The following is a 43,461-nucleotide window of genomic DNA, read 5'->3' as shown; positions in this document are numbered from 1 at the left end:
GCTAAGGCTACCAAGGAGTACTGTAATTCGTTTCATAAGCACTCCTTTATGCACCTCTGCCTCTAGATACAACACGCTTACGATAGATTGCAGAAACACTCTCAGCATCTCCCACCAATAAAGCATTCGTGGAACATACTGCCGCACACATAGGTACTTTACCTTCAGCGATACGATTTTGCCCATACAATTCTCTCTCTTCATGAGAGTTGGTCTCTAATGGTCCACCTGCACACATCGTACATTTATCCATAACACCTTTAATACCAAAAGCACCATCGCGTGGAAACTGTGGAGCACCAAATGGACATGCGTATAAGCAGTAGCCACATCCGATACATTTGTTTTTATCATGAAGCACGATGCCGTCTTCTCTGATATAAAAACAATCCACAGGGCAGACTTGCTCGCAAGGAGCATCGGTACAATGCATACATGCAATTGAGGTTGAGATCTCTTTACCTTCAACACCATCATGCAAAGTAATGACTTTTCTTCGGCTAATCCCTACGGGTAGTTCATGCGCTTCTGAACACGCAACCGAACAGGCAAAGCACTCAATACAACGGTGATCATCACAGTAAAATTTCATTCGTGACATTTCGTTATTCATTCCACACCCCCTATGCTTTCTCGACGCGGCATAGACCTGCGTTGAACTCTGAAATTTGTGTAATTACATCGAACCCATAGTTTGTTACGGTATTAAAACTCTCACCGATAACGTAAGGCTTTGTACCCTCTGGGTAACGATCGCTCAAATCCATACCTTGGAAAATACCCGCAAAGTTATACGGCATACAGATACGATCGGGTGTAACACTATGATTGTGATACGCTTTAACTTTGATCTTGGTTCCTTGCGGTGAGTGAATCCACATCATATCACGGTCTTTGATACCATGACTGAGTGCAAGATCTGGGTGAATATTGGCAAACATCTCTGGCGTAATATGGGAGAGATACTTACTGGTTCGCTCAAGCATTCCAGCACCACTGAGGTTTACCACACGCATACTCACAAGCATGGTTGGGAACTCTTTTGACCAATCTTCTTTTTGTTGTTCAGACTTGAATTTGACTTCAACCCTAAAGTTGTTTTTTTGATCTTCATAGGTTGGATACTTTTGAACTAAATCCCAGCGCGGTGAGTGAATAGGTTCACGGTGTTTAGGTGTTGGATCAGGAAACTCCCACACAAGTGCACGCGCTTTCGCGTTACCATAGGCACAAACACCTTTTTCACGACATTTTTCTTGAATAATGCCACTGTGATCGACTTTCCAGTTCGCACCCATAACCGCTTTTTCTTCTTCAGTAAGCGTAATACCAAGTACTTTTTCGATATTGTCTTTGGTGATTTCTGGGTATCCACCCTCTACGTGTGAGCCTTTTACCGTCACAGATTTTTCAGCCAACTGGCTGACACCATTGTGCTCTAGTCCAAAACGATTTCTAAAGCCCATACCGCCTTCATTGACAGGAACGTCTGGATTGTACAAGATAGGTGAACCTGGATGTTTTTCATCCCAACTTGGCCACGGAAGTCCGTAATACTGGCCTTTCATCTCGCCTTTACCCTCTAAGGTGATTGGGTCAAACATATGCCAATTTTCTTGGTGTTTGCGAAGTCTCGCAGAAGTCCAACCTCCAAGACCAATCGTTTTAATCGTACGCGCAATTTCATCACCCGCATCATCTGGCCAAACAAAATCTTTTTTCAATTCAACCAGTTGTCGGTCTTTAATGCCCATTTTCATACCTTGGACAAACTGGTCGTAGAAACCAAATTTCTTAGCAAACGCAAACATGACCTCTTGGTCTTCTTTACTTTCATACAATGGTTCAACCACTTTTGTACGCCATTGACCGCTTCGATTACTTGCCGTAACCGTACCTGAAGATTCAAATTGTGTTGCGACAGGAAGAATATAGATGCCATCTTTACGGTCTGTTAAAATAGCCACTTCATTCACAAACGGTTCAGCAATGACAAGAAGGTCAAGTTTATTCAGTGCCTCTTTGATTTTGGCTTGTTGTGACATAGAGGTAATACCTGTTCCTTGAACCCATAAAACACGAATGGGCGCTGAAGAGTAGGTTTTTTCCTCTTGAAGAACACCTTGCCACCATTTAGCGAGTGAAAAACCTTTTTCATTCATCCACTCTTTGGCAAAAAAGCGACCTTTCAGCCATTCATAATCCACACCCCATGATTTTGCGAAGTATTTCCATGAACCATCGGCAAGTCCGTAGTAGCCTGAAAGGGTGTCAGCAAGATTTCCCATATCGGTTGCACCTTGGACGTTATCGTGGCCACGAATGATGTTACATCCGCCACCTTTTTTACCAGCATTTCCAAGGGCAAGTTGCAATACAGGGATAATACGCGTATTGGAAGTTCCTGTACTGTGTTGGGTAATACCCAATGCCCATACAGCAGTTGCTGGCTTACTTGTTGCAAAAAGTGTTGTCGCCTGAATCAATAAATCAACAGGAATACCTGTGACATTAGAAGTAACTTCAGGTGTCCATTTTTCTGCTTCTTGACGAATTTCATCCATGCCATACGCACGGTTTTTCATAAACTCTTTGTCTTCCCAACCATTTTTAAAAATGAGATGAAGCATACCATAGATAAATGCAACGTCTGTGCCTGAGCGAATTCTAAGGTATAAATCTGCTTTTGCAGCACTTCTGGTATAGACAGGATCAACAACGATCAGCTTTGCACCTTTGTCTTTTGCTTTTAAAAAGTGCTTAAAACCAATAGGACAGGCAACGGCTGAATTTGCGCCGATCATCATAATGACTTTAGAGTTTTCAACAACATCACCAAAGTGATTGGTCATTGCACCATAGCCCCATGTATTCGCCGCTCCAGCAACGGAGGCACTGTGACAGATACGTGCGACGTGATCGATATTATTCGTTCCCCACATAGTAGCGAACTTTCTAAAATAGAAAGATTGTTGGAGACTAAACTTCGCAGAACCTAAGAACATAACCGTATCGGGGCCATTCTCAGCTCTGATTTTAAGCATCTTTTCTGAAATCTCAGTAACAGCTTGATCCCAACTGATTCGTTGCCATTTTCCATCGACTTTTTTGAGAGGATACTTAATACGTTGTGTACTTTTAACCAAATCAATCTGGTCAATGCCTTTACAACAATGACTTCCTTGGCTAATCGGGTGGTCTTGTGCCACTTCTTGGCGAACCCACACACCGTTTTGAACTTCGGCGATAATACCGCAACCCGCAGAACAGATACTACAAATTGTTTTAACGCTTTTACTACCAGGGAAAGGATTTTTGACTTCCTCTTCGGTTGCTGGGCGTAATGAATCACTGCTTGCAAAAGCTCCCGTTGCTCCAAAACTTGCACCAATCGCTGCCATTTTTAAAAAGGCGCGTCTGCCTATTTTTAAAGAATCTTCATGAAGTGCTTTACTCATGTTCCCTCCTTAAACTGCGGCGCGATAAAACGCGTCCCAATGAGCTGTTTTTGTGTAGAGAATCTCTTTTTTCTTAGAGTGCCCCTTCACAACGCCGTTACTTCCTGCTATTTTTGCACCGCTTTCGTTAGCCATTGCACTCACGCCAACAGAAGCGACCACAGCACTTGCGCCTAGAGTTTTTTTAAGAAAACTCCTTCTTTGATCTTGCACGATTTCCTCCTGCATCTTTTACATGTAAAGAAATTTACATGTAATGTATTTTGTAAAAAAGGTAATGTATCATTGACCGCCAATGAACTTTTTTACATACGATAAGAGGTTGTTGATGGAGTATAAAAGACATAGAGGTATGGTGGTTATAAGTCTATATAGAAAGAGCATATATCCTCCACGATACGTATGTAGGCTTACTACGTAAGCATAATATCATGAACAACAAGTGTATTGTAGTCCTATGCAACTTTAGCATATCTTAAAATCGATAAAAATATTTTGACTAATTTATACTATTTTGCTTGGATTTATTGGTAATAATACATTTACCAATAATGAAGATGGAGAAAAACTAAGAAAGCGAATTGGCTATACAAATCGTATCACGACCACTGTTTTTTGCTTGATACAAAGCATCATCAGCATGCGAGATAAGAGTATAGGGTGTATCGTGCTCGCTCAAAGTAGCGACACCGATACTGATGGTATGCACTTTACATGTAAAAAAGATTGCTTGTTTGATGGCATCTTGAATTCTTTTTGCAACGTGATACGCTTCGTCTTGTGTGCTGTGTGTACAGAGAATCAAAAATTCTTCACCACCCCAACGTCCAACAATATCATATTGGCGAAGGTTTTCTTGAATAATCTGTGCCATTTGTACAAGTACTTTATCGCCAATGGGATGACCAAACGTATCGTTTATTTTTTTAAAATGGTCAATATCTAAAAGCAGAATTGAAAAATCATGGGATAAGCGTTGCGCCTTTGAAACCTGTGCAATGAGTTCCTTTTCTATTTTCATACGATTGTAAAGCTTGGTGAGTAAGTCTGTTTCAGAGAGGTACAATAGCTCTTTATTGTAGCGTTTCAGTTCAAGATAGCGCCACAAAAAAATAACGCCAAAAGCAACAAATACTAAAATTATTTTTACAATCAACCCATAATCTCTAACCGTTTCAGCCTTAATGGAAATGTAACGATTAACAATTAAAGCGCGGTCTTGCGCACTTAGGGTGTCAATGCCTTTATTGAGGATATCACGCAACATGGGCTCACTTTTAATCACTCCCATACGAAGATGATTGGTATAAGTTGTGAGCTGTCCTGCAATTTTTAAATTAAACCAGCCCTCTTCTTTAATGGTATAAGCCGCAACAATTAAAGAGCGCATCGCCATATCGGCTTTATGGGATGAGACAAGTGAAAAAGCTTCTTCTTCTGATTCTGTTGTAATCACTTTTAAATTAGGATAGTCTTTACGAATCAGCTCTTCCATCGCTGTTCCTTTAGGAAAAACGATGGTTTCATTGATTAAGTCGGCAGGATTAGAGATAAAAGCGTGCTCTTCACGGGTAATAAAAACATTGGGGTCTTCAAAGTGAGATTTGGTAAAAAGCAACCATTCATCACGCTTTGGTGTTTGGTTGAGAAAACTGAGTACCTGGCATCGACCTTTTTTAGCGAAATCAACACTTTTATCCCAATCTTTTGTTCTTACTATTTCTACGCTTAATCCCAAGCGTCTTATGACCAGATACAATAAATCAGCACCAATGCCAACATAATGTCCTTGCTCATCCAACGATTCAAAAGGTTTCCAGTCAGGATCAACACACACTTTAATGGAACCTAATTGTCGTATATAGGTAAGTTCATTAGGTGTCAGTTCTACACTTAAAAGTGCCATAGGAAATAGCGCAAAATAGACCAAAGACATTTTAAGCCAAGAATGCATATGCCACCTTAAGTGTGAAAATTCAGCTATTATAACCTAACTTAATACTCTTTGGGACTTAAAAGCTTTTTGTAATACGTATGTGTTAAATGAAGTGCGGCAATCGGGTTGTGCCCTAATACGCGGTCTTTAACAACAAGATAGGTGGTTGTGGCTTTGGCATACTTTATAAACAGAGAATCATGCCCTACGCAAAGTCCCATAATGACATTTAAATCTGTTTTTTCTTTGTTAAGGTATTTCGCTTGCAAGATAGGATTGCACATTGGTTCAAACGTATTGGGACGGATTTTTTGCTCTTCTTTCAGACCTATTTCGGTTTTATCACGTGAGCCCACTTTACAAATCGCCATAAAAGGCTCAAAACCGTGTACTTTTAAAATCTCTGCAAAGATTTTAGACTCACTTGCAAGCCCCACACAAGAAGCAATACCAATTTTCTTGGCTCCAATACGCCTTGCAAACGCTAAAATCTCTTCAACACGTGTGAGTTCGCCATAGTACTTACCTTCAATATCTGCCGCGGCAAGTGCAATCGTTCTATCCAATCCCTCTTCTTGGTAACTGGTTAATGAATCATCCAATAGTGCTTCATCCACATTGGTTGTTAAACAAAATTTTGGATAACGGCTATCGTGTTTATGGCAATTTAATGTTCCGCATTCCGCGCAACTGAGTGTCTCTTGCATCTTAAATCCTTGAGAAAATAAATTATGATAATTATAACCTAATCAAAAGACAAAAAATGACCGAATCTTTTTACATGTAAAGATATTTTCCGTACAAACTCAAATAAACACTTAACAATTCTTTGAGTCCATTATTTAAATGACCACGCTCTTCTTCGTTGAGTAATAACTCAATTAAAGTTACATGTACTGTTTCGCCAAAATGAACGAGCGCTTCTGGCGTAAACTTTGTCGGTTCTTCCAAAGAGAGCGCGAAAAAGAGTGATAATGCACGATTCAGTCCTGAAACATAGGCCAATAAATTTTCATAAATACTCTTTTCAACCGGCTCAAGCTGTGAGATAAACAGCTCTAAAGAGACCGTTAGAAAACCTTTTTTCTTTGGAAAATTACTTTGCAACAGTGTCATAAAAAGCGTTTTTTTTGCTTCTTGTAACGGTAGAGGCAAAGCCGTTTCTAAAAGCGAATCAAGCATTTTGACCGCTTCTTGCGCATCTTTGGGAGCAGTTTGATTTTGATGATGCATCAAGGAGAGAATTTGCGGAAGTGTGTATCGACTCGGATGATACAACTCTAATGACTTCAGCGTTTGGGCGATGCATTCATAAAATGCATGCTCTGGTGTATGGGTACTTTTACGTAAGTATTCGATAAGATAAATGGTCTCTTTTTTCATGGCATCATTCTGCCAAAGAGAGGCTGAAAAAGTGCTATAATGCCATCTTTTTTTTAAGGAGTGTTCATGCATCATCTTACTTTTTTCTTTTCGATTTATGTGAAATTCTTTTTTATTATGACACCGTTTTTTGTCACAACTATTTTTCTCTCCATGACAAAAGGTATAGACGATAACAGTAAAAAACGCCTTGCCATCAAAGTAACCTTTGCCATTGCTATTACATGTTTGATTATTCTTTTTTTTGGAAAATATATTTTTGAGCTTTTTGGCATTACGTTAGATGCTTTTCGTATTGGTGCGGGAGCGCTTTTATTTTTAACAGCGGTTGATTTGGTGCAAAAAGATGTTAATGCAGAACCCACCTGCAAAGCGGATATTTTAAAACACGCGGTTGTGCCCTTAGCAATTCCCGTGACCGTAGGACCGGGTACGGTAGGTGCGTTGATGGTTATGGGTGCGGATATGCAAGGACTTGATGATTTGATGGTAGGTTCAACAGCCCTTTTAATTGCTATTGCGAGTATTGGGTTATTGCTTTATCTTTCAGGGCACATTGAAAAACTCATCGGGCGAACAGGATTGATTGTTTTGAGTAAAATAACAGGGCTGGTTCTCTCAGCTCTTGCTGCTCAGCTTATTTTTACAGGTATCAAAAGCTTTTTAGTAGCATAAAATTTTACATGTAAAATTAGAACAACCGTCCAATTTTACGAAATCCGATACTATATACAACCCCACCAATCAGGGCGACGCCTAAAAAGTAAACATACAATTCGCTCCAAGGGGTTCCTCGAAAGAAGATGCTTTCACTGCCTTCGATAAAATAGCGAAGGGGTGAAATCAACGAAAACGTTTGAAGTGCTGGGTGCATCGCATAAATGGGTGTCCACGCACCGCTTAAAAAAATGAGTGGCATCATAATCACAATGGAAAGTTGCGCCACTTGCATGACGTCTTTGGCAAGCGCTGCGATAAAAAGTCCAATGCCAGCTCCCGTAAAAGCGTAGAGAAAGCTTAAAAGAATAAACGCTAAAAAAGAACCATTCATCGGCGTATGAAACACTCCAAAAAGAACAAACCCAACAGAAATCACAATACCAATCATGACAATAATTACTTGCGAAAATGACTTTGCAAGGATGATAAGCCTAGGATTGACTGGCATTAAAAGCATAATGTCCCACGTACCCTCTTCTTTCTCTTTAACAAAGACCATTGCCGTTAAAATAACAGACAGTAAGGTTGTAATAGATAACAGTTCTGTTAGTGCCATAAAGGTGTGGTTGTCTGCATTTTCATTAAACAGTTTGTGGGTAACCAACTCAACGGGAAATGATTGTTTGGTAAAGTTAAGAGCTATATTTTGTAAATAACTCAGTGCTGTAAAGGCTTGTGAGGCTGCGGTTGCATCAAGAAGTACATTAATGGTCGTATGATGATTTTTTCGGTAATTTTTTTCAAAGTCTTCGTCAAAAACAAGCCCTAACATCACTTCTTTATCAAAAATGGCTTGCGATAAATCTTTATGCGACGTAAACACCATCGGTTCTAAAAACTCTGGCGCATGAAAATAGCTTAATAGTTTTTGGCTTAGCCCTCCTCCGCTGTTATCTACATATCCAATGGCGATATTTTGCGGTTTAAGCTCAATGCCACTGCCGGCGATATAGACTTCAAAACTAAAGGCATATAACACCACAAAAACCAATTGCCATGAGCGTATAAAACTAATGAGTTCCTTGCCAACAACGGCCCAAAAGACTCTCATCTAAGCTCCTTTTTCAAAAAGAGTGTGCCAAGCCCTAACAGTCCAAAAGCATAACATGCCAAAACAAAAAGATAAAAAAGTGTTTTAGAAGATGCCAACCCCTCACCCACTAAAAATACGTCGTATAAAATATGGTTGTAATACATGACAGGAAAGACATGCGCTTCGTAACTAGAAACACCTGTCATAGACGATATAGGCATCAAAATGCCCGAATACATAAACCCAGGAATCAAAGTAACAATCAGTGTTAAGACAACCGCTACAATTTGTGTACGTGTGATAATAGAGATAAGCATGCCAATCGAGAGACTTATGATTAAATAGAGTTCTGATGTAAAGACATAGAGTAAAAAACTGCCACGAAACGGCACATTAAACAGATAGGTAGCCCATAAAAAGAGAATGAAAATATTAAGTGAATGCAACATAAAAACAGGTATGAGTTTAGCGGCGATAAATTCTGATTTGAGCAAAGGTGAAGCATAAAAGTTAAAAATAGTACCTTTTTCTTTTTCTTTGACAATCAGTAATGCCGATAAAATAGCAGGAGCGATGAGTAAAACAAGACCGATTAAACCGGGAACAATAGCGTCTTCATCGCGCATTGCTTGGTTAAAAAGCGCTCTTTGATTGATGCTAATAGAAGCGGTTGTATTTAAACGCTGCATGATTTCGCTTGCGGCATCAAGGACAACGCCTTTAACATAACTCTCCATCGTTGTGCCACGAATAGGAAAAGCCGCATCCACAAAAACGCCTATTTGTGTGGCTTGTTGGTGGAGCAATCTTTTTTCAAAAGCATTTGGAATAATAATAAGAATATCGCTTTTGGCTTGCTTGATTTCATCAAGTGCCTCATCTTCACTTCCATAAAATTGTTGCATCGTAAAATACTTTGAATGCTCAAATTTACTTCTCAAAAACTGCGAATAGTGACTTTGGTCGTTATCAATAATCAGCGTTCGAGCATGCGTTACTTCCATGCGGATGCCATAACCAAAAAGAACTAAAATCATATTGGGCATCAAATAAACCATAATAATCAAACGTGAGCGAATAATCTCCGTGAGCTCTTTGAGTACGTAGGCTTTAACCACACCTAATTTCATCGGTAGTACTCCAAAAAAATCTCTTCAAAGGTATGTGCATTGGGGTGTTTCGCATAAAATTCAGCAATGCTATGATCGGCAACCTTTGCACCTTGTTTCATCAACACAACACGATCACAAAACTCTGCTTCGCTCATGTAGTGAGTTGTAATGAGAATGGAAATTTCCCACTTCTCTTTTAAAGTCTTTAACAGCTCCCAAAATTGCGCTCTAGCAATTGCATCAACGCCCGATGTGGGTTCATCCAAAAAGAGAATAACCGGCTCATGCAACAAAGCAGAAGCCAATGAAAAGCGTTGGTTAATCCCTAAAGGAAGTTCCGTTGGCATGGCGTGAAGGAATTCGTCAAACCCAAGTTCTAAAGCATAACGCATAATACGACTTTTAGCAACATCAAGAGGAATATGCCTCATTGAAGCGAAATAGAGAAGATTTTCTTCGACACTCATATCATTGTAGAGCGCAAAATGCTGACTGACATAGCCAATAGAAGCCTTTAACGCTTGTCTGTCTTCTTGCGTATGAATCAAAGAACCTAAGAGCTCTAAAGTGCCACCATCAATGGGATAAAGTCCTAAAAGCATCTTAATAAACGTTGTCTTTCCAGCGCCATTGGCTCCTAACAAGCCCAAAATCTCACCTTTTTTAAGCGTAATATCGACATTATCATTGGCAATAAATGCGCCAAACCGTTTGGTGAGTCCTTTTGCTTGCATAACAATGTCGGGCAAGGTAATTGATGTCTCTTTATTTGTAATTTCAATCGAAGGCATTTTTTTATCTTTTTGCAGAGCATTCACAAAGAAGAGCGCTTCAAGGCTGGGTTTTACATGTAACGCATCCAGCTTGCTTAAACAGTAGGTTGTATGAAGCGTTTTAATACACGGTTCATTGGTCTTCACATTTGCTTCATACGTCATCGCTTTGACGGATTCTAGCAACTCTTCTGCCCTACCTTGTGCGATGATTTCTTGCTCGTCAAACAGTAATATCCGATCCATCTTTGCCGCTTCTTGCATATAAGCCGTACTGATAATCGCGATAGTACCTTCACTTTTGCGTATCTCATCTAAAATTTCCCACAACTCAATACGACTCAAAGGATCAACGCCCGTTGTCGGCTCATCCAGTAAAAGCAGTTTGGGTCGATGCAATAAAGAGCAAATCAGCGAAAGCTTTTGCATCATACCTCCGCTTAACTTGCCCGCTTGTCTGTCCTGAAACGCATCTAAGCCTGCCATTTTTAAAAGACGCAATTTATAGGCTTGGAACGATGCATCTTGTTTGATATTGTGGATATTGGCAAAAAAGCGTAAATGCTCATCAACGCTCAATAAATCATAAAGTACCAGTCCAATGCCCTGAGGCATAAGTCCAATATGCTCTTTTAAAATTTCGGCTTCTTTGGGAGAATGATAAGTGTGCTCAAAAAACGTTACACTGCCCTCAAAAGGAATAATGCCAGCAATTGCGTGAATCAAAGAGCTTTTACCCGCGCCGTCAGCTCCAATGAAACCTATGATTTCACCTTCATTAGCATGTAAAGAGGCATCGTGAATGCCTAATGTCTTTTTATGATAAACATTCACTTTCTCAACATGAAGTTGCATTATCTTCTCATTCAGGAACGTTTTTAAGACTAACCGGTAAGCCTTTACCATCCATAGAGACGACACCCACAGCAGGAATGCCTAGTTTCAGGAGAGGGTTGTACTCCAACGGTTTTACATGTAAAGCAAAAACCCTCTGGATTCTATCACTTGGGACACTCACTTCTTTGGGCGTAAACTCTGCTTTTTGCTCAATGCGAACCACTTTTGCAGGAATGGGTTTATTGGGATAGGCATCTAAAAAAATGACCGCATCATTTCCCACATGAAGCTTTCCATTTTCTTTCGTATCGACGAAAATTTTAAGATACAGTGACTTTGGATCAAGTAAGGTTGCTACAACGCTTCCTCCGCCAATTACTTCACCTTGGTTGGCTATTTTTTCTATAACGACACCGTTAATCGGTGAATAAAGCGTCATTTCAGATAAAACCGCTTCAATTTGTGTTTTGGACGCTTCAAGCGCTTGCAAAGCTGAAGCGAGTGCTTCAATGCCTTTTTTCATCACTAAAAGCGTGTCTTGAGTGGAGGTAGCATCTTTGACATTACTGCGTGCAATGGTATTGGCTTGGGCTAATTGCTCCTTTTTATGTAACAATGCTGCCAATGCATCTTGACTGGTTTGTGATTTAAGTGCCGCCATTTCAACTTGGCGCTTTTCAATGAGATGTTGATTATAAAGATTTTGCATACGCGCATAGTCATGTTGGTCTTGTTTGGCGACACTTTGCTGTGAAGCGATGCTACGGGAGAGCTCTTCTTGTTGTTGCTCCGTAATGCTAAGATTGGCTTTGGCTTTAATCAAAGATTGAGGAACAGTTTTTTGTGCTATTTCATACTCAAATGTTTTAGCGCTCAATTCTTGTTTCTTTGCATCAATTTGTGCCTCTATTTGCGCCTTTTGTGCCTGATATTCGGCACTGGCAAGCGTTGCGATTTTATCACCTAAGGCTATACTTTGACCTTCTTCGATATTTAAGCTTTCAATGCGTCCTGCATATTTTGCATTAAGATTAATCAAATCACCATCCATACGGCCTGAACCCTGCACTAAATTAGAGGCAAGTGTCGGTGTTGAAAGCTTATTGACGATGAATGCGGTTGCGATTAGGATAAGAATTAAAATCATTAATCCTAAACGATACTGTTTGATTTTTTCTAACATAGTCGCTCCTTGGATGAAGACAAAACTATTATATAACGAATTTGGTATATTTTCACCTAATTAAGAGCAGATTAATAGGAGTAAGAATACTATTAGTATCCTATCATGACGTTTCACAAGGATGCCTAATGCGACGTTTCGTGCTACTTCTTTTGCCATTATGGTTAAACGCTCAAACCTATACTGAGCTTTTAAATCTATTAGAACACAGTTACAATTACCAAAGTGCTAAAGCACTCGAAAACGCTTCAGAAGCGCTCTATCAAGCCTCATTGGGTAAAAATTTACCTGCATTAGACGCAACACTCAGTGCCATTGAGTTTAATGAAATTCCCAATATGACCTTGCATCTTCCCTCCTTTCCTGTGACAACCGCAGAAGTGGGGACACGCAGGCATTTAGAAGGGGCTTTAGTTTTGAGTTATCCACTTTTTACGGGTTTTGCTATCTCCTCTTCCATTGATAAAGCCAAACTCGAATACGAACAAGCCACGCTTAAAGTCACCAACCTCAAACGCAATCTTGCGATGCATGTTACACAACTTTACAGTGCCATTATCAGCGAAGACAAAGTCATTGAGGCGTTACAAAGCTCCTATGATGCGCTTCAGTTATCGTATCAAAAAGCTAAAGGTTTTTACGATAATGGACTCCTTGCCCAAAGTGAACTCTATGCCATAGAAGCTAAGACATACGATATGCAAGCGCAAATGACAAAACATCGCAATCAAAAAAAACAAATGCTCAATCAACTCTCAATGCTACTAAGCACTAAAATATCAACCCTCTCGCCTCAAACTATTCTTTATGACATACCAGAATTTGACGAAGCAAAAGCTGTTGCACTCAGTGAGCGAGAAGATGTGTTGGCAATGCATAAAGCGCTCGATATTGCACAGAGTAATGTGGCGTTGGCACAAAGTAAACTGTATCCTAATGTAGCCCTTGTCGGCGTTTTAAAACGTCAAGGTGATTCATTAGAGCTTAATGGCGATGGATACACCAATGCCGATAAAAGTTATGCCGGCATCAGCGTTTCATGGAATCTTTTTAATGGTTACACCGATATGCACACTATTGATGCGGCGCGCGCTTCAAAACTCTCTGCCTTTTCTGATTTGGAAGCCTATAAAGAACAAGTATTGACTGAAATCGACAATACGCTTCTTGAGATTGAAACACTCAAAGCCAACCTCAAAAGTGCAGAACAAGAAGAGAACGCAACGTATGAATATACCAAATTGACCCAAGGACGTTTTGATAACCAACTTACGAGTGCGGATGAGCTCAGTCGTGCCATTGCCAATTTAGCAACCATTAAAGCTAAAGTTGCTTCTTTGCAAAGTGAGATTTTCTACCAAAATGCGCTTGTGTGGTTAGAATGCGGTTGGCATATTTTTGAGAAAAAGACACTGAGCGCTCACTAAGTTTTTTTACATGTAAAACGCTACAACATAACAGCTTTGAGCATTTTATAGATACGAGGCGTACTCGCAAGGTCGATGGCTTTAAATCCGTCGAGGTTAATACTATTGGCGTTTGCATGAAAGCTTAACAAAAGGCGCACCATCTCCTCTTTTCCAGAACTAGCACAATACATTAACGCTGTCACGCCATTATCGTTTTGGCTATCAAGATGAATTCCTGCTTTGACCAATAGCTCAACACAGCGATAATCGCCACCAAAACAGGCGTTCCATATTGCCGTATTGCCATCAATATTTTTGATTTCTAAATCAACGTGTGCATCGAGGAGTTCTTGTGTTACATCGACATTTGCTTCACGCACCGCTTTCATCAAAGCAGAATTGCCATATTTTCCTACATGGTTGAGCAAATTAGCATCATAATCATTTTCTACCAACCAGCGGTTTGTTGCGTCACTTAGCATTAAGCACCCATCCAATTCTCATGCACGTGCCCTTTTTTCTTAAAATGAATCGCTTCGTCCAATTTTGTTTCAAACGTTTCTAAATCAAAGGCATCTTCAACATCATTGGTGATTTGTTTGTAAACAACTTGCCCATCTTTATTAATAATAAAAAGAGACTTTGCGCATAAACGCTCATCAATCAAAACACCAAACTTTTTTGAAAACTCTATAAAATCAACGGAAGTACACGTAGGATTGAGATTTGGTTTTGGCGCTGCACTACTGATAATATAGATAAATGCTTGGTCCTGATACGTCGTTATAAGTTCTTGCAAATTTGAGCTTAGTGAGTGCTCATAAGGCAACGTGATCATCACTTGCACTTTAGTTGCCATCATGCCGATGATTTTCATATCACCATTGAGCATATATAAACCTACAGCAGGAGCTTCTGAGCCAATTTTTCTCTCTTTCGTGTATAAGGGTTTTTGAACACCATGAACGATTGTTTCCACCATAGCTCCTTTATTTTTTACTCCTATTTATGCAAGAGCTATACCATTTATACGGTATTAATATAAAATTGTTACAATAATCACGCAAAGTGTCGTATCTTAGTTTAAAGAGTTGTTGCAATGACTGTACATACGTAAATTAGGCATCTTTAAACTAAAATACATAAAATTATACATACGAACAAACTAAGAGGAAGCCCCTTCGTGAAAGAAAAAATAAAAGCAAAAGCAAAATTAATGGCGCAACATCCAGCAACCAAGCAAGCCCTACTCTCATTAAAACCAGAAAAAACGCTTTGGGGTGCTTTGGGTGTGATTCTATTTTTTATTTTACCTGAGATTATTGCTTTCATTTGGGGAGCCGATATCACACATTATGCTCACACCCAGATGGCGATGAATCCCCATTCCACATGGATAGAACAGACGTTAAATGAGTTACTTTTAATGCTTTTTCAAGATGGTGGCAGTTGGCTCAATTTAGGTATTGGGATTGCCCTGCTTATTTGGCTCTTTTTTTAGTTTACATGTAAAAGTAGCCAAGGTTCGTTGGCTACTTTTAGGCAGAGGCGCGATTAAGCTTTTGGATGAATCATCTCTGCGGGAATCACATAACGGTCAAACTCTTCCGCACTTAAAAACCCTAATTGAATGCACGCCTCTTTGAGACTTGAATGCTCTTTATGCGCAAGCTTTGCCACTTTAGCCGCTTTTTCATAGCCGATGTAAGGATTAAGTGCCGTGACAAGCATCAGCGAGTTTTTAAGATTGTAGTCGATTTTTTCGACATTGGCTTCAATGCCTTCCACACAATGCTCTCTAAACGAGTCCATTACATCGCTCAGCAGTCGAATTTGTTGTAAAAAATTATAGATGATGACGGGTTTAAAAACATTGAGTTCAAAATTGCCTTGGCTTGCACCCATAGAGATAGCAACATCTGCACCAAAGACTTGGCATGTCACCATTGTGACTGCTTCTGCTTGTGTAGGGTTCACTTTACCTGGCATGATTGAACTACCGGGTTCATTTTCAGGAATACTGAGCTCTCCAATGCCACACCTTGGTCCTGAGGCTAGCCATCTGACGTCATTGGCTATTTTCATTAAGTTCGCCGCCAATCCTTTGTTCGCACCGCTAGCAAAAACAATCGCATCGTGGGAGGTAAGGGCATGGAATTTATTGGGCGAGCTGACAAACGTTTTTCCCGTAATCTTGGTGAGTTCTTCACTCACAAATTCACTCAGCTTTGGATGCGCGTTGATACCCGTTCCAACGGCTGTTCCACCAATAGCCAGCTCACGAAGTGACATTAAAGCTTGCGTAATGTGCGCATAAGAATGCTCTAACATACTTCGATAACCGCTAAATTCCTGTCCTAATGTGAGCGGTGTAGCATCTTGAAGGTGCGTTCGTCCAATTTTAATGATAGCTTCAAACGCTTTTTCTTTGAGCCTAAAAGCTTCAATCAGTCTTTTTAAAGAAGGCAAAAGCGCATCTTCTATCTCAATCACACTTGCGATGTGCATAGCCGTTGGAAATGTATCATTAGAGCTTTGAGACATATTGACATGGTCATTTGGGTGAATGCGTTTTTCAAGCCTAAAATCTCCGCCTAAAATCTCCGTCGCAAGATTGGCAATCACTTCATTTAGGTTCATATTTGTTTGTGTGCCACTGCCCGTTTGCCAGATAGCCAAAGGAAATTCGCCCTCTAATTTATCGGCAAGGATTTCATCGCATGCTTTGATAATAGCACCGGCTTTTGTTTCATCTAATTTGCCTAAATTTTGATTGACCACAGCAACAGAACGTTTCAGCAGTGCAAAAGCACGAATAAGCTCTTTAGGCATTTTTTCGGTACCGATTCTAAAATTTTCCAAACTTCGCTCGGTTTGGGCACCCCAGTATCGGTCATTTGGAACATTAATCTCGCCCATCGTATCTTTTTCTATTCGGTATTGCATTGATTGACTCCTTATTTTTTCTCTTATTATGGCTCAAAGAAGATTGAAATAAATCGCGTTTTTTAAATTACATGTAAAAGCTAAAGTACACGTCTAGGCTTTTTCATAGGTAGAAAACGGTATCATTAATAAAACACAAAAAAGTAAGCAATGATGGATTTTAATTTTGTCACTTTAATGCATGAGTACGGGTATATCATTCTTTTTTTCTGGAGTATTTTAGAGGGCGAAAGCGGGCTGATTATGGCAGGACTGTTTGTCCATACCGGCGATATGGTTCTTGCTTATGCTATTTTTACTGCAGGTTTTGGCGCCTTCGTGGGTGACCAAATTTACTTCTATTTGGGACGCTTTAAAAAAGAGTATGTCATTCGGAAACTTGCCAAACAAAAACGCAAAATTGCTCTTGCAAAACTTTTACTTAGAGAATACGGTTGGTTTATTATCTTTATCCAGCGTTACCTTTATGGTCTTCGTACGATTATTCCTCTTTGCATTGGATTAATGGGATACAGTCCTCGCTTTTTTGCACTCATCAATTTTATCTCAGCGTTGTGTTGGAGTAGTCTTATTATCATACCGGTCTGGTATTTTGGTGATACGATTTTATCGTTTATAACTCTCATTAAACACCATTGGTATCTCTTTTTACCTTTAAGTATTGTGGTGATAGCAAGCTTTATTCTTATCGCTCGCTACCGTCACTTAAAACAAAAAAGCTAAATTTCAATCCCAAAATAGTGTTTGACAAAATAACCAATGCCAAAAGAGATGAGCGCAACACCAAACGTAATCAACGACATCTCACCTACGCGCTTCCAAAATGACAAATCTTTTGCCACAGAGATGTAAAAATTATAAAGCACAATGGCCAACATTGCGCCGCAGAACATCCATAAAATAGCAGTGGGTATAGAGCTAAATATAAAAAATGGTAAAACCAAAAGCGATGTTGTGAGGATGTATGATACACCCGTATACAGCGAATACGTTAGCGCTTTGATATCTTCCGTTGGGTTTTCTTTTGATTCAAGATAGGCAGAGCCTGCCATCGAAAGTGAAGCCGCTATTCCCATAATGAGACCTGTTACACCAACCACCACACTTTTATCAAACGCTAAAGCGATGCCACTTAGTGTTCCTGTAAGTTCGACTAAGGCATCATTCATACCCAAAACAATCGCACCTGCATATAACAATTTTCTGTCGTGTAACATATCGATCAGCTCTACTTCATGGTGCATCTCTTGCTCATACACTTCTTGCGCTTTTTCATCAACGACGATGAGTTCTTGATAGAACTGTTTTGCACCCTCTTCTCTCTTTTCTAAAAACTTTAACGTAAAAGAGACCCCGAGTATTTTTGCTAAAAGCAGATAAAATAGCACCACTAAGCGACGTGGCATCACCTCTGCATGCGTAAATGATTTAAGATACATGTAATGCCCTTTCTCTTCATGGGCAATCTTTTGAAAAACAACTTTATTGGCATCATTTTTTTCACTTTGGGCAAGCATACTGTAAATGGTAAAGTCATCAATCTCATTTTGTTGCTGTTTTAAAGCTTTTGAAATATTGATTGTATTTTGCATTTTTTCTCCTTCAAAACACGCTTTCACACACTTATTATACTCTTCCTTTAAATTTATATCTTTTACATGTAAAAAGTTATGCTAAAATTTCAACTTCAATTGCGGGTGTAACTCATCGGTAGAGTGTTAGCTTCCCAAGCTGAAAGTAGCGGGTTCGATTCCCGTCACCCGCTCCACGTCTTTTGAATCATTAATATTTAAAGAATTTATCTTCAAACGTTTTATCTCATCCTTTTAATAAACAATCATCGCGTTTTGACATGTAATTAATTTGTAGAAGTAACCATCAGGAGAAAAAAGCTCTTCAAGCTTAAGCCTGAAGAGCTTATATGTTAAAGTGTAGCGAATGCTTCTTTAGCGTATTTTACGCCAAGGTCATACGCTTTATTATTAGCAGCGTGTACTTTTTCAGGTACTTTTGAGAGCATGACTTCACGAACAAGTTCGTGTGGAAGAACATGAGTCATCTCAACAGTAATCGAAAGTGCCACAACAGACTGAGTAATAACATTTCCGACTTCTTCTTTTGCAATCGTAATCAATGGGATTTCAATGATTTTCCATTTTTTGCGATCTTCTTCATTGACTGTGACCAAGTTTGGTTCAACAACAATGATACCACCTGGTTTTACGCCATTTTTAAATTGATTGAAACTCACTTGCGCAGTAGCAATCATAAACTCAATCTCGCCTTCGTTGGCATAAGGAAATAAAATCTCACTCTCATCCAATAAAATATCAACTTTTGTTGGACCGCCACGAACTTGAGACGTATAGGTTGATGCTTTGACACCGTAACCACCCTCTTTAATTTTAGCAACTGCTAAAATTTCACCTGCTAGGATAACACCTTGACCACCTACACCTACGAAACGTAATTGTCTTCTCATCAAGGGCTCCTTACAGCTTTACCGTGGTTTTATTTTGTGCAGCTTCGATTACTTTATCATACGCTTCACAGTATTCTAATTGTCCCTCTTCTTGTTTGAGGATACCTGTTGGGAATTTACCAACACGCTCTTCATCACTCATAAGGTCAAATTTTTTCTTGCCAACAATACGACCTTCAATCCACTCAAGGTTTTGTACCGCTTCACCCATTTTGTTTTTACGTCCAAGGTTAATGTGACAGTTTGAGAACACATCAAAGAAAGAGTAACCTTTGTGAGAGAAACCAGCTACAAACATTTTTTCAAGTTTTTGCGGGTCTAAAACGGACTCACGCGCAACAAAGGTAGCACCTGCAGCATCAGCCAATTTTGCAGCATCAAAAGTAGGATCAACGTTACCGTAGTTAGCCGTTGATGTCCACATTCCTTGTGGTGTTGTCGGACTGGTTTGAGAATTTGTTAGACCATAAATAAAGTTATTAATCAAAACATGATTTAAGTCAATGTTTCTACGACATCCATGAATCGTATGGTTACCACCGATGGCTAAACCATCGCCATCACCTGTGACGACAATAACGTGTTTATCAGGATTTGCTAGTTTAATACCCGTTGCATACGCAATCGCACGTCCGTGTGTTGTATGAACCGTATTACAGTCAATATATGAACTAAAACGTCCACTACAACCGATACCTGAAACAACACACACATCGTTCATATCCCAACCCATTGTATGGATTGCACGAATAACCGATTTTAAAATAACACCATCACCACAACCCCAACACCATAAGGTTGGCATTTTATCTACACGTAGATATTGATCATAATTAAATGCCATTACATCATCTCCTTAACTTTAGCAACCATTTCAAGCGGAGCGATTGGACGACCATTGGCTTTGTGAAGTGTCGCAAAATCATCTCGTTTCATTACTCGCTCTATCTCTTCTAAATACTGACCCATATTGAGTTCAGTTACCATGATTTTTTTGAATTTTTGACCAATTTCTTTGAGTTTTGCTACAGGACTTGGCCAAAGGGTAATTGGTCTGAAAAGACCTGCTTTGATACCATCTTGGCGAAGTTTCATCACCGCTTCTTTTGCACCACGAGAGATACTTCCATAAGCGATAATACAGACATCCGCATCATCTAGCATAAACTCTTCATAATGTACTAAATCATCTGATTTCATTTTGATTTTATTGGTTAAGCGCTCAATGTTGTACTCACAAATTGTGCCATCTTCCGTTGGAAAACCTTTTTCACCATGGTGTAATCCTGTCACGTGGTAGTGATAGCCTTTAAAGAAAGGATTGAGTACAGCTGGTTCAGTTGGTTCTGCTGCGTAAGGTTTGTAATCTTTTGGATCACCTGTAAATACAGCACGATTGACAACACTTTTTTGAATCTCAGCAAGATCTGGAAGAATTGCTTTACCATGCATATGACCTAGTGTTTCATCTAAAAGGATAAAAACAGGTGTCATATATTTTTCAGCAATATTAAAAGCACGAATTGTTTCGGTATAAGCCTCTTCTAAACTACCAGGGCATAATGATATAGACGCAAAATCGCCGTGTGTTGGATATTTTGCTTGACCGATATCTGCTTGAGAAACACGTGTTGGAAGACCGGTAGAAGGACCACCACGCATAACGTTCACGATAACCAGTGGAATTTCTGCAATAAAGCTATAACCAATTTGTTCTGCTTTAAGAGAAATACCAGGACCTGATGATGCTGTCATTGCTTTAGTTCCGCTCATTGAAGCGCCTAAGGCAACACAAATACCACCAATTTCATCTTCCATTTGAATAAATTTACCACCGTTTTTAGGCAATAAACTACTTAAATCTTCTGCAATTTCACTTGAAGGCGTAATAGGATACCCTCCAAAAAATTTACATCCACAATCAACAGCCGCTTTCGCTACCAGTGCATTTCCACTTGAAATTACTTCTCTTGCCATTTTTTGTCCTTATGCACTGAGTTTTCGAAATTTATTTTTTTTGACAGCTTCAGCGCGCTCTTTTGCAGTCTCTGAAAGCTTCGAAAATTTGAATTCGCTTTTATCTGCAACATAAATTGCAAAATCTGGACAATGTAATTCACAATCACGACACCCTATACAGGCATCAGGAACAACAACTTCAATCATCGATCCAAGTGTTGAGTTTGGTGCTGGAACCATTGCCAAAACCCCTGCTGGACACATACTGACACAAATATCACAAGCTTTACACCTAGAGACATTAACCCATACTGGTGTATTGCTTGGAGCAGTGATTAAACCCATCTACGTTCTCCTTTATTTTTACACAATTTCCAAAATTTATGTTCGATAAGACATTTTTTAAGCGTACTTAAAAAATGTCTTAAAGTATAGATTTTACAGTAGCTATACATCTACTTCACTTAATCTTTAAAACTTGAAAGTTTTTTTTTATTTTTTCAAAACTTCTGCAACTTTTTTACCAATTTCAGCTGGCGATTTAACAACATGAACACCTGCTGCTTCCAAAGCTGCCATTTTTTCGGCTGCTGTACCAGCACTTCCACTCACAATCGCACCAGCATGTCCCATACGTTTTCCTTTTGGTGCACTTTGACCAGCAATAAAAGCAACAACTGGTTTGGTAATATGTTCTTTAATGAAAGCAGCGGCTTGAATTTCAAGATCACCGCCAATTTCGCCAATCATTACAATGGCTTTGGTTTCAGGGTCAGCCTCAAACATTGGTAGCAGTTGCTTATAAGAAAGTCCAATAATAGGATCCCCACCAATACCAACCGCGGTTGTAATACCAAAACCTTCATTGCACACTTGATTTGCGCCTTCATAGGTTAAAGTACCAGACTTACTGATAAGCCCAACACACCCTTTTTTAAATATCATACCTGGCATAATACCGATTTTACACTCTTCTGCCGTGATAATACCTGGGCAGTTAGGTCCAATCGTTTTCATCCCTTTTTTAACCGCATAGGCTTTAGCACGTTGCATATCACGAACAGGGGCACCTTCTGTAATAATAACAGCAAGTTCAATGCCTGCATCTGCCGCTTCTAAAACAGCGTCCGCAACAAAAGCTGGTGGAACAAAAATCATACTGACCGTTGCACCTGTGCTTATAACCGCTTCACGCACCGTATTAAAAACTGGTTGGTCAAGATGGGTTGTACCACCTTTATTAGGTGTGACACCGCCTACGATTTTTGTACCATATGCTAAACATTGTTCTGCGTGAAAACTTCCCTCTTTGCCAGTAAAACCTTGTACGATTACTTTTGTCTCTTTATTGATTAAAATACTCATGCTTAGTTTCCTTTTGCACACGCGACGGCTTTTAAAGCACCATCGTGTAAATCTGTTGCAGTAATAATATTTTTAATATTGGCATTTTTGAGAATTTCGGCAGCTTCTTTGGCATTGGTACCATCAAGGCGCACAACAACAGGGACATGTACATCAATGAGTTTCGTTGCTTCTAAAATACCATTTGCGATACGATCACATCTAACAATACCACCAAAGATATTGACAAAAATGGATTTAACATTTGGGTCTTTTAAAATAATTTCAAACCCTTTGGCTACTGTTTGAGCGTTGGCTCCACCGCCTACGTCTAAGAAGTTTGCAGGCTCACCACCCACATAATGAATTGTATCCATAGTGCCCATTGCAAGACCAGCACCATTGACCATACAACCAACATTTCCATCTAGCTTGACATAACTAAGACCAAAGCCTGAAGCTTCACGCTCAACAGGATTTTCTTCGCTCTCATCACGCATCGCTTCAATTTCAGGATGGCGGAAGAGTGAGTTATCATCAAATCCCATTTTACCGTCAAGTGCGATAAAAGTGCCACTTTTTGTCTTAACAAGAGGGTTAATTTCAATCAGTTCAGCATCGTTTTCCATATAGACTCGATACAGAGCAGAAGCAAATTTTATGAAGTTATTGATTTCATCTTTCTCAAGCCCTAATCCAAAGGCGAGTTCACGTCCATGATATGCTTGAAATCCGATGAACGGATCAACGGCAACTTTGATGATTTTTTCAGGCGTCTCAGCAGCAACTTTTTCAATCTCCATACCACCTTCACGTGATGCCATAATAACAGGCATCTCTTTGGCACGGTCTAAGACAACGCCTAAATAGAGTTCATCGGCAATATCTGCACCCTCTTCAATATAGACCTTTTGAACCAATTTGCCCGCTGGTCCTGTTTGATGAGTGACAAGAGTCATACCAAGAATTTGGCTAGCAAGTGTTTTGACTTCATCTAAACTCTTTGCTAACTTCACACCTCCACCAAGACCGCGTCCACCTGCATGGATTTGAGCTTTAACCACCCAAATATTTCCACCCAGTTTCTTTGCATTTTCGACGGCTTCTTCCACAGTAAAAGCAATGTATCCATTTGGAGTGGGAACATTGTACTTTTTAAAGATCTCTTTGGCTTGATACTCGTGAATATTCATAAAACCTCCATTTCCGAATTTTTATTTCGTTTGTAAGACTGTATTGAGAAACAAACACTTTAGTCAATTAAAATATCAACTATATCTTTTTTTTGTTACATCTTTAAGGTTCTAGGGCTCTATTAGTGCTTCATCGTATGATTTACATGTAAATGAATACGCCAATAATGATACTAGAAAGATAAAACAAACCAAAAATGGCACCTAAAAACCACCATTTTCCTTGAGAAATATAACCAGAGCCATACCAAATAGGTGAAGGGCCTGTTCCATAAGGCGTAATAATTCCCATAATACCCAATGTACCCGTAAATAAAATCATGAATGTTACTAATTGCTCAGGTGCGATTAATTTTACAGCAAAAGTAATAAAAAGTGGAAAGAGAGCAACGGCATGTGCTGTTAAACTGGCAAAAAAGTAATGTAAGAGAAAAAATGCAACAATCATGGCGATGATAACCCATGTGGGTGAAAGTCCTGTTAGGAAAATTTCCGCATTTTTACTGAGCCATGTTAAGATACCAACCTCTTTTAATCCTGCGGCTAAGGCAACTAATGTTGCAAACCAAACCAGTACATTCCATGCACTTTTATTACTTACAATATCATCCCATGTGACAACATTCGTAAGCACCATCAATGACACGATGGATATAGCAGCTGTTGTTGCATTGACATTCAGTTCATTACCAAAAACCCATAAAATAAGGGCCACGATGGCAAAAAAAGCCATCAAAATTTCTTTACTAGAAATAGACCCCATTGAAGCGAGTTCTTTTCGTGCCCATTGAGGCGCTTCAGGAGAATGCTTTTGTGTCGGAGGGAAAAGAATATAAGCCAACAAAGGTGTAGCTAAAAACGGAATCACCATAATAGGTATCATGATTTTGGCCCACGCACCCCATTCTAAAGTAATATTCGCACCTTTGCTAATTAAATCTGCTGCTAATAAATTTGTTGTAAGCCCTGTAAAAAACATGGAACTCGTAACCGTTGATATAGCAATTCCTACCCAAACTAAATACGCACCCATCTTGCGTGGTTCATGCTCAGGTGTTGAATCAAATAAAACAGGTATATTAATCGCAATGGGATAAATCGTTCCTGCACTACGAGCAGTATTAGAAGGCATAAACGGGGCTAAGACTAAATCAGCAAAGGCAATAGCATAACCTAAGCCTAAAGTACTTTTACCCATGTATTGCACCATCAATAAAGAGATTCTCTTACCCAAACCTGTTTTTTTATAGCCCATCGCAAACATAATCGATGCAAAAATAAGCCAGATAATATTGTTTGAGAAGCCAGAAAGTGCCCATTTCACATTTGCAGCCGGCGTTTTACCCACTAAGCCCAATAGTGAAGCAAAACTCACTCCTAGCAAACCTAAGAGTGCTGTTGGAATTGGTTCTAAAATCAATCCAACAAGCACAGCCATAAAAATAGCCATAAAATGCCAAGCACTTGTTGTAAGACCATCTGGCTGAGGAGAAAACCACAATAGACATAAGACAATGAGGGGAGTCAAAATCTTCCAAGATCGCATCAAATCCATAACAAACCTCCTATGTTTTTATCACAAGAAGCATTGTAAAGGATTACTCTCTTAGTATTCTCTCGGATACACGCTAAAAAAAATGATTCTGAGAGAACGTTAAGAGAATTAAGGATGCGGTGCTAATAAATGGGGCGGAATCGTTATTCCTTTTTCGCGGTAGTATCGGATGGCGCCAGGATGCAGAGGAATGGTAAGTCCATCTAATGCTTTTTCAAGCGAAATAGACGTTGTGCCTTTATTGACAGAGTTTAAGAAAACTAAATTTTCATACATCGTTTTCGTCAGTAAATAGACAACATCATCTGGTGTATCAGCATTAGTGACTAATAATGTTGCTTGGGCTATCGTTTTAATATCTTTAGGTTGTCTTGGATACGTATTGGCTTTTATCACATATCGATTCCACACGGGATAGTACTTTTGAATTTTAGCCACATCTTCATCACTAAATTCCAACAGACTCACTTTAAGTGGCCCCATAGCAGCATAAACGTTAGATACCGCAGAAACAGGTGCACCTGCTGGCGTGTTCATCCCTTTAATCTTTCCATGTTGCAAAGCGATAGCACTTTGATTGTAGCCTAGGTAAAAAAGATTCATTTTACGATAATCAATGCCTAGTATATCCATTAAAGTTTCAGCGGAAAATTTACTCCCAGAATCATTTTCAGTGATTGAAAAATTATGTCCGTAAAGATTTTTCAAATCTTCTATATTTCCGGTCTTTACTAAATCATTCGTGAGTGTAAAATGTTCCACATTTTGCCACAACATAGAAATAGCGCGTAGGTTCTTTTGCGGCTTATTTTGATAAAAAGATTTTCCTTGCCAAGCAAGCAAACCACACAAACTTTGAATAATAGCAAAATCCGCTTCTTTCTGACCTAGAAGGTGAATATTATCTAAACTACCGCTACTTGCAACCGCTGAAAATGAAATTTGTGGCTGATCATTTAATCGCAATGATAATAATGTCGCGATAGCCACCCCCACAGGGTAAAATGTTCCACCCGTACTTGCTGTTGCTATAATGTATTTGTGGTTTGGTTCAAACGCATGAGAAGTAGAGAGAAAAAGAGAAAATATCCATAATAAACGGAGTACAAGACGTTGCAAACTGACTTCCTCAACACCAAAGAGATAGTTCATTATATAAATAAGCCTATGTATTTATCTTGAAGTCTTTACAATCTATTTATCATTGTAACGATGTGTAGCATTAGTAAACACTTTTATGAAAATGCTATAATCAAATTTTGTAAATCATTTACTCTTCAAGGGATAGCGTTTACATGATAAAGCTGTTTTTTCTTTGCTCCTTTCTCCTTCTGTCACTACATGCATCTGATCAAACTTTAAATTTAACCGCAAAAGAACGTGCTTATTTAAACAGTAAAATAACTTTTAAAGTCTGTGTCGATGCGCAATCCTCTCCTTTTGAAGAAATTACGCAAGAAGGTATTTATAAAGGGATTATCGCTGACTTATTGAAGCTTGTCGCAAGGCGTTTGCATATAGCTGTAGAAGTACAGCAAGTCCTAACATGGGACGATAGTCTAAAATTAGCCAAATCAGGACAATGCGATATTGTTACCTTTATGAAACCTTCCGTGGATAATAACAAATGGCTATTATTTTCAGAACCTCTGTTTGAAGACCCTTATGTTCTCATTACTCGAGAAGAGCATCCTTATATTGAAGATTTAGCTTCTTTAGCACATGAGAGTATTTCTATTCCCATTGTTTCAGACTTATTTACACGTATTAGTAAAGAGTATGCCAATCTTATTGTCATTCCAGTCTCTACTAACGAAGAAGCCTTTGGTATGGTTTCCACGCAAAAAGCAGACATGACACTTCGTTCCATGACTGCCGCAGCTTATATTATAAAAAAACAAGGATTTTTTAATCTCAAAATAGCAGGTGAATTGCCAAAAAATACCAATACCATCCGCCTAGCAGTGATGCATGATGAACCCATGTTACTCTCTTTGCTAAATAAAGCAATTGCGACAATAACGTCTCAAGAGAAGGAAGCCAGTGTCAATGAACATGTTGCCATTATTATTGAAAATAAAATGAGTAAAGAATCCATTCGGTATATTGCTTTTGGGGTTTTACTGTTTTTATTGATTTTGTTTTCTATTATTTTATGGAACAAATATTTACGTGAAAAAATTTCACAAGAAGTTGCCAAAAGCCAACTGATACAAAACAAACTGTTTCAAGCTTCTAAAGAAGCCGAGATTGGAAGAATTATAGGCAATATATCCCATCAATGGAGAGGTACGCTTGCAAAAATTGGTGCATTAAATCTTTTGACATTGGTGCAACTTAAAAATGACCAACCCCTTGATAAAGCATTTGTGCTTAACCAATCCGAAGAGATTGGAAAACTCCTTGATTTTATGTCCAATACGATGCAAAGCTTTTTGGAATTTTATAAACCTTCAAAAAACATTGAGAGCTTTTTCCTGCTTGAGACAATCAAACAAGCCGAAAATATTTTAGAAGTGAAAATCAAAAAAAGTCATCTTGCTATTAGTATAGAAGGCAATTGTGATCGCATTATGACAGGCATTATGAACCAATGGGTACACGTTTGGCTGAACCTCATTGATAATACCATCAATGCGGCATTAAAAAATGCTATTGAAGCGCCTTATTTTAAAATCGTATTTTCAAAAAATGAGATTGATATTTTCGATAATGCAGGAGGAATGCCAGCTCTACCAAGTGAAACAGATATGGGACTGGGTATTTATATGTGTATAGAACTCGTTAAAAAGCATGGAGGCGAAATTACGTACAATACCATTCCAAATGGGCTGAATGTCAAAATTCGATTTCTAACCTAAGCGATAGCCTAAATTTGGAATCATATGAATAAAATCTTTTCCAAAACGATTTCGAATCCGCATAATAAAGTTATACAACGCTGAATCACTCATATCTTCCGATTCCCAAACGGAGACTTGAATCATCTCTTTTGTAATCAAACGATTTTTGTTTTTACTCAAAAGTTCCATAAACAAAATCTCTCTCTTTTTGAGTTCAAAACATTGCCCTTCTTTAACGAGCATTTTTTCATCTGCATTATACGTAAACCCATTACTAAGGAAGATGGTTTGTTGAGAGGCTTTTGTCATTTTATGCATGCATTTATGAAAAGCCTGCGTCAATTGGGTGTAATTAACAGGTTTAATCAGATAATCCGTTAAACCAAGCGGTATGGCTTTGAGAAGTAGCGCTTCATCTTTATATCCACTGAGTATGACGATGGGTATTTCTTCGTTAGTGTCGCGTACTCTTTTTACAAAATCCAGTCCATTTTCATTTTGGAGGTGAATATCTGTAAAAATAATATCAATCGTATGCTGTTCCATAATTTGTATTGCTTTTTGAAGTGTTGATGCATAAAACACCTCTTTAACAAATACTTTAAATATAGGAATCATCATACACGATAACTCTTCGTCATCTTCGACAAACAGCATCTGTTTCGATTTTAAATCGTTTAGCACAAATGACCTTATTCAATCAATTTATTTGACTATAAACTATCTTTCTCTTAAACTTCTCTCACATGGTTACATGTAAATCTCTCGTGTTCTAAAAAAAGAAGATGTGTTTAAGATAGAAACACACCCGTTATTGTGCAAAAAAATCATTCTTTCGCAAGGTATTAAGGAGATTATCAACTGATTCAACGCTTTTGGCAAATTGTTGTTGCTCATTTAAATTCAGAGGTAATTCAACAATCTCTTCAATGCCGTTGGCGCCTAAAACGACAGGGACTCCATTGACGGTATCGTGATAACCGTACTCCCCTTCTAACAAGACAGCACAAGGGAAAATAGCACGTGAATCGCTTAAAATTGCATCGATCATTTTAACCGTAGAGTTAGCAGGTGCATAATACGCTGAGGTTCCCATATAACCAACAATTTGAGCGCCACCATGACGCGTTTTGTCAATAATGTCTTCAATTTCAAGATCAGACAATAAATCGGTGAGTGCAACACCATTCACCGATGAGTAGCGTGGTAATGGTACCATATCATCGCCATGGCCACCCATAACACTTGCCGTGACTTGACCGTATCCAAAACCTAATTTTTCTGAGATAAATGTTTCCATACGCGAGCTATCTAAAATACCTGCCATTCCAATGACACGATTTCGTGGATAGTTACCCACTTTTAAGGCCACATACGTAATTGCATCCAAAGGATTCGAAACCGTGATAATAATAGCATCAGGTGCATACGTCTTAACTTGCTCAATAATCCCTTTGGTAATCTTTGCATTGACCATGAGTAAATCATCACGACTCATACCGGGTTTGCGTGGACTACCTGCTGTAATGACGACAATATCACTGTTGGTAATATGTTGATAATCACTAGAAGCACTGATTAAAGTATGACTTCCTTCAGGCGAAGTCGCTTGAGAGATATCGAGGGCTTTGCCAATGGCAACGCCCTCTACGAGGTCTATCATCACAATTTCACGGCAACTTTTACGCATAGCTAGCCAATAGCAAATCGTTGCTCCCACATTTCCTGCTCCGATAATTGAGACTTTTTTTCCTTGTGACAAAGAGACTCCTTCTTTTACATGTAAATCAAAAATTACGCTTTTAAGGTTTCAAGTGCATGATTTAATGTAGCACTTGGTCGCATAGCGTTATTGGTTTTTTCATAATTTGGTTTATAGTAACCACCCATATCAACCGCTTTACCTTGAACAGCATTTAATTCACTCACAATTTGAGCTTCATTGCTTTTGAGTGCTTTTGCTAATGGTGCAAATTGCTCTGCTAAAGCTTTATCTTCACTTTGAGTGCTTAGTGCTTCTGCCCAATACATGGCAAGATAAAAATGGCTTCCACGATTGTCTAATTCACCTACTTTTGAAGAAGGCGATTTGTTGTTATCTAAAAATTTTCCTGTTGCAGCATCCAATGTTTTAGCAAGAATTGCTGCTTTTTTGTTTCCAATGACATTATCAAGATGCTCTAAGGAAGCCGTAAGTGCCATAAATTCACCCAAAGAATCCCAACGTAAATGGTCTTCTTCTATGAATTGTTGAACGTGTTTTGGAGCAGAACCGCCTGCACCTGTCTCAAACAAACCACCACCACTCATCAGTGGCACAATCGAAAGCATTTTAGCCGATGTTCCCACTTCTAAAATAGGGAAAAGGTCGGTCAAATAATCACGAAGGACATTACCCGTAACTGCGATAGTATCTTTTCCTTCAACAATACGTGCTAAAGAGACACGAATTGCCTCTTCTGGCGTCATAATTTTGATATCAAGTCCTTTTAGGTCATGCTCTTTTAAATATTTTTCTACTTTCTGAATCATTTGATTATCGTGAGCACGTGCAGGGTCTAACCAAAAAATAGCAGGTGTGTTACTTAAACGTGCGCGATTGACGGCTAATTTTACCCAGTCACGAATCGGTGCATCTTTGGCTTGACATGCACGGTAAATATCGCCTTTTTCAACGGTATGTTCCATCAAAACTTTATCACTAGCATTATCCACGATGCGCACAATGCCATCCATAGCACATTCAAATGTTTTATCGTGTGAGCCGTACTCTTCGGCTTTTTGTGCCATTAAACCTACATTGGGAACTGAACCCATTGTTTTAGGGTCAAGCGCTCCATTTTTCTTACAAAAATTCATTGTTTCTTCATAAATGCGCGCATAACAGCGGTCTGGAATCAGTGCTTTGGTTTCATGCAACGCACCATCTTTCCCCCACATTTTGCCAGATTCTCTGATACATGCTGGCATAGAAGCGTCAATAATAACATCACTGGGTACATGTAAATTCGTAATTCCCTTATCAGAATTAACCATTGCAAGTTCTGGGCGTTTGGCGTAGCATGCTTGAATATCAGCTTCAATTTGTGCTTTTTGTGCCTCAGGCAGTGTTGAAATTTTGGTATAAAGATCACCTAAACCATTGTTGGCATTGACACCAATTTCGCTAAAAAGCGTTGCATATTTTTCAAAAACATCTTTAAAGAAAGTTTTAACGGCATACCCAAACATAATAGGATCGCTCACCTTCATCATCGTAGCTTTGAGGTGTAATGAAAGCAAAATGCCACTTTTTTTCGCGTCTTGCATTTGTGATTCATAAAATGCGGAGAGCTTTTTACTGCTCATGAAGGTACCATCAATGATTTCATCTTTGAGTAAAGCGAGTTTATCTTTTAAAATGGTTGTTGTACCATCTTTGCCAAGAAGTTCAATACGAACCGTCGTAGCTTCTGGCATGGTAATTGATTTTTCATTGCCGTAAAAATCTCCTTCGTTCATATACGCGACATGTGAATGAGAATCACTGGTCCATTTTCCCATACGATGCGGATTTTTACGTGCGTATTCTTTAACGCAAAGAGGTGCACGTCTGTCAGAATTGCCCTCACGAAGTACAGGATTTACCGCACTTCCTAGAACTTTAGCATAACGAGTTTTTATCTCTTTTTCTGTCTCATCTTCAGGGTTTTCAGGATAATTAGGAATCGCAAAGCCTTTGTCTTGAAGCTCTTTAATGGCAGCTTTTAGCTGAGGCAATGAAGCACTGATATTGGGTAGTTTAATAATATTAGCTTCGGGCTTATTTGCAAGTTCACCTAAATAGGCTAAATCATCGTTTATTTTTTGTTCAGCTGTCAAATTTTCTGGAAAATTAGCAAGGATACGACCTGAGAGTGAAATATCTCTGGTTTCGATGTCAATATTCGCCGTTGCAGTAAATGCTTTGACGATTGGAAGCAAAGAGTATGTTGCAAGTGCGGGAGCTTCATCAACGATTGTGTAGATAATCTTACTTCTATTGTTTACCATGGTTACCCCTTTAAAAACTAGATTTTGGTAATGCTACCAATTTGTTTATTAAAATCAGTTACGAATATTTTCCAAATGTGTTTCATAATTTTGAGAAAAGGTATGCGTCCCATTTTTATTCTTTACAAAATAGAGATAATTCGTCGTTTTTGGAAAAATAGCCGCAAAAATGGCCTCTTTACTGACACTACACACCGGTTGTGGCGGTAAACCTTTATGCATATAAGTATTATAAGAGGAGGTATCTTCTCGAATACGTTGTGGCGTTACTTTCACATGCGAATATTTTCCATAATTTAACGTCCCATCCATTTGCAGTTTCATGTCTTTTTTCAAACGATTGTAGATGACGGAGGAGACATAAGGCATCTCTTCATTATTGGCGGCTTCTTTTTGAATAATAGAGGCAATAATAATGAATTTTTGCCATTTAGCTTCATTAAATTCACCAAATATTTTCTCGAAAACATCTTTATGATACTTTTTGGCATGGGCTAATAAAAAGTGTATCAGATGCTTTTCACTGATTCCTACGGGAATATAATAGGTCTCAGGCACAATCAAACCGTCTTCATACGGTGTTGCGAGGGCGTATTCTTGCATTAATTTATCGTACGAGAGGTCAAATTCAAGTGCAATTTGTGCCATCAGTAACTCTTTGGTTTCTCCAGGAATATAGGTAATAATTTTCAGTGGCGCCTTTGAATGGCTCAGTTTATAAAGGAAATCACCTCGTGTGAGGACTTTTTCATTAATGCTCACCCAACCAGCCTGAGGCGAGCCAATAAGGTAGAGAAGATATTTATCGACCCTGGGATGCAAGTCAAAATTTTTCTCAACCATATATGCTATAATTTGAGAAATTGAGCCTTGAGGAACAAATGCAACGGAAGTTGAACTCATAGGTCTTGACAAGTGAAACAGAAGTGAATATATGATTATTAAAGCAACATCACATACCATTAAAAATATTTGGATCTTTTTTTTATTCATCGTTCTTTTTTTCGTAGCATTAATTGGGACCCTGGTCAATGGAATTTCGATTGATAGCATGACGCTACCGAAAATAAAAATTGATCAATTATATATAAAACTAGATAAAAAATTGATTGTAATGATTGAGTCTCTTGAAATCAAGAAAGAAACACAAGTGGACACTTCTTTAGAAGAGAGCACAACACTCATACAAAATTTTCCCTATCTCAATCAATTTTTTAGCCATATTGATATCAAACATATTTTATACGACAACGAAACATTTGCATTATCATATGATGATGGTCTTTTTACATTAGAGAGTAAACATCTAAACGTAACACTTCATATTTTTCCTGTTGATAAATGGCGTTTTAATATTGATGTTGATGAAGCATTTTTGAAAGATTATGCTTTACATGTAAAAGGGTTGGTACGCAGTGACATTAGGCAAAAAGAGTATTCATTTGAAGGAAACTTCGAGACGTTTGGATTAAAAGGTCGTGCACTGCTTGAGTTAAAACAATCCCTTCTTACATACCATCTTCAAAGTGAAAAATTTGATAATAAAGCCTTAAGTGATTTTATGAACTTTTTGGTCACACAAGTAGAATTAGAACCCATTGTTAAAGCATGGATTCATGAGAACATTGTTGCAAAAGAATATATTTTAGATGATTTAGAAGGTAAATTCGATATTGACACAGGTGATTATTTTCCGTTAGAAATGAAAGGACATGCTCATGTTCAAGATGCTTTGATTTCTTTTGAACCAAGCGTTCCTGCGGCTCATGCTGATGCTATTGGTATTACGCTTGAAAATGACAAGCTTCTCTTTGATATCAGCAATCCAATGTATGAGTCAAAAAACATTCAAAAAGCCGATGTATTCATCTACAATCTCCTAACGAAGGGCACAGGCATCGTGGTTGATTTAAATACCAAAGCAAGGCTCGATGATAAAATACATAAAATTTTACATGCTTTTAATATTGATGTGCCTATTACTCAAACTTCAGGGCTTACAGACGCCTCCATCAAGCTTGATATTCGTTTTTTGCCTTATGATATTAATGCAACGGGACTTTTTAAACTCTCTCCTAGCAATTTTTTACTGAGTGGTGTTCCAATGTCTACAAATGCGGGTGCCGTGTCACTCAATAATTTTATCGTGACACTGGATCATACCAACATGCGTTATAAAAATCTTTTTGACCTTAATGCTACGGGAGTGTTTGATACACAAAAAGGGCACTTTGACGGAAAAGTCGATATCAATTCACTTTTCTTAGATTTTAGTGGAAATACACTCCTTGATACGCATAAATTGATGGATCAAAACGGCTCTTTCGATATTGACGATAATGCAACACGCATATCGCTTCCTTCTCTTGGCACGACAATAACCTTTGGAGATACCACCAATTCTTTTAAAATGAGTGACCTCTCTTTGTTATTGCCGCTATCCCCTTTTATGCAAGAAAACAATCTCACCACAGGCACACTGGATGTTCAAACGAAAGATTTCAATACATTTAATGCCTCCATTGTCCTCAATGATGTTTCCACACCTTTTTTAGACAACAATCAAACGTTAAATCATTTAGAGATTGCTCTTTCTACCGATACAAAATCATTGGATGCCTATACACTGGACCATAAACTATCTCTACATTTTGATAAAGAAATTATTTTACATGTAAAAGATTTAAACCTGTTGGTTCCCGATGGAAATGCATCGCTTAATATGCCTATTAAAACAACCATTTTTGGTGAAAATTCTTCTATTATTGATTCCAATACCAGTAAAACCGTTCTGAGCGATCGCTACTCTTTAGTGTTGTATAAAGATGAAATAGCCCTTCGTTCAACACGAGGAAAATCTCTCTTTGAATATGAGAAAAAAAAGAGTCTGTTGAGTATTAATGCAACGGCACTGGACGATAATGCAACCAATGCTCTCTTTAATAAACACTACTTCAAAGAAGGAAATTTTTCACTGAATGTTGATGGCACGGATGATACCCATATGCGCGGTACCTTTATTATGCATCAAACGTATATTAAAGAGCTCAAATTTTTTAATAACTTGATGGCAACGATTAATGCTATCCCTTCCCTATTGGTTTTTAGCGATCCTAATTTCAATAAAGAAGGCTACTTTGTTGATAACGGCTACCTTGAGTTTAATCAAACCGGCGAAATCATGCACATCGAAGAGCTGCAACTGCGTGGTAAAAATGCCGATATCGTTGGAAGTGGTGATGTTGATTTCGCGACCAATACACTGCATTTAAAGCTGCAAATTAAAACGCTAAAAACCTTTAGTTCTGCAATTGATATGATTCCCTTAGTAGGAGGATTGATTTTAGGAGACGATAAAAGGATATCTACCAATGTAGACGTTAGCGGACCGCTTGATGACCCAAGCGTCGAGACACACTTGATTTTAGATACCCTTAAAAGTCCTGTGAATATTATTAAGCGGACATTAGAATTGCCACTGGGGATTTTTAAATAAACGTATTTAAAAGGGCAATAAGCTCGTGAATATTATTGGCTCTAAGATTCGCGGTATCACTGGTACCATAACCCCAATCGGCAAAAATAAAATCAATGCCTGCATTGATTGCCGCTCGTTCATCTTTAATACTATCGCCAATTAAAATTGTGTTGGGTACACTACAACATGTCGTTTGCATAATGTGCTCTAACATTAATGGACTTGGTTTTGGCTCGCCTACATTATTGGCACCCACGACCGCACTAAAATACTCTAATATCTTTAACTCTTCAAGCATATGACGCGCAAAAAAATCACTAGCATTCGTTGCAATGGCTAAAACAGCGTGCTGTGATAAATAATGCAACATCTCGTTTACATCAGGATACAGTGCAATCATTTGAGCGGTACTTTGAATATAATGCTCGCGAAAAAGCTCACGGTGTGCGGGGTCATACTCTTCGGTATTGTAAAAAATCTTTGGGAGGTGTTGGTCGGGTTGGTTGATATGGTACTCTAACGCTTTTTTGCTAATAGGCCCTAACCCCAAATGTTCACGTACATAATTCACACTTTGTGTCATAGCACCACTGGAATCAATCAGCGTGCCGTCCATATCAAAAATAATACATTTATCTTTTAACATCATTTACTCTTGAATACGCAAACCTAAAATCAAAAGGTCTTTATCAACCCCTTCAATGGTAGCGATTTTATTTAAATTTCCCCACTCTTTAAAACCAATTTTTTTAAAAAGTTTGAGGCTTGGAAGGTTCTCAGCAAAAATAAGTGCTAAGAGTGTCTTAATCTGAAAGCTTTTTGTCTGCTCAATGGCTTCATTCAAGAACTGCTGTCCTAACTTTTTACCTTGAAAATTTTTATCAATGTAAATATTAATCCGTGCAGTATCTTTATACGCCAATAAATTCGCATAAAAAGGCTGAATACTAATCCACGCAATAATGCGTCCATGATACTCTTTGACTAAAATGGGACGATCATCGCTATGGGAATTAAACCATTCGACTTTATCTTCAACACTGACAATTTTACTATCGGCAGTTGAGATACCATCTTTGATTGCTTCGTTATAGATTTTAATGATTTCAGGTAAATCTTCAATGGTGGCTTGTCGTAGCTCATTTAACATTCAACTTAGTCCTTATTGGTATATGATAACTGATTATACATTACAGACATGTAAGATTAGCTTTGAGCACAATATTTTAATAACGTCCTTCACATGTCATGTTAAAGGTTCTTTTTTTTCTCGCGTTATAGCCTTAGTAATAACTATCTTTTTAATGCATGAAAACAAGCTATTCTGGCTTAGAGTATCGCTAAAAACAAAAGAATTAAGTACGATACTTAGGGAATATAACGTTTAAAGGGATTGCAGACTAAAGAGCTTCGTATCGATTGGGAAATTTTCCTCGAACACCCACTTCATAAGAGAGAGCTTTTAAGAGTCCTCGTCTTTCAAGGGCTTTGACAGTTTGAGCATCCACTTCCCAGCCAAGCTTAATCGTACCATCAGGCGTTGAGACGGTCTTGACATTAGGATAAGACCAACGGTACATAGAACTGAGTTTTTTAGCAGTCGCATCATACCATGGATACTTTTTACATTCGATAATTTTATGCTCTTTGATAACGGTTAATTTTTCTATCATGAGGTCTGAAAGCGCTTGCATGAATCTCCTCTTTACTCTTTGCTCTTGATTGTGAAGACGCTATTTTAGCAAAAAGAGAAGGGATTATGTACCTTCGTCAATGATTTTTTACTGTAAAAATCATTACATAAGATCATCGATATCGGCTTGTCCAGCTTCAATTTGGGCTAAGAGCTCTCTTTCTTTCCTTGGATCGCGCGTAACAACACCGAGTTTGTCTTGTATCTTTTGAATCCATTCTTCTTTCTCTTTGTAATCAAGATTGCTGGTCTTAACGACATCTAACAATCGTCGAAGCTCTTGTGGGGATTTTTCGTCTAGATTGATATGCGGCATGGAAATCTCCTGTATGTAAAGGGTACAAACAAAGAGATTATAGCATGGGATCATTACAAAAAAATCTTTTAACCGATTAAAAAATAGGACATAAATCAAGCGAAGCACAAAGATAGGCAATAGCAAAAGTTGCAAATGCCTATTTTAGCCTTGCTTGATAATTACTCCATTTCCAAACGCATCAAAACCATTTCTTCACCATCTATCACAGAAATTTCATCACTTTGGCACTTCGGACAGATAAATTCATTTTGACTCAACGTTGCTTCATGGTTACAGTGATGGCACCGTACAATGATGTCTTGCAAGTGCATCACAAACTCGGCACCATCGCACAGGGTTTCTTCTTTAAAGGTATTAAATGCGGTTTCTAGAAGATGGGCTTCAACGCCACTGAGTTTGCCGATTTTAACTTCAACTTTAGTGACTTTCGTGGCGTTATTTTCTCGTGCATTTTTTTCACACATTTCTAACAGTGCATTGACGATTGAAAATTCATGCATAGGATATCTTTTTTAACAAATTCGTGGCAACAATTCACCTTTTGGTGGTTCTAAAAATCGCTCAGACCCCCAAGGCGTATGCAAAATAACTTTACATGTAAAAGCGTTACTGACTTTTCCGATAATGGCGCATTTAGCCGTTTCTGAAAACTGGCTAAGCACTTCAAGTGCTTTTTGGGCTTCACTTTGAGGAAGCGCAATCACCATCGTTCCTTCATTCGCAAACTCATAAGGTTCAAAGCCTAAAAGCTCACAGACTCCTTTGACTTCTTGCGCAACCGGGATTTTGGCTTCTTCGACTTCGATGCATACTTTTGATGTGTCAGCCCATTCGTTCAAAACAGCACTAAGCCCACCGCGCGTCGCATCTCTTAAGGCGTGAATACAAACACCTGCTTCAATCAGCGCTTCTACAGGTTTCCATAAAGAGGCACAATCGGTTTGCAAATCACTCTCTAAATCAAGTTCTTCACGTGTTGCTAAAATGCATGCACCGTGATTGCCCACTTCATTGGAAACGATAATGCAATCACCCTCTTCCAAATTATGCGCTGAAATCCCAGCATACATAATCTCGCCAATGCCTGCGGTATTGATAAATAAGCCATCAACCCCGCCACGAGGGACAACTTTGGTATCACCCGCAACAATTTTTACGCCACTTTTTGCCATTTCATCACGCATTGTCATAACGATTTCTTCGAGTTTTGCGTATTCAAATCCTTCTTCTATCATAAAAGAGCACGTAAGGTATTTAGGTTTCGCGCCCATCATCGCTAAATCATTGACTGTTCCTGCAATAGCGAGCTTGCCAATGTTTCCCCCTTTAAAAAATAGCGGAGAAACTACAAACGAGTCCGTTGTAAAAGCAATAGTGTGGCTTTGCATCATCAAGCTTGCCGCATCTTCCATGCGCAATAAAATTTCGTTATTAAAATGTTTAAAAAAGAGCTCTTTGATAAGGCTTTGCGTCTCTTCGCCGCCTCCACCATGAGAAAGTAAGATTTTATCACTCACGCGTCTTTCCTTTGAGATTCAATTTTCCATATTTAAAATAGGCTGAACATGCGCCTTCACTGGAAACCATGCACGAACCCATAGGATTGCTTGGGGTACATGCTTTACCAAAGACTTTACAATCATATGGCTTTGCCAACCCTTTTAGGATACTACCACAAATACACATTTTATGATCATCCAGTTCAACTTTTGGCAGTACATCATCAAACACTTTTTCGGCATCCATATGAGCATAAGCATCTTTAAGTTTCAAGGCACTTTTTGGAATATCGCCAATGCCTCGCCATCTAAAATGTTCGCGTTGCTCAAAATAGGTTTTGATAAGCTCTTGTGCTTTGACATTTCCTTCTCGTGAAACTGCTCGCGTATATTGGTTTTCGACTTCGTGTTTGCCTGCATTGATTTGCCTAACGATACGCAAAACAGAATCCATCACATCGGTGGGTTCAAACCCCGCTACCACGATAGGTGTTTTATATTTTTGTGCAATCGGCTCATAAATTTTATAGCCTGAGATAACACTCACATGCGATGGTCCCAAAAAGGCATCTATTTTGGCATCGCCACCACTCATAATGGTATCTACGGGTTCTGGAACCGTGACATGGTTGATGTGAAAAAAGATATTTTTTAAATTTAAAGCAACAGCTTGTTGCATCAATACCGCACTCATCGGCGTGGTTGTTTCAAATCCAATGGCAAAAAAGACAACATTTTTGTCAGGATTTTCTTGCGCTATTTTGATAGCATCTAGGGGTGAATATAATGAGCGAATATCTTTACCTTCGGCGCGAAGCTTTTGCAAAGAGGTTTTGCTTCCCGGAACACGTATCATATCGCCGAGTGTTGCTAAAATGGTATTGGGCATACTTGCTAATGCAATTGCATGGTCAATCCGCTCTTTAGGCATAATGCATACCGGGCATCCAGGACCGTGAACAAATTCAATTTCATCGGGTAAAATTTGACTCAAACCAAATTTCATAATCGTATGCGTATGTCCGCCGCAAACTTCCATAATATTAATTTTGCTTTTACACTCTTTTTGAATCAATGCCGCTAGTGCTTTCATATGCAAAGGATCGCGAAAACCTTCAATGAGATCAACTTCAGACATAGTTGTTATTTCCTTCTTCTTCGCTAATCTCGCCATTTGCCATAGCTTCGGCTATCTCATTAAATGCAGCAAGGCTGTCTTCTGCCTCTTCTTTGCTGATTTTATTCATGGCAAATCCCACATGAATCAGAACATAATCTCCAATATTCACAGGTTCACTGATTAAATCAAGCGTTACTTTGCGCTTAACACCCATTGTATCAACGGTTGCATAATTATTTTCGTCTATTTCGACGACTTTTGAAGGAATGGATAAACACATGGTTATCTCATTGCTTTTTTCATTTTAAGGTAATTAATCCATTGATCAATCCCTTTGCCAGATTTACTGTCAATCTCGATAACATCCACTTTTGGATTAAGTTTTCTGGCTTCACGAATGGCTTTTTCAACACTAAAATCAAAGTACGGCAATAAATCGCATTTGGTGATAAGCAATAAATCAGCGCTTCTAAACATGACAGGATATTTAGCAGGTTTATCATCGCCTTCTGGCACAGAAAGCAAAACCACATTAAGATGGCTACCTACGTCATAGCTTGCAGGGCATACCAAATTACCAACGTTTTCGATAAAAACAACATCCAATCCCTCAATTGGTAAATGATGAAGTCCTTCATGCACCATGAACGCGTCTAAATGACACGCTTGTCCTGTTGCAATTTGATGAGCGGGTGCACCTTTAGCAAGAATTCTATCGGCATCTTGATTGGTTTCTAAATCACCCTCAATGACACCAAGCTTTATCTGCTTTGTCTCAATCGTTGCTTCTAACAGTGTTGTTTTCCCGCTGCCTGGACTACTCATAAGATTGATCGCCAAAATACCATGTTCTTCAAAATGAGCACGATTATGACCGGCTTGTGTATCATTTGCATCTAAGATTTTTGTAATCACGGCTATCGTTTTTTTGTCATTTAACTGAGGATTGGCATGAATCTCTTCGTGATGATGATGCTCATGGTGGTCATGGTCGTGAGCATGAGGATGGTCATGTCCGTGTTCGTCATGGCTGTGTGAATGTGAATGAGTGTGTCCGTCATGACTATGTTCATGAGCATGAGCAGACCATTGTGTAGGGGTAATGGAACAACCGCAATCTTTACACATAGGAATTCCTTTAAATTATTTTCCTTCATTATAGGCTAACTCTTTAAAGTTAAGCTAAAAAAAGCTATTTCTTAGTTATTTTTAGGAAAAATATCGTATGAATTTTTCGTCATCATACGTATGCCTGTACTGTTCAGGAAAAAAGCTTTACCACGTTAGCCCAACACAATACCGTTGTGCAACATGCAAACGTACCTTTAGCATTAAAAAACAGTTACGTATGGAATCTATTTTAAATGCCTTTATTGATAACATGAGTGCGCATCAATGCAGTCATGTCTTAAACATCAATTATATCACGGCTAAAAAAGCCTATCAAACCATACGTCTTGCCATCATTGATTTTATTGAACAAAGTTATACGTATCAAAAAAATTCTTTCACCCAATACGATGAATACTACTTCCTTCCCCAATCTAAAAAAGGTGACTTTAACTATTTTTTTGATTCTATTGGTGTGTTAGGAATGGCATATGAAACAAAAATATATACCTTACTTCTTCCTGACCAATTTTCACATCTCAAACACCTTTCGCGTGATTTGATTGATATGCACTATTATGCGCAATACCTTCACAATCACAAAATGGCACACTTTCAGTCTTTTAATAATATCATCAACCAATTCTGGATTTTTTTGGAAGAGTTCATGTTGCATTTCAAAGGTGTCAATCACGAAAATTTTATCTACTACCTTAAAGAAGCCGAATTTAAATTTAATTACACGAAAGAAGAACAGAGAAATATTTTACAAAAAGCTCTTGTGAAATAATATTTTCTTCCTGATAATTTGGATATTTGCATAGGCTTTGATTAATATAATGTTTAAAAAATATTAATTTTGGTCTTATAAACTACGCTTAACAAAAAAATGAAAGAAGGTGAAAACGTGGAAGACACACTTCAAGCAATCAAAAAAGAAGTTAAAAAAGTAATCGTAGGACAAGAAGAACTTGTCGATGCAATGCTCATTGCACTGCTCAGTGGTGGACATATTTTGGTCGAAGGCGTACCCGGCCTTGCAAAAACGACTGCCATTAACGCTCTTGCCAAAGCGCTTGGCTTGCACTTTAAGCGTGTGCAGTTTACGCCCGATTTATTGCCTGCGGATGTTATTGGAACAGAAATTTATGACCAAAAAAACGGCGAATTCAAAATCAAACACGGCCCCATTTTTACCAATCTTCTCTTAGCCGATGAAATTAACAGAGCTCCTGCAAAAGTACAATCAGCACTTTTGGAAGCCATGCAAGAGAAACAAGTAACGATTGGTGATGAAAGCTTCATGCTACAACCTCCTTTTTTAGTGATGGCAACACAAAACCCACTGGAGCAAGAAGGCACGTACCGCTTACCTGAAGCACAGTTGGATCGTTTTTTAATGAAGGTCATTGTAGGCTATAACAGTTTTGAAGAAGAGCTTGAAGTGGTTAATCGCGTGGTACAACGCGGCTTTGAAACAATCGAAAAAGTTGCTGACACGCAAGACATTATGCACTTGCAACAGCAACTCTCTTCCATTCACATTGATGAAGCCTTACAAAAATACATGCTTCAAATCATCTTTGCAACACGTTCTCCCAAAGCTTTTGGATTGGAATCCCTAGAGCCGTACATTCAATTTGGCGCTAGTCCAAGAGCCTCTATTGATTTACTGAAAGCTTCCAAAGCCTTAGCATTGATTCGTGGCAAAGATTACGTCTCACCTTATGATGTAGCAGAGGTTGTCACAGGAGTACTCAGACACCGTATTATCTTAAATTACCAAGCTGAAGCGGAGAGTATCAGCGTGGATTTCATTATTCAAAAAATCATGCAGACCATCAAAGTACCTTAAGGGTATGGTTATGAAACAGACAAAAAAGGCCATACTGGTCAAAACCAAACGTAAGATTTTTGCACTTCATTCAGGCAATCATCCCTCAATCTTTGAATCACGCGGGATTGATTTTAGAGAAATTAAAGAGTACACGTTTGGCGATGAGATACGCAAAATCAACTGGAAAGTGACTGCACGTGAACAAAC

The 43,461-nt window shown here is 38.6% G+C and carries 44 protein-coding genes and 1 tRNA gene (1 of these 45 only partly in view); 10 read left to right on the top strand and 35 right to left on the bottom strand.

Annotated elements, in window-relative coordinates; all coding sequences use genetic code 11:
* Window positions 1-46 precede the first annotated feature (46 nt).
* The 6 genes from fdh3B to AC5SLP_RS05465 form a co-directional block, all read right to left on the bottom strand.
* A complete protein-coding gene (gene fdh3B / locus AC5SLP_RS05490) occupies window positions 47-601 on the bottom strand; it encodes a formate dehydrogenase FDH3 subunit beta (RefSeq protein WP_495254148.1) in 555 nt (184 codons plus the stop codon).
* A 22-nt stretch (window positions 602-623) separates the two neighbouring features.
* The gene (locus AC5SLP_RS05485; RefSeq protein WP_495254141.1) at window positions 624-3,458 is read right to left on the bottom strand and encodes a formate dehydrogenase subunit alpha; all 2,835 of its coding nucleotides are present in this window, start codon (window positions 3,456-3,458) and stop codon (window positions 624-626) included.
* Window positions 3,459-3,467: 9 nt separating this feature from the next.
* Window positions 3,468-3,671, bottom strand: a complete 204-nt coding sequence (locus AC5SLP_RS05480) for a twin-arginine translocation signal domain-containing protein (protein WP_495254140.1) — start codon at window positions 3,669-3,671, stop codon at window positions 3,468-3,470.
* A 355-nt stretch (window positions 3,672-4,026) separates the two neighbouring features.
* Window positions 4,027-5,412 (bottom strand): diguanylate cyclase, encoded by a 1,386-nt coding sequence (locus AC5SLP_RS05475; RefSeq protein ID WP_495254139.1) that lies wholly within the window; start codon window positions 5,410-5,412, stop codon window positions 4,027-4,029.
* A 41-nt stretch (window positions 5,413-5,453) separates the two neighbouring features.
* Complete coding sequence (locus AC5SLP_RS05470; protein ID WP_495254138.1) at window positions 5,454-6,101, bottom strand: DUF1847 domain-containing protein; 648 nt, start codon at window positions 6,099-6,101, stop codon at window positions 5,454-5,456.
* Window positions 6,102-6,171: 70 nt separating this feature from the next.
* Window positions 6,172-6,852, bottom strand: coding sequence for a hypothetical protein (locus tag AC5SLP_RS05465; protein ID WP_495254137.1), 681 nt, complete (start codon window positions 6,850-6,852; stop codon window positions 6,172-6,174).
* Here AC5SLP_RS05465 and AC5SLP_RS05460 point away from each other — a divergent pair.
* Window positions 6,844-7,452, top strand: a complete 609-nt coding sequence (locus AC5SLP_RS05460; RefSeq protein WP_495254136.1) for a MarC family protein — start codon at window positions 6,844-6,846, stop codon at window positions 7,450-7,452. The genes AC5SLP_RS05465 and AC5SLP_RS05460 overlap by 9 nt on opposite strands.
* Window positions 7,453-7,468: 16 nt before the next feature.
* Here AC5SLP_RS05460 and AC5SLP_RS05455 read toward each other — a convergent pair whose 3' ends face one another.
* From AC5SLP_RS05455 to AC5SLP_RS05440, 4 genes are read right to left on the bottom strand one after another with little or no spacing between them, the layout of a single operon-like run.
* Window positions 7,469-8,548: an ABC transporter permease gene (locus AC5SLP_RS05455; RefSeq protein WP_495254135.1), complete on the bottom strand. Its 1,080-nt coding sequence runs from the start codon at window positions 8,546-8,548 to the stop codon at window positions 7,469-7,471.
* Window positions 8,545-9,660, bottom strand: coding sequence for an ABC transporter permease (locus AC5SLP_RS05450; RefSeq protein ID WP_495254134.1), 1,116 nt, complete (start codon window positions 9,658-9,660; stop codon window positions 8,545-8,547). Before AC5SLP_RS05450 ends, AC5SLP_RS05455 begins: the two co-directional genes overlap by 4 nt.
* Window positions 9,657-11,270 (bottom strand): ATP-binding cassette domain-containing protein, encoded by a 1,614-nt coding sequence (locus AC5SLP_RS05445; RefSeq protein ID WP_495254133.1) that lies wholly within the window; start codon window positions 11,268-11,270, stop codon window positions 9,657-9,659. Before AC5SLP_RS05445 ends, AC5SLP_RS05450 begins: the two co-directional genes overlap by 4 nt.
* Before the next feature lie 7 nt (window positions 11,271-11,277).
* Entirely contained in the window at window positions 11,278-12,435 is a 1,158-nt protein-coding gene (locus AC5SLP_RS05440; protein WP_495254132.1) for an HlyD family secretion protein, read from the bottom strand.
* Between the two features lie 128 nt (window positions 12,436-12,563).
* Here AC5SLP_RS05440 and AC5SLP_RS05435 point away from each other — a divergent pair, with 128 nt between their 5' ends.
* Window positions 12,564-13,862, top strand: a complete 1,299-nt coding sequence (locus AC5SLP_RS05435; protein WP_495254131.1) for a TolC family protein — start codon at window positions 12,564-12,566, stop codon at window positions 13,860-13,862.
* A gap of 20 nt (window positions 13,863-13,882) precedes the next feature.
* Here the strand turns inward: AC5SLP_RS05435 and AC5SLP_RS05430 are convergent, their stop codons facing one another.
* Window positions 13,883-14,326, bottom strand: coding sequence for an ankyrin repeat domain-containing protein (locus AC5SLP_RS05430; RefSeq protein WP_495254130.1), 444 nt, complete (start codon window positions 14,324-14,326; stop codon window positions 13,883-13,885).
* Entirely contained in the window at window positions 14,326-14,823 is a 498-nt protein-coding gene (locus AC5SLP_RS05425) for a thioredoxin domain-containing protein (protein WP_495254129.1), read from the bottom strand. The genes AC5SLP_RS05430 and AC5SLP_RS05425 overlap by 1 nt, the downstream gene beginning before the upstream one ends.
* Before the next feature lie 204 nt (window positions 14,824-15,027).
* Between AC5SLP_RS05425 and AC5SLP_RS05420 the strand changes: the two genes are divergently transcribed.
* Window positions 15,028-15,345: a hypothetical protein gene (locus AC5SLP_RS05420; RefSeq protein WP_495254128.1), complete on the top strand. Its 318-nt coding sequence runs from the start codon at window positions 15,028-15,030 to the stop codon at window positions 15,343-15,345.
* Between the two features lie 53 nt (window positions 15,346-15,398).
* Here AC5SLP_RS05420 and fumC read toward each other — a convergent pair whose 3' ends face one another.
* Window positions 15,399-16,790, bottom strand: coding sequence for a class II fumarate hydratase (gene fumC, locus AC5SLP_RS05415; protein WP_495254127.1), 1,392 nt, complete (start codon window positions 16,788-16,790; stop codon window positions 15,399-15,401).
* A 150-nt stretch (window positions 16,791-16,940) separates the two neighbouring features.
* Between fumC and AC5SLP_RS05410 the strand changes: the two genes are divergently transcribed.
* A complete protein-coding gene (locus tag AC5SLP_RS05410; protein ID WP_495254126.1) occupies window positions 16,941-17,513 on the top strand; it encodes a DedA family protein in 573 nt (190 codons plus the stop codon).
* Here AC5SLP_RS05410 and AC5SLP_RS05405 read toward each other — a convergent pair.
* A complete protein-coding gene (locus tag AC5SLP_RS05405) occupies window positions 17,510-18,382 on the bottom strand; it encodes a VIT1/CCC1 transporter family protein (protein ID WP_495254125.1) in 873 nt (290 codons plus the stop codon). The genes AC5SLP_RS05410 and AC5SLP_RS05405 overlap by 4 nt on opposite strands.
* 101 nt (window positions 18,383-18,483) lie before the next feature.
* Here AC5SLP_RS05405 and AC5SLP_RS05400 point away from each other — a divergent pair.
* A tRNA-Gly gene (locus AC5SLP_RS05400) sits at window positions 18,484-18,558 on the top strand.
* 156 nt (window positions 18,559-18,714) lie between these two features.
* Here AC5SLP_RS05400 and AC5SLP_RS05395 read toward each other — a convergent pair.
* The 8 genes from AC5SLP_RS05395 to AC5SLP_RS05360 form a co-directional block, all read right to left on the bottom strand.
* Entirely contained in the window at window positions 18,715-19,272 is a 558-nt protein-coding gene (locus AC5SLP_RS05395; protein ID WP_495254124.1) for a 2-oxoglutarate:acceptor oxidoreductase subunit OorC, read from the bottom strand.
* Between the two features lie 10 nt (window positions 19,273-19,282).
* Window positions 19,283-20,116: a 2-oxoglutarate ferredoxin oxidoreductase subunit beta gene (locus AC5SLP_RS05390; protein ID WP_495254123.1), complete on the bottom strand. Its 834-nt coding sequence runs from the start codon at window positions 20,114-20,116 to the stop codon at window positions 19,283-19,285.
* Window positions 20,116-21,249, bottom strand: coding sequence for a 2-oxoglutarate synthase subunit alpha (locus AC5SLP_RS05385; protein WP_495254122.1), 1,134 nt, complete (start codon window positions 21,247-21,249; stop codon window positions 20,116-20,118). The genes AC5SLP_RS05390 and AC5SLP_RS05385 overlap by 1 nt, the downstream gene beginning before the upstream one ends.
* Window positions 21,250-21,258: 9 nt before the next feature.
* Complete coding sequence (locus AC5SLP_RS05380) at window positions 21,259-21,576, bottom strand: 4Fe-4S dicluster domain-containing protein (RefSeq protein ID WP_495254121.1); 318 nt, start codon at window positions 21,574-21,576, stop codon at window positions 21,259-21,261.
* Between the two features lie 147 nt (window positions 21,577-21,723).
* Window positions 21,724-22,596 (bottom strand): succinate--CoA ligase subunit alpha, encoded by an 873-nt coding sequence (gene sucD, locus AC5SLP_RS05375; protein ID WP_495254120.1) that lies wholly within the window; start codon window positions 22,594-22,596, stop codon window positions 21,724-21,726.
* 2 nt (window positions 22,597-22,598) lie between these two features.
* A complete protein-coding gene (sucC, locus tag AC5SLP_RS05370) occupies window positions 22,599-23,768 on the bottom strand; it encodes an ADP-forming succinate--CoA ligase subunit beta (protein WP_495254119.1) in 1,170 nt (389 codons plus the stop codon).
* Window positions 23,769-23,910: 142 nt separating this feature from the next.
* On the bottom strand, window positions 23,911-25,323 hold the full coding sequence (locus AC5SLP_RS05365) for a DASS family sodium-coupled anion symporter (RefSeq protein ID WP_495254118.1): 1,413 nt from the start codon (window positions 25,321-25,323) through the stop codon (window positions 23,911-23,913).
* Window positions 25,324-25,431: 108 nt separating this feature from the next.
* Window positions 25,432-26,475 carry a TAXI family TRAP transporter solute-binding subunit gene (locus tag AC5SLP_RS05360; protein WP_495254117.1) on the bottom strand — a complete coding sequence of 348 codons (1,044 nt, stop codon included), beginning with the start codon at window positions 26,473-26,475 and terminating at the stop codon, window positions 25,432-25,434.
* A gap of 143 nt (window positions 26,476-26,618) precedes the next feature.
* Between AC5SLP_RS05360 and AC5SLP_RS05355 the strand changes: the two genes are divergently transcribed.
* Window positions 26,619-28,184 carry a transporter substrate-binding domain-containing protein gene (locus AC5SLP_RS05355; protein ID WP_495254116.1) on the top strand — a complete coding sequence of 522 codons (1,566 nt, stop codon included), beginning with the start codon at window positions 26,619-26,621 and terminating at the stop codon, window positions 28,182-28,184.
* On the opposite strand, the gene AC5SLP_RS05350 is transcribed toward AC5SLP_RS05355, so the two are convergent.
* From AC5SLP_RS05350 to mltG, 4 genes are all read right to left on the bottom strand, one after another.
* Window positions 28,176-28,850: a response regulator transcription factor gene (locus AC5SLP_RS05350; RefSeq protein ID WP_495254115.1), complete on the bottom strand. Its 675-nt coding sequence runs from the start codon at window positions 28,848-28,850 to the stop codon at window positions 28,176-28,178. The genes AC5SLP_RS05355 and AC5SLP_RS05350 overlap by 9 nt on opposite strands.
* A gap of 127 nt (window positions 28,851-28,977) precedes the next feature.
* Window positions 28,978-29,928, bottom strand: coding sequence for a malate dehydrogenase (mdh, locus tag AC5SLP_RS05345; RefSeq protein WP_495254114.1), 951 nt, complete (start codon window positions 29,926-29,928; stop codon window positions 28,978-28,980).
* Between the two features lie 32 nt (window positions 29,929-29,960).
* The gene (locus tag AC5SLP_RS05340; RefSeq protein ID WP_495254113.1) at window positions 29,961-32,198 is read right to left on the bottom strand and encodes an NADP-dependent isocitrate dehydrogenase; all 2,238 of its coding nucleotides are present in this window, start codon (window positions 32,196-32,198) and stop codon (window positions 29,961-29,963) included.
* Between the two features lie 54 nt (window positions 32,199-32,252).
* A complete protein-coding gene (gene mltG / locus AC5SLP_RS05335; RefSeq protein WP_495254147.1) occupies window positions 32,253-33,242 on the bottom strand; it encodes an endolytic transglycosylase MltG in 990 nt (329 codons plus the stop codon).
* Here mltG and AC5SLP_RS05330 point away from each other — a divergent pair.
* Entirely contained in the window at window positions 33,133-35,694 is a 2,562-nt protein-coding gene (locus AC5SLP_RS05330; RefSeq protein WP_495254112.1) for a YhdP family protein, read from the top strand. The two genes, mltG and AC5SLP_RS05330, sit on opposite strands and share 110 nt — an antisense overlap.
* Here AC5SLP_RS05330 and AC5SLP_RS05325 read toward each other — a convergent pair.
* The 9 genes from AC5SLP_RS05325 to hypB form a co-directional block, all read right to left on the bottom strand.
* Window positions 35,687-36,322 (bottom strand): HAD family hydrolase, encoded by a 636-nt coding sequence (locus AC5SLP_RS05325; RefSeq protein ID WP_495254111.1) that lies wholly within the window; start codon window positions 36,320-36,322, stop codon window positions 35,687-35,689. The genes AC5SLP_RS05330 and AC5SLP_RS05325 overlap by 8 nt on opposite strands.
* 3 nt (window positions 36,323-36,325) lie before the next feature.
* On the bottom strand, window positions 36,326-36,826 hold the full coding sequence (locus AC5SLP_RS05320; protein ID WP_495254110.1) for a GNAT family N-acetyltransferase: 501 nt from the start codon (window positions 36,824-36,826) through the stop codon (window positions 36,326-36,328).
* A gap of 250 nt (window positions 36,827-37,076) precedes the next feature.
* Entirely contained in the window at window positions 37,077-37,370 is a 294-nt protein-coding gene (locus AC5SLP_RS05315) for a hypothetical protein (RefSeq protein WP_495254109.1), read from the bottom strand.
* Window positions 37,371-37,472: 102 nt separating this feature from the next.
* Window positions 37,473-37,685 (bottom strand): hypothetical protein, encoded by a 213-nt coding sequence (locus AC5SLP_RS05310; protein WP_495254108.1) that lies wholly within the window; start codon window positions 37,683-37,685, stop codon window positions 37,473-37,475.
* 161 nt (window positions 37,686-37,846) lie between these two features.
* Window positions 37,847-38,188, bottom strand: a complete 342-nt coding sequence (hypA, locus tag AC5SLP_RS05305; RefSeq protein ID WP_495254107.1) for a hydrogenase maturation nickel metallochaperone HypA — start codon at window positions 38,186-38,188, stop codon at window positions 37,847-37,849.
* A gap of 12 nt (window positions 38,189-38,200) precedes the next feature.
* Complete coding sequence (gene hypE, locus AC5SLP_RS05300; protein ID WP_495254106.1) at window positions 38,201-39,205, bottom strand: hydrogenase expression/formation protein HypE; 1,005 nt, start codon at window positions 39,203-39,205, stop codon at window positions 38,201-38,203.
* On the bottom strand, window positions 39,198-40,325 hold the full coding sequence (hypD, locus tag AC5SLP_RS05295; RefSeq protein ID WP_495254105.1) for a hydrogenase formation protein HypD: 1,128 nt from the start codon (window positions 40,323-40,325) through the stop codon (window positions 39,198-39,200). The genes hypE and hypD overlap by 8 nt, the downstream gene beginning before the upstream one ends.
* Window positions 40,318-40,587 (bottom strand): HypC/HybG/HupF family hydrogenase formation chaperone, encoded by a 270-nt coding sequence (locus tag AC5SLP_RS05290; RefSeq protein ID WP_495254104.1) that lies wholly within the window; start codon window positions 40,585-40,587, stop codon window positions 40,318-40,320. Before AC5SLP_RS05290 ends, hypD begins: the two co-directional genes overlap by 8 nt.
* Window positions 40,588-40,589: 2 nt before the next feature.
* Complete coding sequence (gene hypB / locus AC5SLP_RS05285) at window positions 40,590-41,435, bottom strand: hydrogenase nickel incorporation protein HypB (RefSeq protein WP_495254103.1); 846 nt, start codon at window positions 41,433-41,435, stop codon at window positions 40,590-40,592.
* Between the two features lie 97 nt (window positions 41,436-41,532).
* Here hypB and AC5SLP_RS05280 point away from each other — a divergent pair, with 97 nt between their 5' ends.
* The 3 genes from AC5SLP_RS05280 to AC5SLP_RS05270 form a co-directional block, all read left to right on the top strand.
* Complete coding sequence (locus AC5SLP_RS05280; protein ID WP_495254102.1) at window positions 41,533-42,207, top strand: hypothetical protein; 675 nt, start codon at window positions 41,533-41,535, stop codon at window positions 42,205-42,207.
* A gap of 117 nt (window positions 42,208-42,324) precedes the next feature.
* Window positions 42,325-43,272, top strand: a complete 948-nt coding sequence (locus AC5SLP_RS05275) for an AAA family ATPase (protein WP_495254101.1) — start codon at window positions 42,325-42,327, stop codon at window positions 43,270-43,272.
* A gap of 10 nt (window positions 43,273-43,282) precedes the next feature.
* Window positions 43,283-43,461 carry the start of a DUF58 domain-containing protein gene (locus AC5SLP_RS05270; RefSeq protein WP_495254100.1) on the top strand. Its footprint extends 652 nt past the window's final position, so the window shows 179 of its 831 coding nt (coding positions 1-179); it begins with the start codon at window positions 43,283-43,285; its stop codon lies beyond the right edge, outside the window.

It is taken from the genome of Sulfurospirillum sp. E15m, assembly GCF_059415145.1.
This window is presented reverse-complemented; position numbering and strand designations above follow the sequence as displayed.

Bases quoted from the DNA above. Each gene is read 5' to 3' on its own strand.
- AC5SLP_RS05355 (WP_495254116.1), top strand. From the start codon at position 26,619: ATGATAAAGCTGTTTTTTCTTTGCTCCTTTCTCCTTCTGTCACTACAT.
- AC5SLP_RS05395 (WP_495254124.1), bottom strand. From the start codon at position 19,272: ATGAGAAGACAATTACGTTTCGTAGGTGTAGGTGGTCAAGGTGTTATC.
- AC5SLP_RS05455 (WP_495254135.1), bottom strand. From the start codon at position 8,548: ATGAGAGTCTTTTGGGCCGTTGTTGGCAAGGAACTCATTAGTTTTATA.
- AC5SLP_RS05460 (WP_495254136.1), top strand. From the start codon at position 6,844: ATGCATCATCTTACTTTTTTCTTTTCGATTTATGTGAAATTCTTTTTT.
- hypB (WP_495254103.1), bottom strand. From the start codon at position 41,435: ATGTGTAAAGATTGCGGTTGTTCCATTACCCCTACACAATGGTCTGCT.
- AC5SLP_RS05445 (WP_495254133.1), bottom strand. From the start codon at position 11,270: ATGCAACTTCATGTTGAGAAAGTGAATGTTTATCATAAAAAGACATTA.
- AC5SLP_RS05330 (WP_495254112.1), top strand. From the start codon at position 33,133: ATGATTATTAAAGCAACATCACATACCATTAAAAATATTTGGATCTTT.
- AC5SLP_RS05430 (WP_495254130.1), bottom strand. From the start codon at position 14,326: ATGCTAAGTGACGCAACAAACCGCTGGTTGGTAGAAAATGATTATGAT.
- AC5SLP_RS05475 (WP_495254139.1), bottom strand. From the start codon at position 5,412: ATGCATTCTTGGCTTAAAATGTCTTTGGTCTATTTTGCGCTATTTCCT.
- hypD (WP_495254105.1), bottom strand. From the start codon at position 40,325: ATGTCTGAAGTTGATCTCATTGAAGGTTTTCGCGATCCTTTGCATATG.
- sucD (WP_495254120.1), bottom strand. From the start codon at position 22,596: ATGAGTATTTTAATCAATAAAGAGACAAAAGTAATCGTACAAGGTTTT.
- AC5SLP_RS05290 (WP_495254104.1), bottom strand. From the start codon at position 40,587: ATGTGTTTATCCATTCCTTCAAAAGTCGTCGAAATAGACGAAAATAAT.
- sucC (WP_495254119.1), bottom strand. From the start codon at position 23,768: ATGAATATTCACGAGTATCAAGCCAAAGAGATCTTTAAAAAGTACAAT.
- AC5SLP_RS05365 (WP_495254118.1), bottom strand. From the start codon at position 25,323: ATGGATTTGATGCGATCTTGGAAGATTTTGACTCCCCTCATTGTCTTA.
- AC5SLP_RS05440 (WP_495254132.1), bottom strand. From the start codon at position 12,435: ATGTTAGAAAAAATCAAACAGTATCGTTTAGGATTAATGATTTTAATT.
- AC5SLP_RS05485 (WP_495254141.1), bottom strand. From the start codon at position 3,458: ATGAGTAAAGCACTTCATGAAGATTCTTTAAAAATAGGCAGACGCGCC.
- AC5SLP_RS05360 (WP_495254117.1), bottom strand. From the start codon at position 26,475: ATGAACTATCTCTTTGGTGTTGAGGAAGTCAGTTTGCAACGTCTTGTA.
- AC5SLP_RS05435 (WP_495254131.1), top strand. From the start codon at position 12,564: ATGCGACGTTTCGTGCTACTTCTTTTGCCATTATGGTTAAACGCTCAA.
- AC5SLP_RS05340 (WP_495254113.1), bottom strand. From the start codon at position 32,198: ATGGTAAACAATAGAAGTAAGATTATCTACACAATCGTTGATGAAGCT.
- AC5SLP_RS05320 (WP_495254110.1), bottom strand. From the start codon at position 36,826: ATGTTAAATGAGCTACGACAAGCCACCATTGAAGATTTACCTGAAATC.
- fumC (WP_495254127.1), bottom strand. From the start codon at position 16,790: ATGCAATACCGAATAGAAAAAGATACGATGGGCGAGATTAATGTTCCA.
- AC5SLP_RS05450 (WP_495254134.1), bottom strand. From the start codon at position 9,660: ATGAAATTAGGTGTGGTTAAAGCCTACGTACTCAAAGAGCTCACGGAG.
- hypA (WP_495254107.1), bottom strand. From the start codon at position 38,188: ATGCATGAATTTTCAATCGTCAATGCACTGTTAGAAATGTGTGAAAAA.
- AC5SLP_RS05310 (WP_495254108.1), bottom strand. From the start codon at position 37,685: ATGCCGCATATCAATCTAGACGAAAAATCCCCACAAGAGCTTCGACGA.
- AC5SLP_RS05465 (WP_495254137.1), bottom strand. From the start codon at position 6,852: ATGATGCATGAACACTCCTTAAAAAAAAGATGGCATTATAGCACTTTT.
- AC5SLP_RS05410 (WP_495254126.1), top strand. From the start codon at position 16,941: ATGATGGATTTTAATTTTGTCACTTTAATGCATGAGTACGGGTATATC.
- AC5SLP_RS05280 (WP_495254102.1), top strand. From the start codon at position 41,533: ATGAATTTTTCGTCATCATACGTATGCCTGTACTGTTCAGGAAAAAAG.
- AC5SLP_RS05390 (WP_495254123.1), bottom strand. From the start codon at position 20,116: ATGGCATTTAATTATGATCAATATCTACGTGTAGATAAAATGCCAACC.
- AC5SLP_RS05385 (WP_495254122.1), bottom strand. From the start codon at position 21,249: ATGGCAAGAGAAGTAATTTCAAGTGGAAATGCACTGGTAGCGAAAGCG.
- AC5SLP_RS05405 (WP_495254125.1), bottom strand. From the start codon at position 18,382: ATGCAAAATACAATCAATATTTCAAAAGCTTTAAAACAGCAACAAAAT.
- AC5SLP_RS05325 (WP_495254111.1), bottom strand. From the start codon at position 36,322: ATGTTAAAAGATAAATGTATTATTTTTGATATGGACGGCACGCTGATT.
- AC5SLP_RS05380 (WP_495254121.1), bottom strand. From the start codon at position 21,576: ATGGGTTTAATCACTGCTCCAAGCAATACACCAGTATGGGTTAATGTC.
- AC5SLP_RS05470 (WP_495254138.1), bottom strand. From the start codon at position 6,101: ATGCAAGAGACACTCAGTTGCGCGGAATGCGGAACATTAAATTGCCAT.
- fdh3B (WP_495254148.1), bottom strand. From the start codon at position 601: ATGTCACGAATGAAATTTTACTGTGATGATCACCGTTGTATTGAGTGC.
- AC5SLP_RS05315 (WP_495254109.1), bottom strand. From the start codon at position 37,370: ATGCAAGCGCTTTCAGACCTCATGATAGAAAAATTAACCGTTATCAAA.